The 56,262-nt window shown below is 64.2% G+C and carries 53 protein-coding genes and 1 tRNA gene (1 of these 54 only partly in view); 25 read left to right on the top strand and 29 right to left on the bottom strand.

What is annotated here, in order from left to right; all coding sequences use genetic code 11:
• Nucleotides 1-86 carry the start of an OmpA family protein gene (locus G3N58_RS18285; RefSeq protein WP_167036613.1) on the bottom strand. Its footprint begins 568 nt before the window's first position, so 86 of the gene's 654 nt are visible here — the first part of the coding sequence; the start codon lies at nt 84-86; the stop codon falls past the left edge of the window.
• A 399-nt stretch (nt 87-485) separates the two neighbouring features.
• Between G3N58_RS18285 and apbC the strand changes: the two genes are divergently transcribed.
• The 5 genes from apbC to G3N58_RS18260 all read left to right on the top strand — a co-directional run bounded on the left by apbC (nt 486) and on the right by G3N58_RS18260 (nt 6,104).
• Nucleotides 486-1,574: an iron-sulfur cluster carrier protein ApbC gene (gene apbC, locus G3N58_RS18280; protein WP_205999857.1), complete on the top strand. Its 1,089-nt coding sequence runs from the start codon at nt 486-488 to the stop codon at nt 1,572-1,574.
• A 146-nt stretch (nt 1,575-1,720) separates the two neighbouring features.
• Nucleotides 1,721-2,254 (top strand): superoxide dismutase family protein, encoded by a 534-nt coding sequence (locus G3N58_RS18275; RefSeq protein WP_167036619.1) that lies wholly within the window; start codon nt 1,721-1,723, stop codon nt 2,252-2,254.
• A gap of 142 nt (nt 2,255-2,396) precedes the next feature.
• Complete coding sequence (gene dcd, locus G3N58_RS18270) at nt 2,397-2,966, top strand: dCTP deaminase (RefSeq protein ID WP_008924193.1); 570 nt, start codon at nt 2,397-2,399, stop codon at nt 2,964-2,966.
• A gap of 88 nt (nt 2,967-3,054) precedes the next feature.
• Complete coding sequence (locus tag G3N58_RS18265) at nt 3,055-5,340, top strand: arginine/lysine/ornithine decarboxylase (protein WP_167036621.1); 2,286 nt, start codon at nt 3,055-3,057, stop codon at nt 5,338-5,340.
• Between the two features lie 2 nt (nt 5,341-5,342).
• On the top strand, nt 5,343-6,104 hold the full coding sequence (locus G3N58_RS18260) for a lysozyme inhibitor LprI family protein (RefSeq protein WP_205999856.1): 762 nt from the start codon (nt 5,343-5,345) through the stop codon (nt 6,102-6,104).
• A 21-nt stretch (nt 6,105-6,125) separates the two neighbouring features.
• Here the strand turns inward: G3N58_RS18260 and G3N58_RS18255 are convergent, their stop codons facing one another.
• The 4 genes from G3N58_RS18255 to zwf form a co-directional block, all read right to left on the bottom strand.
• Nucleotides 6,126-7,052 (bottom strand): bestrophin family ion channel, encoded by a 927-nt coding sequence (locus G3N58_RS18255; RefSeq protein WP_167036627.1) that lies wholly within the window; start codon nt 7,050-7,052, stop codon nt 6,126-6,128.
• A 175-nt stretch (nt 7,053-7,227) separates the two neighbouring features.
• On the bottom strand, nt 7,228-9,144 hold the full coding sequence (locus G3N58_RS18250) for a bifunctional transcriptional regulator/glucokinase (RefSeq protein WP_205999855.1): 1,917 nt from the start codon (nt 9,142-9,144) through the stop codon (nt 7,228-7,230).
• Nucleotides 9,122-9,847, bottom strand: coding sequence for a 6-phosphogluconolactonase (gene pgl, locus G3N58_RS18245; RefSeq protein WP_205999854.1), 726 nt, complete (start codon nt 9,845-9,847; stop codon nt 9,122-9,124). The genes G3N58_RS18250 and pgl overlap by 23 nt, the downstream gene beginning before the upstream one ends.
• Before the next feature lie 204 nt (nt 9,848-10,051).
• Nucleotides 10,052-11,515 (bottom strand): glucose-6-phosphate dehydrogenase, encoded by a 1,464-nt coding sequence (gene zwf / locus G3N58_RS18240; RefSeq protein ID WP_167036636.1) that lies wholly within the window; start codon nt 11,513-11,515, stop codon nt 10,052-10,054.
• A 534-nt stretch (nt 11,516-12,049) separates the two neighbouring features.
• Between zwf and G3N58_RS18235 the strand changes: the two genes are divergently transcribed.
• From G3N58_RS18235 to ugpC, 4 genes are all read left to right on the top strand, one after another.
• On the top strand, nt 12,050-13,297 hold the full coding sequence (locus G3N58_RS18235; RefSeq protein WP_167036639.1) for an ABC transporter substrate-binding protein: 1,248 nt from the start codon (nt 12,050-12,052) through the stop codon (nt 13,295-13,297).
• Nucleotides 13,298-13,459: 162 nt separating this feature from the next.
• Nucleotides 13,460-14,398, top strand: a complete 939-nt coding sequence (locus tag G3N58_RS18230; protein ID WP_167036642.1) for a sugar ABC transporter permease — start codon at nt 13,460-13,462, stop codon at nt 14,396-14,398.
• Nucleotides 14,388-15,245: a carbohydrate ABC transporter permease gene (locus G3N58_RS18225; RefSeq protein ID WP_167036645.1), complete on the top strand. Its 858-nt coding sequence runs from the start codon at nt 14,388-14,390 to the stop codon at nt 15,243-15,245. Before G3N58_RS18230 ends, G3N58_RS18225 begins: the two co-directional genes overlap by 11 nt.
• A gap of 112 nt (nt 15,246-15,357) precedes the next feature.
• A complete protein-coding gene (gene ugpC / locus G3N58_RS18220) occupies nt 15,358-16,473 on the top strand; it encodes a sn-glycerol-3-phosphate ABC transporter ATP-binding protein UgpC (protein WP_167036648.1) in 1,116 nt (371 codons plus the stop codon).
• Between the two features lie 190 nt (nt 16,474-16,663).
• Here the strand turns inward: ugpC and G3N58_RS18215 are convergent, their stop codons facing one another.
• From G3N58_RS18215 to trxB, 4 genes are all read right to left on the bottom strand, one after another.
• Nucleotides 16,664-17,584 carry a LysR family transcriptional regulator gene (locus G3N58_RS18215; protein WP_167036651.1) on the bottom strand — a complete coding sequence of 307 codons (921 nt, stop codon included), beginning with the start codon at nt 17,582-17,584 and terminating at the stop codon, nt 16,664-16,666.
• 271 nt (nt 17,585-17,855) lie between these two features.
• The gene (locus G3N58_RS18210) at nt 17,856-18,515 is read right to left on the bottom strand and encodes a glutathione S-transferase family protein (RefSeq protein ID WP_167036654.1); all 660 of its coding nucleotides are present in this window, start codon (nt 18,513-18,515) and stop codon (nt 17,856-17,858) included.
• Between the two features lie 327 nt (nt 18,516-18,842).
• Nucleotides 18,843-19,610 carry a Smr/MutS family protein gene (locus G3N58_RS18205; protein ID WP_167036657.1) on the bottom strand — a complete coding sequence of 256 codons (768 nt, stop codon included), beginning with the start codon at nt 19,608-19,610 and terminating at the stop codon, nt 18,843-18,845.
• Between the two features lie 423 nt (nt 19,611-20,033).
• Nucleotides 20,034-21,035 carry a thioredoxin-disulfide reductase gene (gene trxB / locus G3N58_RS18200; RefSeq protein ID WP_205999853.1) on the bottom strand — a complete coding sequence of 334 codons (1,002 nt, stop codon included), beginning with the start codon at nt 21,033-21,035 and terminating at the stop codon, nt 20,034-20,036.
• 438 nt (nt 21,036-21,473) lie between these two features.
• Between trxB and G3N58_RS18195 the strand changes: the two genes are divergently transcribed.
• The 4 genes from G3N58_RS18195 (at nt 21,474) to G3N58_RS18180 (ending at nt 25,646) form a co-directional block, all read left to right on the top strand.
• Nucleotides 21,474-23,783 (top strand): DNA translocase FtsK, encoded by a 2,310-nt coding sequence (locus tag G3N58_RS18195; RefSeq protein ID WP_167284379.1) that lies wholly within the window; start codon nt 21,474-21,476, stop codon nt 23,781-23,783.
• 152 nt (nt 23,784-23,935) lie between these two features.
• Complete coding sequence (lolA, locus tag G3N58_RS18190) at nt 23,936-24,679, top strand: outer membrane lipoprotein chaperone LolA (protein ID WP_205989284.1); 744 nt, start codon at nt 23,936-23,938, stop codon at nt 24,677-24,679.
• Between the two features lie 318 nt (nt 24,680-24,997).
• Complete coding sequence (locus G3N58_RS18185) at nt 24,998-25,228, top strand: hypothetical protein (RefSeq protein ID WP_205989291.1); 231 nt, start codon at nt 24,998-25,000, stop codon at nt 25,226-25,228.
• A 190-nt stretch (nt 25,229-25,418) separates the two neighbouring features.
• Nucleotides 25,419-25,646 carry a hypothetical protein gene (locus tag G3N58_RS18180; protein ID WP_167036673.1) on the top strand — a complete coding sequence of 76 codons (228 nt, stop codon included), beginning with the start codon at nt 25,419-25,421 and terminating at the stop codon, nt 25,644-25,646.
• Between the two features lie 264 nt (nt 25,647-25,910).
• Here G3N58_RS18180 and cytX read toward each other — a convergent pair whose 3' ends face one another.
• On the bottom strand, nt 25,911-27,227 hold the full coding sequence (gene cytX, locus G3N58_RS18175) for a putative hydroxymethylpyrimidine transporter CytX (protein ID WP_205999852.1): 1,317 nt from the start codon (nt 27,225-27,227) through the stop codon (nt 25,911-25,913).
• A 400-nt stretch (nt 27,228-27,627) separates the two neighbouring features.
• Between cytX and G3N58_RS18170 the strand changes: the two genes are divergently transcribed.
• The 3 genes from G3N58_RS18170 (at nt 27,628) to G3N58_RS18160 (ending at nt 30,664) form a co-directional block, all read left to right on the top strand.
• Nucleotides 27,628-28,941, top strand: coding sequence for a replication-associated recombination protein A (locus G3N58_RS18170; protein WP_167036679.1), 1,314 nt, complete (start codon nt 27,628-27,630; stop codon nt 28,939-28,941).
• Nucleotides 28,942-29,034: 93 nt separating this feature from the next.
• Nucleotides 29,035-30,330 carry a serine--tRNA ligase gene (gene serS, locus G3N58_RS18165; protein WP_167036682.1) on the top strand — a complete coding sequence of 432 codons (1,296 nt, stop codon included), beginning with the start codon at nt 29,035-29,037 and terminating at the stop codon, nt 30,328-30,330.
• 243 nt (nt 30,331-30,573) lie between these two features.
• Nucleotides 30,574-30,664: transfer RNA gene (locus G3N58_RS18160), tRNA-Ser, on the top strand.
• Nucleotides 30,665-30,822: 158 nt separating this feature from the next.
• On the opposite strand, the gene G3N58_RS18155 is transcribed toward G3N58_RS18160, so the two are convergent.
• The 12 genes from G3N58_RS18155 to G3N58_RS18105 all read right to left on the bottom strand — a co-directional run bounded on the left by G3N58_RS18155 (nt 30,823) and on the right by G3N58_RS18105 (nt 39,168).
• Nucleotides 30,823-31,548 (bottom strand): immunity 52 family protein, encoded by a 726-nt coding sequence (locus tag G3N58_RS18155; RefSeq protein ID WP_205999851.1) that lies wholly within the window; start codon nt 31,546-31,548, stop codon nt 30,823-30,825.
• A 6-nt stretch (nt 31,549-31,554) separates the two neighbouring features.
• Nucleotides 31,555-31,989 (bottom strand): restriction endonuclease fold toxin 5 domain-containing protein, encoded by a 435-nt coding sequence (locus tag G3N58_RS18150; RefSeq protein ID WP_346778276.1) that lies wholly within the window; start codon nt 31,987-31,989, stop codon nt 31,555-31,557.
• Nucleotides 31,990-32,035: 46 nt separating this feature from the next.
• Nucleotides 32,036-32,512 (bottom strand): hypothetical protein, encoded by a 477-nt coding sequence (locus G3N58_RS34205; RefSeq protein WP_241017162.1) that lies wholly within the window; start codon nt 32,510-32,512, stop codon nt 32,036-32,038.
• On the bottom strand, nt 32,505-33,008 hold the full coding sequence (locus G3N58_RS18145) for a DUF4123 domain-containing protein (protein WP_205999849.1): 504 nt from the start codon (nt 33,006-33,008) through the stop codon (nt 32,505-32,507). Before G3N58_RS18145 ends, G3N58_RS34205 begins: the two co-directional genes overlap by 8 nt.
• Before the next feature lie 4 nt (nt 33,009-33,012).
• The gene (locus G3N58_RS18140; RefSeq protein ID WP_205999848.1) at nt 33,013-33,429 is read right to left on the bottom strand and encodes a PAAR domain-containing protein; all 417 of its coding nucleotides are present in this window, start codon (nt 33,427-33,429) and stop codon (nt 33,013-33,015) included.
• A gap of 337 nt (nt 33,430-33,766) precedes the next feature.
• Nucleotides 33,767-34,129: a hypothetical protein gene (locus G3N58_RS18135; protein WP_205999847.1), complete on the bottom strand. Its 363-nt coding sequence runs from the start codon at nt 34,127-34,129 to the stop codon at nt 33,767-33,769.
• A gap of 212 nt (nt 34,130-34,341) precedes the next feature.
• The gene (locus tag G3N58_RS18130) at nt 34,342-35,571 is read right to left on the bottom strand and encodes a relaxase/mobilization nuclease domain-containing protein (RefSeq protein ID WP_205999846.1); all 1,230 of its coding nucleotides are present in this window, start codon (nt 35,569-35,571) and stop codon (nt 34,342-34,344) included.
• Complete coding sequence (mobC, locus tag G3N58_RS18125) at nt 35,568-36,158, bottom strand: plasmid mobilization relaxosome protein MobC (protein ID WP_205999845.1); 591 nt, start codon at nt 36,156-36,158, stop codon at nt 35,568-35,570. Before mobC ends, G3N58_RS18130 begins: the two co-directional genes overlap by 4 nt.
• Nucleotides 36,155-36,388, bottom strand: coding sequence for a helix-turn-helix domain-containing protein (locus G3N58_RS18120; RefSeq protein ID WP_205999844.1), 234 nt, complete (start codon nt 36,386-36,388; stop codon nt 36,155-36,157). The genes mobC and G3N58_RS18120 overlap by 4 nt, the downstream gene beginning before the upstream one ends.
• Nucleotides 36,389-36,600: 212 nt before the next feature.
• A complete protein-coding gene (locus G3N58_RS18115; protein ID WP_205999843.1) occupies nt 36,601-37,149 on the bottom strand; it encodes a hypothetical protein in 549 nt (182 codons plus the stop codon).
• Nucleotides 37,150-37,198: 49 nt separating this feature from the next.
• Entirely contained in the window at nt 37,199-38,401 is a 1,203-nt protein-coding gene (locus tag G3N58_RS18110; protein WP_205999842.1) for a site-specific integrase, read from the bottom strand.
• A 341-nt stretch (nt 38,402-38,742) separates the two neighbouring features.
• Nucleotides 38,743-39,168 (bottom strand): ester cyclase, encoded by a 426-nt coding sequence (locus G3N58_RS18105; protein ID WP_167036685.1) that lies wholly within the window; start codon nt 39,166-39,168, stop codon nt 38,743-38,745.
• Nucleotides 39,169-39,270: 102 nt separating this feature from the next.
• Between G3N58_RS18105 and G3N58_RS18100 the strand changes: the two genes are divergently transcribed.
• On the top strand, nt 39,271-40,182 hold the full coding sequence (locus G3N58_RS18100; protein WP_205999841.1) for a LysR family transcriptional regulator: 912 nt from the start codon (nt 39,271-39,273) through the stop codon (nt 40,180-40,182).
• Nucleotides 40,183-40,261: 79 nt separating this feature from the next.
• Here the strand turns inward: G3N58_RS18100 and G3N58_RS18095 are convergent, their stop codons facing one another.
• Nucleotides 40,262-41,803 (bottom strand): methyl-accepting chemotaxis protein, encoded by a 1,542-nt coding sequence (locus G3N58_RS18095; protein ID WP_167036691.1) that lies wholly within the window; start codon nt 41,801-41,803, stop codon nt 40,262-40,264.
• Between the two features lie 421 nt (nt 41,804-42,224).
• Between G3N58_RS18095 and map the strand changes: the two genes are divergently transcribed.
• From map to G3N58_RS18065, 6 genes are all read left to right on the top strand, one after another.
• A complete protein-coding gene (map, locus tag G3N58_RS18090) occupies nt 42,225-43,010 on the top strand; it encodes a type I methionyl aminopeptidase (protein WP_205989280.1) in 786 nt (261 codons plus the stop codon).
• Between the two features lie 171 nt (nt 43,011-43,181).
• A complete protein-coding gene (locus G3N58_RS18085; RefSeq protein WP_167036729.1) occupies nt 43,182-43,712 on the top strand; it encodes a GNAT family N-acetyltransferase in 531 nt (176 codons plus the stop codon).
• Nucleotides 43,713-44,002: 290 nt separating this feature from the next.
• Complete coding sequence (gene minC, locus G3N58_RS18080) at nt 44,003-44,857, top strand: septum site-determining protein MinC (protein ID WP_205999840.1); 855 nt, start codon at nt 44,003-44,005, stop codon at nt 44,855-44,857.
• 104 nt (nt 44,858-44,961) lie between these two features.
• The gene (gene minD, locus G3N58_RS18075) at nt 44,962-45,777 is read left to right on the top strand and encodes a septum site-determining protein MinD (protein WP_167036735.1); all 816 of its coding nucleotides are present in this window, start codon (nt 44,962-44,964) and stop codon (nt 45,775-45,777) included.
• Nucleotides 45,778-45,792: 15 nt separating this feature from the next.
• Nucleotides 45,793-46,047, top strand: a complete 255-nt coding sequence (gene minE, locus G3N58_RS18070) for a cell division topological specificity factor MinE (protein WP_094783024.1) — start codon at nt 45,793-45,795, stop codon at nt 46,045-46,047.
• A gap of 429 nt (nt 46,048-46,476) precedes the next feature.
• The gene (locus G3N58_RS18065; RefSeq protein WP_167036737.1) at nt 46,477-46,788 is read left to right on the top strand and encodes a YXWGXW repeat-containing protein; all 312 of its coding nucleotides are present in this window, start codon (nt 46,477-46,479) and stop codon (nt 46,786-46,788) included.
• Nucleotides 46,789-47,075: 287 nt separating this feature from the next.
• Here the strand turns inward: G3N58_RS18065 and G3N58_RS18060 are convergent, their stop codons facing one another.
• Nucleotides 47,076-48,668, bottom strand: coding sequence for a chloride channel protein (locus G3N58_RS18060; RefSeq protein ID WP_241017161.1), 1,593 nt, complete (start codon nt 48,666-48,668; stop codon nt 47,076-47,078).
• Between the two features lie 246 nt (nt 48,669-48,914).
• Here G3N58_RS18060 and waaC point away from each other — a divergent pair, with 246 nt between their 5' ends.
• Nucleotides 48,915-49,919 (top strand): lipopolysaccharide heptosyltransferase I, encoded by a 1,005-nt coding sequence (gene waaC / locus G3N58_RS18055; RefSeq protein WP_167036741.1) that lies wholly within the window; start codon nt 48,915-48,917, stop codon nt 49,917-49,919.
• Nucleotides 49,920-50,534: 615 nt separating this feature from the next.
• The gene (locus G3N58_RS34520) at nt 50,535-50,669 is read left to right on the top strand and encodes a hypothetical protein (protein WP_275691474.1); all 135 of its coding nucleotides are present in this window, start codon (nt 50,535-50,537) and stop codon (nt 50,667-50,669) included.
• Nucleotides 50,670-50,695: 26 nt separating this feature from the next.
• Here G3N58_RS34520 and G3N58_RS18050 read toward each other — a convergent pair whose 3' ends face one another.
• From G3N58_RS18050 to G3N58_RS18030, 5 genes are all read right to left on the bottom strand, one after another.
• A complete protein-coding gene (locus tag G3N58_RS18050) occupies nt 50,696-50,875 on the bottom strand; it encodes a hypothetical protein (RefSeq protein WP_167036744.1) in 180 nt (59 codons plus the stop codon).
• Between the two features lie 306 nt (nt 50,876-51,181).
• Nucleotides 51,182-52,489, bottom strand: a complete 1,308-nt coding sequence (locus tag G3N58_RS18045; protein WP_167036747.1) for an MFS transporter — start codon at nt 52,487-52,489, stop codon at nt 51,182-51,184.
• A 434-nt stretch (nt 52,490-52,923) separates the two neighbouring features.
• Complete coding sequence (locus G3N58_RS18040) at nt 52,924-53,463, bottom strand: energy transducer TonB (RefSeq protein WP_205999838.1); 540 nt, start codon at nt 53,461-53,463, stop codon at nt 52,924-52,926.
• 437 nt (nt 53,464-53,900) lie between these two features.
• Nucleotides 53,901-55,307: an argininosuccinate lyase gene (gene argH, locus G3N58_RS18035; RefSeq protein ID WP_167284384.1), complete on the bottom strand. Its 1,407-nt coding sequence runs from the start codon at nt 55,305-55,307 to the stop codon at nt 53,901-53,903.
• 240 nt (nt 55,308-55,547) lie between these two features.
• A partial coding sequence (locus tag G3N58_RS18030) for a helix-turn-helix transcriptional regulator (RefSeq protein WP_205999837.1) occupies nt 55,548-56,262 on the bottom strand: 715 nt, incomplete at its 5' end.

The following is a 56,262-nucleotide window of genomic DNA, read 5'->3' as shown; positions in this document are numbered from 1 at the left end:
TTCGTGCCCTGTTGGGTGGCACAGCCTGCCAGCAGGGAGCCAGCAACTGCGAAGACAGCCATGCGAGTCATGATTTTTGCATTCATTTTCAAATCCCCTTGAGTGAAGCGAGTGAACCAGCGGGTACGGTTGATCCAGCCAAACTATCGAGCCGACGTGACGGCGGTCGTACGGTACAGCGGACTACTCGAAAAACTGCGCGAAACAGCACGAAACGGTGAAATTCGGGTGAAATCCGGGATGAAATCCGGCGCCTGTCTTCGCCGCCGGTCCGACAGCGAAGAAGGGTCTTCGGGCAACGCCTGCCACCAGACACTACAATGATGCCTGAAACACGCGGTGATGCGACCCCATGGCGTCCCGCCTGCGCAAGCGTGCATGGCACGTCTGATTTTCGCAATGCCGTATAACAATTTTTTTCAAATTCTGGCGCGCGGCCGCGACTTCGTTGCCGCCGTGCCCCATGTGTTTCCCACGGAGTGCCAATGAGTATCGATCGGGCTTTGGTGGACGCCGCCCTCGCGGCCGTCACTGACCCTAACACCGGCTTGCCGTACGCGGCCGCAAAAAATGTTCGCAACGTGGTCGTGGCAGGCGACACGGTCAGCCTCGAGGTGGTGCTCGGCTATCCGGCGCAAAGCCAGTTCGAGACGATTCGCCGGCAGTTCGCCGACGCGCTGCGCGCGGTGCCGGGCGTGGCGAACGCGCGCGTCGAGGTGTCCCAGCAGATCGCCGCGCATACGGTGCAGCGCGGCGTGAAACTGTTGCCCAACGTCAAGAACATCGTGGCGGTCGCCTCGGGCAAGGGCGGCGTGGGCAAGAGCACGACCGCCGTGAACCTCGCGCTCGCGCTCGCGAGCGAGGGCGCCTCGGTCGGCATTCTCGACGCCGATATCTACGGCCCGTCGCTGCCGACCATGCTCGGTATCGAGGGCCGCCCCGAGTCGCCCGACGACAAATCGATGAACCCGATGACGGGCCACGGCGTGCAGGCCAACTCGATCGGCTTCCTGATCGAGGCCGACAATCCGATGGTGTGGCGCGGTCCGATGGCGACCTCGGCGCTCGAACAGCTGCTGCGCCAGACCAACTGGCACGATCTCGACTACCTGATCGTCGACATGCCGCCCGGCACCGGCGACATCCAGCTGACGCTCGCGCAGCGCGTGCCGGTGACGGGCGCGGTGATCGTCACGACGCCGCAGGATATCGCGCTGCTCGACGCGAAGAAGGGCCTCAAGATGTTCGAGAAGGTCGGCATTCCGATCCTCGGCATCGTCGAGAACATGGGCCTGCATATCTGCTCGAACTGCGGCCACGAGGAGCACATCTTCGGCGCGGGCGGCGGCGAGCGCATGGGCAAGGAGTACGGCGTCGACGTGCTCGGCAGCCTGCCGCTCGACATCACGATCCGCGAGCAGGCCGACTCGGGCACGCCGACGGTCGTGGCCGATCCGCACGGGCGCATCGCGGAGATCTATCGCGCGATCGCGCGCAAGGTCGCGATCCACATCGCCGAGCGCGCGCGCGATATGACCTCGAAGTTTCCGAACATCGTCGTGCAGAACACCTGAGGGCGCGACCCGCGAAAAACACGCGGGTCGCCGTTCGGGCAAGGGTCCGGGGCGTCTGTTTATGCGTGCTCTCGCGGTATCATGTCGGCTTCACAAGTTCGGCTCGGCGGCCGCAGGGGCGGCCGCCAGGCCGGCAAGAGGATCGCATGGGAAAACGAATCGACGGGCAGGCGGTGCGTGCATTTATCGTTCTGACTGCCTGCTGCGTATTGCTGAGCGGCTGCGGCGTGTTCCTGAGACCGCAGGAGAAGCGCGCCGACGCGCAGCTGCTGCCCACCGTGGGCAATCAGGCGCACGGCCTCGTGACGTTTATCGAGCGCTCGGACGGCGTCCAGGTCACCTACAATCTCGCGGGCTTGCCGCCCAATAGCGACCACGCGCTGCAGGTCCACGAGCGCGGCGACTGCAATGCCGCCGACGGCTCGAGCGCGGGCCAGGTGTTTTCGCCGGCGGCCGAGCGGCTCAAGATGGGCGCGCGCGTCGAGGGCGACCTCGGCAACATCCACGCGGATGCGAACGGCGTAGCCACCGGCTTCATCGTCGCGCCGGACGTCTCGCTCGACGGCATCCGCTCGGTGCTGCAACGCGCGGTCGTACTGCATCGCGATGCGACCGATCCTTATGCGTATCCGCAGCACGGCGCCGGCGTCGCGCTGGCCTGCGGCGTGATTCGCCCGTAGCCGGCCGTGGTGGCCGGCGGCGGCATCGCCGTGATCGCGTAAAATATGCGCCTTTCGCAGCGGGCTGGGCACCTGGCGCCGGCCCGCTGTTTTTCACCCACCTTTCGTTACACCTGACATTCACGTCGAGCAGCGTTCACCTATGACCATCAAATCCGACAAGTGGATCCGGCGCATGGCCGAGTCGCACAAGATGATCGAGCCGTTTGCGCCCGATCAGGTCCGCGTCTCCGAAGACGGCCGGAAGATTGTCAGCTACGGCACCTCGAGCTACGGCTACGACATCCGCTGCGCCGACGAATTCAAGATCTTCACCAACATCAATTCGACGATCGTCGATCCGAAGAACTTCGACGAGAAATCGTTTGTCGATTTCAAGGGCGATGTCTGCATCATTCCGCCGAATTCGTTCGCGCTCGCGCGCACGGTCGAGTATTTCCGCATCCCGCGCAGCGTGCTGACCGTGTGTCTCGGCAAATCCACCTACGCGCGCTGCGGGATCATCGTCAACGTGACGCCGTTCGAGCCGGAATGGGAAGGGCATGTCACGCTCGAATTCTCGAATACGACACCTTTGCCTGCGAAAATCTACGCGAACGAAGGCGTCGCCCAGGTGCTGTTTTTCGAAAGCGACGAAATTTGTGAAACGTCGTACGCGGATCGCGGCGGCAAATATCAAGGTCAGCACGGCGTCACGTTGCCGAAAACGTGACCCCGGCAGCGTCTTGACCCATCAGCTATGCGGGTGACCGCTGCACTTGCCAGGTAAGTCAGCGGTCGTTCTTTTTGGAGAATCGCCCATGAAGTTCCGTTTTCCCGTCGTCATCATCGACGAAGATTTCCGCTCCGAGAACATCTCGGGTTCCGGCATCCGGGCGCTGGCCGAAGCCATCGAGAAAGAAGGCGCGGAAGTGCTCGGGTTGACGAGCTATGGCGACCTGACCTCGTTCGCGCAGCAGTCGAGCCGCGCCTCGTGCTTCATCCTCTCGATCGACGACGACGAACTGCTGCCGTACGTCGACAACGTGGTGGTCGAAGGCGAGACGCCGGAACTGGCCGCCGCGATCGTCGCGCTGCGCGCGTTCGTGACCGAAGTGCGCCGCCGCAACGCCGACATTCCGATCTTCCTGTACGGCGAGACGCGCACCTCGCGCCATCTGCCCAACGACATCCTGCGCGAACTGCACGGCTTCATTCACATGTTCGAGGACACGCCGGAGTTCGTCGCGCGCCATATCATCCGCGAGACGAAGGTGTATCTCGACTCGCTCGCGCCGCCGTTCTTCAAGGAACTGGTGCAGTACGCGGAAGAGGGGTCGTACTCGTGGCACTGCCCCGGCCACTCGGGCGGCGTCGCGTTCCTGAAGAGCCCGCTCGGCCAGATGTTCCACCAGTTCTTCGGCGAGAACATGCTGCGCGCCGACGTCTGCAACGCGGTCGACGAACTCGGCCAGCTGCTCGACCATACCGGTCCGGTGGCGGCCTCGGAGCGCAACGCCGCGCGCATCTTCAGCGCCGACCACGTGTTCTTCGTGACCAACGGCACCTCGACCTCGAACAAGATCGTCTGGCACGGCACGGTCGCGCCCGGCGACATCGTGCTGGTCGACCGCAACTGCCACAAGTCGATCCTGCACGCGATCACGATGACGGGCGCGATTCCGGTGTTCCTCACGCCGACGCGCAATAACTTCGGCATCATCGGGCCGATTCCGCGCAGCGAGTTCGAGCCGGAGAACATCCGCAAGAAGATCGAGGCGAACCCGTTCGCGCGCGAAGCACTCGCGAAGAACCCGAACCTGAAGCCGCGCATCCTGACGATCACGCAAAGCACCTACGACGGCGTGATCTACAACGTCGAAATGATCAAGGAGATGCTGGGCGAATGGCTCGACACGCTGCACTTCGACGAGGCCTGGCTGCCGCACGCCGAATTCCACGAGTTCTACCAGGACATGCACGCGATCGGCGCGGGCCGTCCGCGCATCGGCGCGATGGTGTACGCGACGCACTCCACGCACAAGCTGCTCGCCGGCATCTCACAGGCCTCGCAGATCGTCGTGCAGGATTCGAAGAACAGCCGCTTCGACAAGCATCGCTTCAATGAAGCGTATCTGATGCACACGTCGACGAGCCCGCAGTACGCGATCATCGCCTCGTGCGACGTGGCCGCCGCGATGATGGAAGCGCCGGGCGGCACTGCGCTCGTCGAGGAGTCGATTGCCGAAGCGCTCGACTTCCGCCGCGCGATGACCAAGGTCGACGCCGAATACGGCGACGACTGGTTCTTCAAGGTCTGGGGCCCGGAACAGTTCGCCGAGGAAGGCATCGGCTCGCGCGACGACTGGATGCTGCGCCCGAACGACGCATGGCACGGCTTCGGCCCGCTCGCCGAAGGCTTCAACATGCTCGACCCGATCAAGGCGACCATCGTCACGCCGGGTCTCGACATGGACGGCGGCTTCGGCGAAACCGGCATTCCGGCCGCGATCGTCACGAAGTACCTGGCCGAGCACGGCATCATCGTCGAGAAGACGGGGCTGTACTCGTTCTTCATCATGTTCACGATCGGCATCACGAAGGGCCGCTGGAACTCGATGGTCACCGAACTCCAGCAGTTCAAGGACGACTACGACAACAACCAGCCGCTGTGGCGCGTGCTGCCCGAGTTCGTCCAGCATCACCCGATGTACGAGCGCGTCGGCCTGCGCGATCTGTGCCAGCAGATCCACAGCGTCTATCGCGCGAACGACATCGCGCGCCTGACGACCGAGATGTACCTGTCGAGCATGGAGCCGGCGATGAAGCCGTCCGACGCGTTCGCGAAGCTCGCGCACCGCGAGATCGACCGGGTGCCGATCGACGAACTCGAAGGCCGCGTCACCTCGATCCTGTTGACGCCGTATCCGCCGGGCATTCCGCTGCTGATCCCGGGCGAGCGCTTCAACCGGACCATCGTCAACTACCTGCGCTTCGCGCGCGAGTTCAACGAGCGCTTCCCGGGCTTCCATACGGACATCCACGGGCTCGTCGGCGAAATGATCAACGGACGCATCGAATACTTCGTCGATTGCGTGCGCGTTTGACGATGCAGTGGGTGAAGTTCCTCGCGAGTAGCGATGGCTGGCGGCGCGTCTCGGGCGCGCTGGCCGTCGCGGGTTCGGTGGCGGCGGCGGTAGCCGGGCCGGTTGCGGTGGCGGTGCTCGGCGGCGCGTGGAGTCCGGTCGCGCATGCCGAAGTCGCCGCCGCCGATCCGATCGACGCGTCGATGCGCGCGTGTCTCGCGCGCGCCGACATGTCGACGACGGTCGGCCAGGTGCAGTGCATGGACAATGCGCGCATCGGCTGGAAGGCCGCGGTCGATAGCGCCTACCAGCAGTTGCTCGACAAGCTGCCGGCCGCGCGGCGCAGGCTATGGCAAAAGAGTCAGTCGAGCTGGCTCGCCTCGCGCGACGCCGAGAAGCAGTTGCTCGCCGCGGTATTCGCGACGACGCAGGGCTCGATGTACGTGCTCGCCGAAGCCGACATGCAGTTGCAGCCGGTGCGCGACCGCGCGCTCGTGCTGCGGGGCGCGCTCGCCAACGTGAGCGGGGCGCAGCCGCGCCGTCCGCGCGCGTGCAATGCCGATGCCCGCTGCGAACACGCGATGTTCGATCTGAACCGCTACTACCGTTTGCTCAATTCGCGGATGCCGGCATCATCGCGGCCCACGCTCGTGCGCGCGCAACGCGCGTGGAGCGCGTATCTCACGGCGTCGACGCCGCTCGTCGACGAGCGCGGGCGCATCGACATCATTGGCGCGCGCGTGGCGACGATCAAGCGCCTCTCCGAAACGGTCGGCAACGACTGAGCGCCGCACGCGGCACCCGCCTCAATCGAGCTGATAAGTTTCGGCGCGCGGCCGTGGCGGCGCGAGCGGCGGCTCGCCGCGCAGATCGCGCATCGCGTCCTCGATGACCGCCGACATCGTATTGAGCGCGAGGTCGTTGTCGTCAGTGCCGAACGGCTCTTCGAGCTGCGCGGCAATCGCTTCGTGCGCCATGAACGTATAGGCGACGAACACCGCGAACACCGGCGTGAAGATGCCGATACTGTCGACGAGCCCGAACGGCAGCGACGCGCAGAAGAAATACACGGTACGGTGAATCATCACCGAATAGGCGAACGGCAGCGGCGTGGACGCGATGCGCTCGCAGCCGCCGATCACATCCGACAGCCCGTTCAGATTGCGGTCGAACGCGAGCACCGCCAGCGGATCGAGCGCGCCCGCGCGGGCCTCGCGCTGCACCCATTCGCCGAGGCACAGCATCAGCGTGGCCGGTTTGTAGCGCGATGCGATCACGCGCTCGAACAGCGCGGCGGGCAGCCGCGCGGCAAGGTCTTCACGCGGATCGCTGCCGCGCAACTGATGGCGCAGCGCATGCGGCAGCGCGCTCAGCAGCGCGAGAAATTCGTCGACGTCCTGTTGCGGCAACTCGCGGTTGGGCAGCGTCAGCGCTTCGCGCGTCAGCGAGCGCGACTCGTTCAGCAACTGGCCCCACAGCTTGCGCGCTTCCCACCAGCGGTCATAGCTCGCGTTGTTGCGAAAGCCGAGAAACACCGCGAGCGCGATGCCGACCAGCGAAAACGGCGCGGTCGTGTTGAGGTTCAGGCTGACGGGCAGCAGATGATCGTGCGCGGCGAGCGCGACGATCGAAATGCAGAAGATCAGGGCGAGCCGCGGCAGCAACTGCGGCAACACCGAGCCGCGCCACGCGAGCAGCATGCGGAACCAATGGAGATGCGGGCGGATGATCATCGGACTGGGCGGACGGCGCCGGGCGGGAAAGCCCCTATTATCGAACGCTTTGTGCCGCGCCCGAAGCGCCGCACGCAGAAGAAAACCCGCACGGCGCACATCGGATTCGATGCGTGCCGCGCGGGTTCATCGAGCGCAAGCGCAGAACGCCTGGCAGATTCAGCGCCGGGCGGATTCAGTCGCGCGCCGACGGAGCCGCGCCGTGGCTGAGCCAGTCGAGCACGGCCGTTGCGTCGTCGTCGGCGCCTTCGCGCGCCTTCTCGACCGTCTCGGTCACGTCGTCGCTCGGCACCGCGCGGCGGATCGCCACGCCGACCGCCAGAATGTCGATCATCACGAGATGCAGGATGCGCGAGATCATCGACAGCTGCGACTCGCGAATCTCGATGTGATCGGTTTCCAGCGCGACGGTCGCGCGCTTGGCGAGCGGCGTATTGCTCGAGGTGATCGCGATCACCTTCGCGCCGGCCTGCATCGCCACGTCGAGCACGCGCAGCAGTTCGGGCGCGCGCCCCGACTTCGACACGGCCACGATCACGTCGCCCTTGCCGAGCAGCGCGGCCGAGGCCGCCTGCATGTACAGGTCGCCGTAAGCGATCGTCGGGATGCCGAAGCGGAAGAACTTGTAGTGCGCGTCCTGCGCGACGATGTTCGAATTGCCGAGCCCGTAGAACTCGATGCGCCGCGCGCCGTTCAGCAGGTCGATCGCACGCTCCACATGCTCGAAGTTCAGATGTTCGCGCAACTGCAGGATCGCCGAGACGGTGTTGTCGAGCACCTTCGCGCCGAAGTCGGTGGCGGTGTCGCCGAGATGCACCTGGCTGTGGCTGACGGGGATCGTGCCGGTCAGGCCGGTCGCGAGCTTGAGTTTGAAATCCGACAGGCCCTGGCAGCCGAGCGAGCGGCAGAAGCGGATCACGGTCGGCTGGCTTACGTCGGCCTTGCGCGCGATGTCGACGATCGGATCGTTGATGATCGAGCGCGGATGGTTCAGCGCGAGGTCGGCGACGCGGCGCTCGGCCGGCGTCAGCGCGTCGCGCATCTGGCGAATCCGCTCGAACACGGCCGACGAACTGCCGCCCGCGCGGTTCGACAGCTGCTCCGCGAGAATCGCCGAGACGCCGAGAAACGCCGGATATTCGGCGGTAATCACATAGGTCGGCACGTTCTGCAAGTACGCCTCGAAGCGGCCCTTCGCCTCGAAGCGCTTGCGGAACGACGAGCGCGCGAAGAATTCGCCGAGGCGCGGCACGACGCCGCCGCCGATGTAGATGCCGCCCAGCGCGCCGAGCGTCACCGCGATATTGCCGGCGAAGGTGCCGAGAATGCCGCAGAACACGTCGACCGATTCGGCCGCGAGCGGCTCGCCTTCGAGCGCGCGCTTGACGATCTCGATCGTGTCGACGTTGGCCGCCACGCGTTTCTTGTCGCGGCCCGCGAGCGCACGGTAGATCACCTCGATGCCCGGACCCGCGGCCACGCGTTCGAACGACACGTGCGACCACTTCTTGCGCGCATAGTGCAGCACGATATCTTCACGCTCGTCGGCGGGCGCGAAGGTGGCGTGGCCGCCTTCGCTGCCGAGTGCGATCCAGCGGTCGTCGGCGGGAATCAGGCCCGACACGCCCATGCCGGTGCCGGGGCCGAGCAGGCCGATCACGCTGTTCGGCCGGCGCTGGCCGCCGCCCACCTGCACGCGCTGCGCGTCGGTGAGGCCCGGCAGCGCCATCGCGAGCGCGGTGAAGTCGTTGACGACGAGCAGCGTGTCGAAGCCGAGCGCGCGGCGTGTCGCTTCGATCGAAAAGGTCCAGTCGTGATTGGTCATGCTCACCTGGTCGCCGTCGACCGGGTTCGCAATGGCGATCGCCGCGTGATTGACGCGGCCGATCTTCGTGTCCTTCAGATACTTCTTGATGACCTCGGCGATGCCTGGATACTCCGCGCACGGATAGACCTGCACCGAGCCGATTTCGCCGGGGCCCGTCTCGAGCGCGAAACGCGCGTTGGTGCCGCCGATGTCGGCCAGCAGCCTCGGTCCGTCGGCGTGCTGGCCCGCGCCCGGCACAGCTTTAGTTTGCACACCAGTAGACATCGAGTCTCACTCCCTTGTCGTTTGCCAGTTGCGAGATGGCATTTTTTTGTAGCGCGGCGGTGGCGGCATTGAGCACGTCCATCTTGCGCGGTCCTGCGATCAGCAAAAACAGCTGCTTCACTTCCTTGAGCGCCGACATCGACCAGCTCACGCGCGCATGCGGCGCCGCGCCCGGATGCACGGCCACGAAGCGCTCGGCGGTGGTGATCGCGTGATCCCATTCGGGCGCGTCGGCGAAGATCGACGCGGTGTGGCCGTCCTCGCCCATGCCGAGCACCGCGACGTCGGGCACCGCGGCAAAGCGCGGGTCCGCGTTCAGCGCCGCGACGTGCGCGTGCAGATCCTGGGTGGTGTCGACGAGCGGCCAGAACGTCGCGTCTTTGGCGGCGTTCCGCAGCAGCGTGGCATGCGCGAATTGCGCGTTGCTCGCGCTGTCGGTTTCCGGCACCCAGCGGTCGTCGACCAGCGTGACCGCGATGCGCGCCCAGTCGAACGCTTGCGTGGACAGCGTTTGCAGGAACGGCCGCGGACTGCTGCCGCCCGACACGGCCAGCATGGCGGGACGCGCGGGGCGCACGAGCGGGGCCGGCGTGCCGGTGGCGGCCGCCTGTGCGGCAAGCGACGCATGCAACGCATCGCCGACCGCTTGCGCCAGCGCCTCGGATTGGGCGCGCTGGTCGTCGAAAGCGTGAAGCTCGATCACTTCTCCTCCGTGCAGCTTTTTGTTGGGTCTGCGGCAACGCGCCGTCTGCCCTCGTGCGATACCTGCAAGGCGAGGTGGCCTGCAGCGTGTTCGCGCGAGTCCGGTGCGTTGCCGTTCAGTTCGTCAGTGGGTTTTTTGCCTGCGCCGCGCGGTGTTGCCCTCGAACCGGTGCGGCGCCTTCCCTCAATCTCAATGCAGTACCACTTAATTCTCTTCCTCGAGCCAGCAGGTGCCGTGCTGCGCGAGCATCGCGCTCGCCGCGGCCGGTCCCCACGTGCCCGCCGCGTACGGCTTGGGCGGCCGCGTCGAGGCTTTCCATTCGTTCAGGATCGGCTCGACCCAGCGCCATGCGGCTTCCTGTTCGTCGCGCCGCACGAACAGCGCGAGGCGCCCGTGGATCACGTCGAGCAGCAGCCGTTGATACGCCTCCATCTGGCCTTCGCGGAAGAACTGGTCGAACGCGAGGTCGAGGTGCACGCTCGCGAGGTTCATGCCTTCGCCGGGCTGCTTCGCAAGACAATACAGACGGATCGTCTCGTTCGGCTGCAAACGGATCACGAGCCGGTTCGCGCCGGCGCGCAGCGCCGAGGCGCCGAGCGCCGAATGCGGCACCGGACGGAAATTCACGACGATTTCGGCGACGCGATCGGCAAGCCGCTTGCCCGTGCGCAGAAAAAACGGCACCCCGGCCCAGCGCCAGTTCTCGATCTCGACCTTCAGCGCGACGAAGGTTTCGGTCGAGCTATCGGGCTTCACGCCGTGCTCGGTCGCGTAGGCCGGCACCGCGCTGCCGCGGATCACGCCCGAATGATACTGGCCGCGCACCGCGACCTTGGCGATTTCCTGCGAATCGATCGGTTTCAGCGCGCGCAGCACGCGCAGCTTTTCGTCGCGCACCGAGTCGGAATCCATCGAATGGGGCGGCTCCATCGCGACGATCGAGAGCAATTGCAGCAGATGGTTCTGCACCATGTCGCGCAGCGCGCCGGTGTTATCGTAGAAGTCGCCGCGCGCTTCGACGCCGAGCTCCTCGGCGATCGTGATCTGGATGCTCTCGACCCATTCGCGGCGCCACAGCGGCTCGAACAGCGCATTGCCGAAGCGCAGCGCGAGCAGATTCTGTACCGGCTCCTTGCCGAGGTAGTGGTCGATCCGGTAGATCTGCTCTTCCGCGAAGATTTCACCGACTGCATCATTAATTGCATTCGACGACCTGAGATCGTAGCCGAGCGGCTTTTCGAGCACGATGCGCGCGTTGGCATTGAGCCCGACCGCGGCGAGCGCGTGGCAGATCGGCACGAACAGCGACGGACCGGTCGCCAGATAGAACACGCGGATGCCGGGCAGGTCCTGAAGCGCGTCGCGCAGATGCACGAAGTCTTCCGGCTTGCCGAGATCGATCTTTACGAACTCGATGCGCGCGAGGAAGCCGGCCCATGCCGCCGCGTCGACACCGTTCTTCGACACATGCGGCTTGACATGCTCCTCGACCCATTGCAGGTACTCGCCGCGATCCGCCACATGCCGCGCCACCGCGACGATCTTGCCGCTTTCGGCCAGCATGCCGCCGGCCCGATGCGCCTCGAACAACGCGGGCAGAATCTTGCGCATCGACAGATCGCCGGTTCCGCCGAAGAGAACGAAAGTGAAGCTTGAGTCGGTTTGCATGAGTCTCCGTCGATGTCCTGAAGGGCCGCCGCGCTGAGCGCGTATCTGCACCGGAAAGGCGACCGTAGTCCGATAAAATATTTTTTGACACTGAATTGTAGTTTAACTACAATCCAAATCAAGAGGTAGCGTAAATTCGATGAAAAAAGCGTGAGCTGTTCAGGCGGTACGCGCGCTTCTGCGAATCGATGGGCGTCCCCGGCATGTTAGCGGACAACGCCCGTCGATACGTGTCAGCCGCCGCTGGCGATAGCTGGCCGAGGTCGGGTTTGCGTCGAATTTGCGTATGAAGCACCTCGAGTCTGCCGCGCGACGCGGGCAGGCAAAAATCAAAAGAGGAGACAGTCTTTGCATCCCGAACCACTCACCTCTTGAGCGTCCGGCGGCCGGACATCGGTCCGCCGGCACATGCTTCGCGCATGCGCCCGACCGTGCTCGATCGCCCAGTGTTTTGCCTGTTTGAACCAACCACAGCACCCTGGCGATATCAGGGGTCATTCGTTTTTTTGTTCAGGTGTCTGGAGGAGATAAGCAATGAAATTTCGCGCGATCATGGGCGCTCTGTGCGCTGCGGGTCTGATGTGTGGCGTGTCGGCCGTGCAGGCTGCCGAGTCGGTCGAAGTGCTGCACTGGTGGACGTCGGGCGGCGAATCGAAGGCCGTCGGCGTCCTCAAGGACGACATGACGAAGCAGGGTTACACGTGGAAGGACTTCGCGGTCGCGGGCGGCGCCGGCGCGGCTGCCATGACGGCACTGAAGACGCAGGTGATCTCGGGCAACGCGCCGAGCGCCGCGCAGATCAAGGGCCCGCTGATCCAGGACTGGGCTTCGCAGGGCGTGCTGGTGCCGATCGACTCCGTCGCGGGCGACTGGAAGAAGAACCTGCCGCCGGAAATCGACAAGATCATGCATGCGGACGGCCATTACGTCGCCGCGCCGTTTTCGGTGCACCGCGTGAACTGGCTGTACATCAACAAGGCAGCGCTGGATAAAGCCGGCGGCAAGGTGCCGACCTCGTGGCCCGAGTTCTTCGCGGTCGCTGACAAGATGAAAGCCGCGGGCATCCAGCCGATCGCGATGGGCGGCCAGCCGTGGCAGGACCTGACGCTGTGGGAAGACGTCGTGCTGTCGCAAGGCGCGGACTTCTACAGGAAGGCGCTGGTGGACCTCGACGAGAAGACGCTGACCTCGGACAAGATGGTTCAGGTGTTCGACACGGTCCGCAAGATCCAGGGCTACTTCGACGCGGGCCGCACGGGCCGTGACTGGAACCTCGCCACCGCCATGGTCATCAACGGCAAGGCCGGCATGCAGTTCATGGGCGACTGGGCGAAGGGCGAATTCTCGAACGCCGGCAAGAAGTCGGGCACCGATTTCATCTGCGCGGCCGTGCCGGGCACGGAGAAGGCCTATACGTTCAACGTCGACTCGTTCGTGTTCTTCCAGCAGAAGGACCAGAAGGCGGCAACGCCGGGTCAGCTCGCGCTTGCGAAGACGATCATGTCGCCGGACTTCCAGGAGCAGTTCAGCCTGTACAAGGGCTCGATCCCGGTGCGTCTCGGCGTGTCGATGGCCAAGTTCGACGACTGCGCGAAGAAGTCGTACGCGGATGAGCAGGTCGCGATCAAGGCCGGCGGCTACGTGCCGTCGCTCGCTCACGGCATGGCGCAGCCCGATGCGGCAGCCGGCGCGATCTCCGACGTCGTCACGAAGTTCATGAACTCGCAGGAAGATTCGAAGAGCGCGGTGCAGGCGCTCGCGAAGGCAGCGAAAACCAGGTAAGCGAAGTCAGTCGGTGAAGTAAGCGAGGCATTGCGCCCGGCGCTCTTGCAGGCGCCGGGCGCGGGCTTCATCGTGGTTTCATGGAGTCACATCCAGGCCGTCGCGGTTTCGCGCGCAACGCGCGAGCCAGCCTGACGGTCCAGTTTCAGCAGGAGTCGAGTAGTGACTGCTTCTATCAGCGGAAACGGGAAAACGGCCGCCGCCACCCGCCGCGCGTCGCCCACGGCGGCCTTGGCCGATCGCTGGATTCCGAAGCTGGTGCTCGCACCCAGCGTCGTTATCAGCCTGGTCTTCGTCTATGGCTTCATCGCAATCACCGGCTATCTGTCGCTGTCCGATTCGCGGCTGATGCCCCGTTTCGACTTCGCGGGCCTCGACCGTTACCGCGAACTGTTCGACAACGACGTGTTCTGGACCTCGGCCGCCAATCTCGGCTGGTTCGGCATTCCGTTCATCGCCATCTGCATCGGCCTCGGGCTTTTTCTTGCGATCCTGCTCGATCAGCAGATTCGCAACGAGGGCGCGCTGCGCGCCGTGTTCCTGTACCCGATGGCGCTCTCGTTCATCGTGACCGGCACGGCCTGGCAGTGGATTCTCACGCCGAGCATCGGCATCGAGAAGGTGTTTCACGACTGGGGCTGGACGAGCTTCTCGTTCAACTGGCTCGGCGACCCCGACAAGGCAATTTTCTGTATCGTGATCGCGGCGGTGTGGCAGTCGACCGGCTTCGTGATGGCGCTGTTCCTCGCGGGCCTGCGCGGCGTGGACGGCGAAATCTTCAAGGCCGCGCAGATGGATGGCGCGAGCCTGCCGACCATCTACCGCAAGATCGTGATTCCGAGCATGCGCCCGGTGTTCTTCTCGGTGCTGCTGATTCTCTGCCACATCACGATCAAGACCTTCGACCTCGTCGTCGCGCTGACCGCGGGCGGTCCGGGCACCTCGTCGTCGCTGCCGGCCATCTTCATGTACACGTTTTCGTTCAATCGCGGGCAACTCGGCGTCGGCGCGGCATCGTCGATGATGATGCTCGCCACCGTCGTGGCCGTGCTCGTGCCGCTGATGTATATGGAATCGAGGAGCACGCGCAATGCAGCCTAAGATGACGCTCAGCCGTGCCGTCATTTACGCGGCCCTGATCCTGTTCGCCCTGTACTTCCTGTTCCCGCTCTACGTGATGCTGTCGACGTCGTTCAAGGACATCGACCAGCTGCGCACCGGCAACCTGCTCACGCCGCCGTCGCACTGGACCTTCGCGCCGTGGCTCAAGGCGTGGAGCGGCGCCTGTACCGGCGTGCGCTGCGACGGCATGCAGCCGTTCTTCATGAACTCGGTGCGCATGGTGATTCCGGCCGTGCTGATCTCGTCGATCATCGGCGCGTTCAACGGCTATGTGCTCACGCACTGGCGCTTTCGCGGCGCCGATCCGATCTTCACGATGCTGCTGGTCGGCTGCTTCATTCCGTTCCAGGCGATCCTGCTGCCGATGGCACGTCTCGAAGGCTTTCTCGGCCTGTCGAACACGACGAGCGGCCTCGTGCTCGTGCACGTGATCTACGGCATCGCGTTCACCACGATGTTCTTCCGCAACTTCTACGTGAGCGTGCCGGCCGAACTCGTGAAGGCGGCGCGCATCGACGGCGCGGGTTTCTTCACGATCTTCACGAAGATCCTGCTGCCGGTGTCGCTGCCGATTTTCATGGTGTGCCTGATCTGGCAATTCACGCAGATCTGGAACGACTTCCTGTTCGGGATCGTGTTCTCCGGCGTCGATTCGATGCCGATCACGGTGGCGCTGAACAACCTCGTGAACACCTCGACCGGCGTGAAGGAATACAACGTGGACATGGCCGGCGCGATCATCGCGGCATTGCCGACGCTGCTGGTCTACATCATCGCCGGACGCTATTTCGTGCGCGGCCTGACGGCCGGCGCGGTGAAGGGCTGAACGAGGACCGGGCGAGGAGCCACTCCCTTGAGGCGCGGCGGCGCATCGCGAAGAGAGCGCCGCCGTCACACAGACGTTTTCAGGCAGTACCAGAGAATAGAGGATTCACAGCATGGCAAGCCTTTCCATCCGTGACGTGTACAAGACTTACCCGAACGGGGTGCCGGTTCTGAAGGGTGTCAACATCGACATCGAAGACGGCCAGTTCCTGATCCTGGTCGGCGGCTCGGGCTGCGGCAAGTCGACGCTGCTCAACATGATCGCCGGCCTCGAAACCGTGACCAAGGGCGAGATCCAGATCGACGGCAAGACGGTCAACAATCTGTCGCCGAAAGACCGCGACATCGCGATGGTGTTCCAGTCGTACGCGCTCTATCCGTCGATGACGGTGCGCGAGAACATCTCGTTCGGCCTGAACATCCGCAAGGTGCCGAAGCAGGAGCAGACGCAGATCGTCGAGCGCGTGTCGAACACGCTGCAGATCAAGCATCTGCTCGATCGCAAGCCGGGCCAGCTGTCGGGCGGCCAGCGCCAGCGCGTCGCGATGGGCCGCGCCCTCGCGCGCGATCCCGTCATGTTCCTGTTCGACGAGCCGCTCTCGAACCTCGACGCGAAGCTGCGCATCGAGATGCGTTCGGAAATCAAGCTGCTGCATCAGCGCCTCGGCACGACGATCGTCTACGTGACGCACGACCAGATCGAAGCCATGACGCTCGGCGACCGCATCGCGGTGATGAAGGACGGCATCGTGCAGCAGTTCGGCGCGCCGCAGGACATCTACGACTCGCCGTCGAACCTGTTCGTGGCGGGCTTCATCGGCGCGCCGCCGATGAACTTCATCGAAGGCAAGCTGGTCGAGCAGGGCGCGGGCGTCGGCATCGAACTCGATACGGGCGTGGCGCGCAAGGTGCTGGTGTTGCCGTTCGATTCGTCGAAGGTGCGCTCGCACGTCGGCAATAACGTGATCCTTGGTCTGCGCCCGGAGCGCATCACCGATGCGCGCGGCGCGCACGGCGACGACGGCAAGCTTCAGCCGGTCGAAGTGAAGGTCGACGTGATCGAGCCGACCGGTCCGGACACGCTCGTGTTCGCGCAGGTCAACGGCAAGCGCGTGGTGAGCCGCGTGCACCCGGCGTCGAACCCGCAGCCGCAGACGAATACGACGCTGCTGTTCGATACGTCGAAGGCGGTGTTGTTCGATCCGAGCAATGAAGAGCGGATTGCCTGATTGGGCGGTTTGCCGCGATTTGCAGTGCTGTAGCGCGGCGGTTTGCTCATCGTAGTTCGCGCGGCAGGCCGTGCAATGCGTTGAGTGCGCTGCTGCTGCATTGAAAAAGCCCCCTGCGTCGTATGGACGCAGGGGGCTTTGTGTTTGGCGCAGGCTGCATGAGGCTGAGGCGTCCGATGCTCCCGACGCGTTAGGCCCCGTCCGGCAAACGCAAATCCGGATTATTGCGCGCCAGCTCGCTGACCCAATCGATGAACGCGCGCAGCCGCGAACTCAGGTTGCGGCGATGCGCGTACAGGATCGACAGCGGCGTGCCGGGGCTCGTGTAGTTGCCGAGAATCTCGGTGAGCGCGCCTTGCTCGATCAACTCGGCGACCATGAAGCGCGACGGCTGGATGATGCCGTGGCCGAGCACGCCGGCGGTGATGTACACCGAGCCGTCGTTGACGGCGAGCGTGCCCGTCATCGCAATCCGCTCGATCTCGCCCTCCACCTCGTATTCGAACGGGAACGTCTTGCCGCTGCGCGCGGACACGTAGTTGACCGCGCGATGCCGGTCGAGCTCCGCGAGCGTGGCCGGCGTGCCGTGCTTTTCCAGGTACGCGGGCGAGGCGCACGTAACGATGCGCGCGAGCCCGATGCGCCGCGCGACGAGGCTCGACTCTTCCGGCGTGCCCATGCGGATCACGCAATCGACGCCGTCCTGAATCAGGTCGATGTTGCGGTCCGCGAGACCGAGCCGCACGTCGATCGCGGGGTACTGGCGGTAGAAGTCGTCGAGCGCGGGCAGGAGCAGCGAGCGCGCGAGCGTGCCCGACGTATCGACGCGGATCGTGCCGGCCGGGTTTTCGCGCTTGTTCGACAGCGACGATTCGGCATCGGTGACGTCGGCGAGAATGCGCACGCAGCGCTCGTAGAACTCGGCGCCGTCTTCGGTCACGCTGACCTGGCGTGTCGAGCGGTTCAGCAGGCGCACGCCGACGTGTTCCTCGAGCGCCTGGATCGTGCGGCTCACCTTGGCGCGCGGCAGGTCGAGCGATTCGGATACCTTGGTAAAGCTGTTTGCTTCGACCACACGCGTGAAGATCTCCATCGCTTCGAAACGGTCCATGGTATGCCTTGTGGGTGGTGAGCCGGGGAAAGGTCGAGACGCGCTTGCGAAATGAAGTCTACAGCGAGGAAAGGGGGTTGTCTGCGCGTGGGGGCGAGCGGTGAGGGCGCGCGCAGCCCGGTCGCGGTGGGGGCGACTGGTGCGGCGGTTGTGCGGGTTGCGGCCGTTGTGTCCACCGCGTTTGCCGGGGGCGCGGGGCTTGCCGAAGGCCGCTGAAGTTGCCGTGTTTGCTGGGGTTGCCGAGGTCGCCGCGGCCAATGCTTTGCCTCGCTCAATCGCGGTCCGGCGCGCCGAGCGGAAAGAAATGACGATACGGCCGTGCTTCGTCGACCGCGCGCGCGAACGATGGCCGCGCCAGCAGCCGCTGCCGGTACGCGCGTACGTGCGCGAAGGCCGGGTCGATCGGATGCGTCCAGTCGGCGTAGAACAGGAACGGGCCCGCGCCGCAGTCGGCGAGGCTGAAGCGGTCGCCGGCGGCCCATTCGCGGCCGGCCATGTGTTTGTCGAGCCACGCGTACGCGGTATCGAGCATCGCGCGCGCCTCGGCGACGCCGCGCGGATCGCGCTCGGCCTCGGCGCGCAGGCTGTCGTAGACGATCCGCTGCTGCGGCGTCGAAATGTAGTTGTCGAAGAAGCGGTCCATGCCGCGCACGTCGAGCGCGGCGCGCGCGTCGGCGGGCAGCAGTGCGACCGGGCCCGGATGATAGAGGCCGAGATATTCGATGATGATGCTCGCCTCAGCCACGGTCCGGCCGCCGTCGACGAGCACCGGAAAGCGCTTGATCGGCCAGAGCGCGGCGAATTCGGCCATGATCTGCGGGTCGTCGTGCGCGAGCAGGCGCATCTCGAACGGCGTGCCGTTTTCGTAGAGCGCGGTCAGGACCTTCTGGCAGTAAGACGAGAACGGGTGGGCATAGAGCTGTAGAGGCATCGCGATCACCTTTTGACGGTTGCACGGCACGGTGCGGTGGCAATGGCGGCCACCGCGCGACGGCCACGATGGCCGTTTACCCGACGACGAACGGCGGCAGCGAAAATCGACAGCTTGCGATGAGAGTGTGGAAGTGCGGCCGCGTGACCACAAGCTCACGCGAGACCTTGCGGGTTATAAGCGGGGATGCGTGGGCGGGGCCGCCCAGCGGCTCGGGCTCAGGTCCGGAGCCAGAGCCAGAGCCAGAGCCAGAGCCAGAGCCAGAGCGGCCCAGGTCTTAGCCCAGGCCGAGGCTTAGCCTCGCAGCCTCGCCCCCGGAGAGGCCCGTCAACCCTTCGCCTGCACCCCATGCGCCGGCAACGCGCCCGGTTGCAGCAGCACGACCACCGCGCCGGCACCGCCGTCGTGCGGCCGCGCCTGACAGAACGCGATGACCTCGGACTTCTGCACGAGCCATGCGCGCACCTTGCCCTTCAGCACCGGCTCCTTGCCGATCGACCCCAGGCCCTTGCCGTGGATCACGCGCAAACACCGCAAGCCGCGCCTCACCGATTCGCGGATGAACTCCGCCAGCGCCTCGCGCGCTTCCTCGCGCCGCATGCCGTGCAGGTCGATTTGCGCCTGCACGATCCAGTCGCCGCGCCGCAGTTTGCGCACGACGTCGCGGCTCACGCCGGGGCGGCAATACGAGAGCGTCTCGTCGGTTTCGAGCAGCACCTCGGGATCGAATTCATCGGAGATCGCTTCGTGCAGCACAGCCTCTTCGTCGAGCAGCGTTTGCACCGGCAGCGGCGGCGGGGGATTGCGTGTCAAGGTCGCGCGCGGCGCCGCCACGAGCGGCGCGACTTCGCCGATCTCGTGGCGGAACAGGTTGGCGTCCGCCGCGGCTTCGCGCTGCGCCGCCCGGGCCGCCGCCTGTTCGCGCTCGCGCTGCTCGGCATCGCCCTTCAACGCCTCGCGTAGCGCGCCGAGACCGGCGAGCCCCGTCGTGCGATCGGGTTTCGGCACGGCTGCGGGTGCCGCTGGGGCCGGCGCGGGCCGTGCGGCGGCTTGCGGGCGTTTCGGTTCGTTGGGGTGGGGCAGATTCTTCGGCATATCGGCAATACACGGAAAGAGTAGGTCGGTCGCGCGGGGCTTGGGCGGCGGATGCGTTGGCTTGCAAGGTTGGCTCAAGCGAAGCGCGAAGATCGTGCGCCGGTGCCAGCGAGCGCAAGTCGGACACGCAAGCTCGGCGGGACGCTTGGCGCAAAGCCTGGCACAAAGCGCTCGATGAAGCGCGGCACACAGCACGAGCGCGTCACACGAAGCCTGGCGAGAAGGCGCAACGCGCAAAGTGCATCAAGCAAGTGCATCACGCGGACGCATCGCAAACCCTCAATCCGAGCGCGCCGGACACAAAAAAGGCCGCCGGCTTTTCAGCCGCGGCCTTCTTTCGGTCGGACGGCCGGGCTGCGCCCTGCCGTCATTTTACCGTTGCGCTTTCCCTCACAGTCCCGCATCGCGACGAAGCGCTGTGAATCAACGCTCCGCTTCCTGGCTCATCGCGTGCTCGCCGGCCATCTCGTCGATGGTTTCGAGGTAGCGCTGTGCGTCGAGCGCGGCCATGCAGCCCGTGCCCGCGCTCGTGATCGCCTGACGGTACACGTGGTCCTGCACGTCGCCGGCGGCGAACACGCCCGGCACGCTCGTCGCGGTCGCGAAACCGTTCAGGCCGCCCTTCGTGATGATGTAGCCGTTCTTCATCTCGAGCTGGCCTGTGAAGATGTCCGTGTTCGGCTTGTGGCCGATCGCGACGAACAGGCCCTGCAATTCGAGGTCGGTGGTTGCGCCGGTTTGCGTATGCTTGATACGCAGTCCGGTGACGCCGGACGCGTCGCCGGTCACTTCGTCGAGTACGTGATTCCACTTGATCTCGACGACGCCTTCCTTTTCCTTCGCGAGCAGGCGGTCGATCAGGATCGGCTCGGCGCGGAACTTGTCGCGGCGATGGATCACGGTCACCTTCTTGGCGATGCCGGAGAGGTACAGCGCTTCTTCGACCGCGGTGTTGCCGCCGCCGATCACGGCCACGTGCTGCTGCTTGTAGAAGAAGCCGTCGCAGGTCGCGCAGGCCGACACGCCCTTGCCCATGAACGCTTCTTCCGACGGCAGGCCGAGGTATTGTGCCGAGGCGCCGGTCGAGATGATCAGCGAGTCGCAGGTGTATTCGCCCGCGTCGCCGATCAGGCGGATCGGCTTCTCGTCGAGCTTCGCCGTGTGGATGTGGTCGAAGATGATTTCGGTGTTGAAGCGCTCGGCGTGCTCGAGAAAGCGTGCCATCAGTTCCGGGCCTTGCACGCCGTTGGCGTCGGCGGGCCAGTTCTCGACGTCGGTCGTGGTCATCAGCTGGCCGCCTTGCGCGAGGCCCGTGACGAGCACCGGCGAGAGGTTGGCGCGCGCCGCGTAGACCGCCGCCGTGTAGCCGGCGGGACCGGAGCCGAGAATCAGAACCTTGGCGTGTTTCGTTGCAGTTGCGGGCATGATCGAATCCTTGTGCAGCGCGCGGCCCGCTCATGCGAGGCCGTGCGGTTTTGAGCTGAAACGGTAGATGGGTGTCAGTCCGGCATTATAAAGGGCGAGGCGCGCGGCTGCGCCATGAAGCTTTCCGATCGCCGCGATAGGGTGGCGGCATAGGCCGGCGCCATGGCTGCGCGCGGGCGGACAGCCGGACGTCGGGCACGCGGCTCGCGCGCCGAACCGGTCGGGCCGCCTTCCGCGCCTCCGCGTTTCAAGCAGCCGAACGGCCAAAGCGGTCAAGTTACCGTCATTTACAGCCCTGTGCGGGGCACAGCGTTTACAATAGGCCGGATCGAAGTTTCCGGTAGCCGGGATCGGGCCCGAAGCCACGCGCGGCGAGGCCCGGGCCGTGTTCCCGGCGGCAGTCTCGGCCTGAACCGGCTACCCCAGGCAACAGGATCAATGGCAAAAGCTCCTTATTCCGCGAGCGCGCAGGCATTGCCTCACCGCATGTCGCGCCTCTTCACCGAAATTCGCTGGATTCTGCAGGTAGCGCTCGGCGTGTTCCTGCTGATGGCCCTCGTCAGCTATAGCAGGCACGACCCGAGCTGGACCCACGCCGCGCAGGTCGACCACATCTCGAACTGGGCGGGCCGCGTCGGCGCATGGACGTCCGACATTCTGCTGCTGCTGTTCGGCCTGTCCGCCTACTGGTGGATCGTGCTGCTCGGCCGCCATATCTCCGCGAACTACCGGCGTATCACCCGCCACGAAGAGCCGCAGGACGACGCCGCGCCGCACGGCGTGAGCTGGCTCGCGGACGCATTCGCGTTCATGCTCGTGCTGCTGTCGTGCAACGGCCTCGAGGCGCTGCGCATGTGGTCGCTCAAGGTGCAGTTGCCGCGCGCGCCGGGCGGCGTGATCGGCGAGGCCGTCGCGCGCGGCATCTCGCATGCGCTCGGCTTCACCGGCGGCACGCTCGCGCTGCTGCTCGGGCTCGCGATCGGGCTGTCGCTGTACTTCCGTTTCTCGTGGCTATCGGTTGCGGAGAAGGTCGGCGAGTCGATCATTTCCGCGGTCACGTTCGCGAAGCTGCGCCGCGAAGCCGGGCGCGACCGCAAGCTCGGCGAAGCCGCCGCCGTCAAGCGTGAGGGCAAGGTCGAGAAGGGCCGCGTGCGCATCGAGGAACATGAGCCCGTGATGATCGTGCCGCCCGTCGTCACGCCAGTGAAGTCGGAGCGCGTCGAAAAGGAACGGCAGGTGCCGCTCTTTACCGATCTGCCGGGCGACTCCACGCTGCCGCCCATTTCGCTGCTCGACCCCGCGCCCGCCGCCCAGGAAACCATCTCCGCCGATACGCTCGAATTCACTTCGCGCCTGATCGAGAAAAAGCTCAAGGACTTCGGCGTCGAAGTGAGCGTGGTCGCCGCCTATCCGGGGCCGGTCGTCACGCGCTACGAAATCGAGCCGGCCACCGGCGTGAAGGGCAGCCAGATCGTCAATCTCGCGAAGGACCTCGCGCGTTCGCTGTCGCTCGTGTCGATCCGCGTCGTCGAAACGATTCCGGGCAAGAACTACATGGCGCTGGAGCTGCCGAACCAGCGCCGTCAGACCGTGGGCCTCTCCGAGATTCTCGGCTCGGCCGTCTATGCCGATGCGGCTTCGCCGCTCACGATGGGCCTCGGCAAGGACATCGGCGGCAAGCCCGTGTGCGCCGACCTCGCGAAGATGCCGCACCTGCTCGTCGCCGGCACGACCGGTTCGGGCAAGTCGGTCGGCATCAACGCGATGATCCTCTCGCTGCTCTACAAGGCGAGCGCCGAGCAGGTGCGCATGATCCTGATCGATCCGAAGATGCTCGAAATGAGCGTCTACGAAGGCATTCCGCATCTGCTCTGCCCGGTCGTCACCGACATGCGCCAGGCGGGCCACGCGCTGAACTGGGCGGTCGCCGAAATGGAGCGCCGCTACAAGCTCATGAGCAAGCTCGGCGTGCGCAATCTCGCCGGCTACAACAACAAGATCGACGACGCGGCCAAGCGCGAGGAGAAGCTGCCGAATCCGTTCAGCCTCACGCCGGACGATCCGGAACCGCTCACGCGCTTGCCGAACATCGTGATCGTGATCGACGAACTGGCCGACCTGATGATGGTGGTCGGCAAGAAGGTCGAAGAGCTGATCGCGCGCATCGCGCAGAAGGCGCGTGCGGCCGGCATCCACCTGATTCTCGCCACGCAGCGGCCGTCGGTCGACGTCATCACCGGGCTCATCAAGGCCAACGTGCCGACGCGCATGGCCTTCCAGGTGTCGTCGAAAATCGACTCGCGCACGATTCTCGACCAGCAGGGCGCCGAGTCGCTGCTCGGCATGGGCGACATGCTCTATCTGCCGCCGGGCTCCGGTTTGCCGGTGCGCGTGCACGGCGCGTTCGTGTCGGACGACGAAGTGCATCGCGTCGTCGACAAGCTCAAGGAACAGGGCGAGCCGAACTACATCGAGGGCATTCTCGAAGGCGGCGTGACGGGCGAGGGCGACGAAGGCTCGGCGGGAACCGTGTCCACCGAAGGCGAGTCGGACCCGTTATACGATCAGGCGGTCGACGTCGTGCTGAAAAACCGCCGCGCGTCGATCTCGCTCGTGCAGCGGCACTTGCGCATCGGCTACAACCGCGCGGCGCGCTTGCTCGAACAGATGGAGAATTCGGGCGTGGTGTCGGCGATGTCGTCGAACGGCAATCGCGAAATTCTGGCGCCGGCGCGGGAAGCGGAATAAGCCGTTGCCGCTGCGGGTAGGCAGCGCGGCATGCCGTTTCGGTATGCGCGGCACCGCAGCCTCGCTGCCGGATGCGCGCAAAGGCGGCCCGAGTGTTTATCCACATGCGCCTCGCGCGGCCCGTCGACGAATTCAATCAAGGGAGAAACCATATGCACACCATCGCGCAGCATGACGTTCGAGAGCGTCGATCCGGCCGTCTCGGCGAGCGCCTCCGCCAGAGCGCGCGCAAGTTCGCGCGCGGCGCGGGCAGCGTGGCGATCGGCGCGTCGCTGCTGGTCGCTTCGCACGCCTTCGCGAGCGGCACCGAGCAACTGAAGGCGTTCGTCGCACAGGTTCATGCGGCGCGCGGCACCTTCGTGCAGCAGGAAGTGCGCGCGCCGAGCAAGGCGCAGGGCTCGTCCGGCGCGCTGCCCACGGTGGGCGCGGGCCAGCCCACCACGTCGAGCGGTACGTTCACGTTCGCGCGGCCCGGCAAGTTCATCTGGCAATACGAGAAGCCTTACGCGCAACTGTTGCAGGCGGACGGCGACAAGCTCTACGTCTACGACAAGGACCTGAACCAGGTCACGGTGCGGGCGCTCGGCAATGCGCTCGGCGCGAGTCCGGCGGCGATCCTGTTCGGCAGCAACGATCTGGACAAGAACTTCACGTTGCATGACGCCGGCGTGAAGGCCGGCATCGACTGGCTCGAATTGACGCCGAAGGCGAAGGACACGCAGTTCCAGCGTGTTGGTATCGGCTTCAAGGACGGCAATCTCGAAGCGATGGAATTGCATGACGTGTTCGGCAACGTGACGCTGCTGACCTTCTCGAATATCCAGAAAAATCCCGCGTTGCCGGCCGATGCGTTCAAGTTCACCGTGCCGAAGGGCGCGGACGTGATCAACGGATAAGCTGCGTGGCCGGCGTCGGTGGTCGACGCCGTGTGAATCGCTTCGCAAAGCCGCGTTCGCCGGGCGCGGCTTTGCTTATTGACGCGGAGCGCACGGGCCCTTGCTGCGGCGGGTGCAAATGTGGTTTTTTCGGCGCAAACCGTCGTTGTCGTGCGGAGCCGGATAAGCGGCATCCTCAGAAGATTGACACAGGCGTGTCAGACTCTTTTCAGTTTTCCTCTACATTCTCTGACATTTTTTTGCTGCAACGCAGCAAGATAACGCCTAAACTGGTCGAAGTGGGTAGTGGCTTCGAATGTTCGGAAAGTGAGGCATGTTATGAGAGGATCTTTATCACAAGATTCGCATTTATCCCCGACGCTCCATGTCTTCGAGCAGGAGGGCGGTTGGCATTGGGGCATCACGATTCCGCGGCCGGTCGGCAGCGGCGTCAAGGTCATCGATTACAGCGAAACGACCTTCGGCGATGAAGCCGAGGCTCAACGCGACGGGAAGCGGGCGCTCGAGCGCTTCGCCGACACGCCCGTGCTAGCGCTCGAGCACCATTAACGCGCGGCCGGAACTGGGGTGGGACCCGAGGCCAATGCACGCCAATCGCGGCCATAGCGAGGTTTGCGGGCGCGCCGCGGACGGGGCGGCGACACGTAATGACTTAATATGCAACAATTTGCATATATTTTTTGATTTGTAGGAGATCGAAGCGATAATGTCTCGTCTTTTTTGAGATATCGCTTTTATCTTGACCTTTGCAGAATACGAAACCACGCACGCGCTGAGCGTGGAACTGGACGGCGTCAATTACGCCGGTACCTATCGCGTGATGACGGGAACCGTCATCGTTCACTTCGAAAACGAAACCAAATTCGCGTCCTATGCGCCGAATCGCCCTGAAACCGTGGCGCGTTGGCTGCTCACGGACTTGTGCCGAAAAATCGAATCGCGCAGGCGTAAAGCCGCGAAGAAATAGAAATCGGCCGTATCGCAGCAGGGGCATTGCTTCGGCCGCGTGATTTTCACAGCGATCAAACTGATGGGTGGGGAGACGGCGCGCGGCACGCCGTTTCTCCACGCGGCCGAGGCTGGGTGATTCGACTGCGGGCATATCGCGCAGATCGGTTTGCGCGATATGCCGCGATACGCCGCGCTATGCAGCCCACGACTTCGGCCAATGCCGTCGTGCTGAGAGCTTCGAGCTCGCACGGGCCGCATGCAGCGCCGAAGCATTCACCACTCAGGCATACGCGGTCTTGCGCGTCGACACGAACACGAAATAACACACCGCTCCGATCGCCAGCGAAGGCAGTGTTGCGCCGAGATTCGGCAGCCATTGATTGATCACCTGGTACGAGGCGATGCCGATCGCCCACGCGACGAACGCGCTCAGATGCCAGCCGCCCGAGAAGCCGTAGCGGCCGCGCAGGTCGGCGAGCACCGTGGCGTCGATGCGGCGTTTGCGCACGATAAAGTGATCCATCAGCACGACGCCGAACAGCGGCGCGAATACCGAGCCGATCAGCAGCAGGAAGTTCTGATACTTCGCCATCGGCACGAGCAGCGCGATCATCGTGCAGAGCGCGCCGAACGCGGCCGACAGCAGCGGCACGCTCGCTCGCGTCCAGAACGTGCCGGTCGACACCGCGGCCGAGTGGATATCGGCGAATGCGTTGTCGATTTCGTCGATCAGGATCAGCAGCAGCGCAAAGCCGCCACCTGCTTGCGCGAGCGCGCTCGTCAGCAGCGCGTCGCCGCCGCCCGCCGCGAGACCGTAGATCGCGCCGAGCGCATAGAACCAGATGTTCGCGATGCCGTAGCCGTACAGCGTGCCGCGAAACGTCTCGCCGGCACGGCGGCCGAAGCGCGTGTAGTCGGAAATCAGCGGTAGCCACGAGAGCGGCATCGCGACCACGAGGTCGATTGCGCCGCCGAACGACATCTCGCCCGTGCCGGGGCGCTGCATCAGGTCCGCGAGATGGTGGCGCGCGAGCAGGTTCCACGTGAGCCATGCGGCGCCCGCGAGCAGCAGCCAGATGCCCCATTTGCGCAGAAAGCGCCGCACGAACGACAGCGGCCCGCTGACCGCGAGCAGCGTCGCGAGCGCGCCGAAGAGCACGGTCCAGACGAGCGGCATCGACAGGCCGAATGCCTGCTTGGCGAGCGCGTCGGCGGAATCGCGCATCACGATCACCTCGAACGAGCCCCAGCCGACCAGCTGCACCATGTTCAGCACGGCCGGCACCGACGCGCCGCGCACGCCGAGCGTCGGACGCAGCGACGACATCGCCGCGAGCCCGGTGTCGGTGCCGATCACGCCCACGAGCGCGAGCAGCACGACGCCGATCACGCTGCCGAGCGCGATCGCAATGAGCGCGTGCGGCAGCGATAGCCCCGGCACCAGCAGTGCGCCCGCCTGCGCGACGAGCAGGCCGATGCCGAGGGAGAACCAGAGCGCGAATGCGTCGCCGGTACGGAAGGCGCGGCGCGCGTCGGGCACCGGCGTGAGCGGCGCGTAGGTGGAGCCGGTGTCGCCGGCGAGGGGTTCTTGTGCCATCTGATGTCTGTTCCTGTTGGTGTCGCTGCCTGTCGTTCTGCCGAGCTTGGCCGATGCCGCTTGCCGCGCTTCGGGCCCGGCATTCTGCCGTATCGCTGTGCCGTATCGCCTTGCCGGTTATCCACGCCGCGATTTACTCCGGCGCTCCCCTCCGGCATGCCTCGCCCGCGCCCACGCGATACGCCGCTTGCGCGAACCGATGCGCCGGCTCCGCGACACCCGGCCTTCGCTCGGACGCCGTCGCTGTCATAATGCAGGACGTTGCCCGTGGCCTGGCCGGCGGGCGTTGCGCTTGTCCGGCCGGCCGCCGCGTTCTCGCGGACCGCGCCCGGGAAGAACCCGCAAGGGCCGGGGCACAGCCTCGAAAAGCCCGGAAAGCCGAGATTATCCCCAAAACGTCATGTTTGAAGAAACCCGTGCCAATGTTCCGCTCGCCGAACGCCTGCGGCCCCGCAATATCGACGAAGTGATCGGCCAGGCGCATCTGCTCGGGCCGAACAAGCCGCTCAGGGTCGCGTTCGAATCCGGCGAAGCCCATTCGATGATCCTCTGGGGGCCGCCCGGCGTCGGCAAGACTACGCTCGCGCGGCTCATGGCCGATGCGTTTCATGCTCAGTTCATCGCGCTCTCGGCGGTGCTCTCGGGCGTGAAGGATATCCGCGAGGCGGTCGAGACCGCGCAGATTCATCGCGCGAACGGGCATCAGACGCTGGTGTTCGTCGACGAGGTGCATCGCTTCAACAAGAGCCAGCAGGACGCGTTCTTGCCGCACGTCGAATCGGGGCTGTTCGTATTCGTCGGCGCGACGACCGAGAACCCGTCGTTCGAGGTCAACAGCGCGCTACTGTCGCGCGCGGCGGTCTACGTGCTGAAGAGCCTCACCGACGACGAGCAGCGCGAACTGCTCGAACGCGCGCAGAAGGAACTCGGCGGCCTCACGTTCACCGACGAAGCGCGCGCCGCGCTGATCGGTTCCGCCGACGGCGACGGCCGCAAGCTGCTGAACAACCTCGAAATCGTCGCGCGCGCGGCCGCACAGCAGAAGACCCGCGAGATCGACGGCACCTTGCTCGGCAGTGCGCTCGCCGAAAACCTGCGGCGCTTCGACAAGGGCGGCGACGCATTCTACGACCAGATCAGCGCGCTGCATAAATCGGTGCGTGGCAGCAGTCCGGACGGCGCGCTCTACTGGTTCTGCCGCATGCTCGACGGCGGCGCGGACCCGCGCTATCTCGCGCGGCGCATCGTGCGCATGGCGTGGGAAGACATCGGTCTCGCCGATCCGCGTGCCGCGCGCATCGCGCTCGACGCCGCCGAAACCTACGAGCGGCTCGGCACGCCCGAAGGCGAGCTCGCGCTTGCGCAGGCGATCATCTATCTCGCGGTCGCGCCGAAATCGAACGCCGGATACAACGCGTACAACGAGGCCCGGCGCTTCGTCGGCAAGGACCAGTCGCGCGCGGTGCCGGTGCATCTGCGCAACGCGCCGACGAAGCTGATGAAGGAACTCGGCTACGGCCACGACTACCGTTACGCGCACGACGAGCCCGATGCGTACGCGGCCGGCGAGACCTATCTGCCGGACGGCATGCGCGATCCGCGCTGGTATCAGCCGACGCCGCGCGGGCTCGAAGGCAAGATCGGCGAGAAGCTCGCGCGGCTTGCCGATCTCGATGCGCAGTGGCGCGCGGAGAACAAGGCGAAGAAGGGGTGAGCCGCGCGCCACGCCTCGCTTTCCGGACGTTCCGGCCGCCCGTGCCGGTGCGTTAAAATCGCGCTTTCATACAACGAACACCCGTCCCATCCCATGCTCGACATCCAGCTGCTGCGCAAAGACCTCGACGGCGTCGCCAAGCGCCTCGCCGACCGCGGCTATACCCTCGACGTGGCGGCTTTCGCCGCGCTCGAAGCGGAACGCCGCGACACCCAGACCCGCACCGAAGAAATGCAGGCGCGCCGCAACAGCCTGTCGAAGCAGATCGGCGCGATGAAAGGACGCGGCGAGGACACCTCGGCGGTGATGGCCGAAGTCGGCGGCATCGGCGACGAGATGAAGGCGTCGGCCGTGAAGCTCGACGAGATCCAGAAGCGTCTGTCGGACCTGTTGCTCGGCGTGCCGAACCTGCCGCACGAGAGCGTGCCGGTGGGCCGCGACGAAGCGGACAACGTCGAAGTGCGCCGCTGGGGCACGCCGCGTCAGTTCGACTTCGAGGTCAAGGATCACGTCGATGTCGGCACGCCGCTCGGCCTCGACTTCGAGACCGGCGCGAAGCTGTCGGGCGCGCGCTTCACGATGCTGCGCGGGCAGATTGCGCGGCTGCATCGCGCGCTCGCGCAGTTCATGATCGACACGCACACGCAGCAGCACGGCTATACCGAGATCTACACGCCGTACATCGTGAATCCGGACATCCTGTACGGCACCGGCCAGTTGCCCAAATTCGCGGACGACATGTTCCGCGTCGAGAAGGGCGGCGGCGAAAACACGGTGACGCAGTATCTGATCTCGACCTCGGAAATTTCGCTGACGAACACGGTGCGCGAGAGCATCGTCGAAGCGGACGCACTGCCGATCAGGTTGACCGCGCATTCGCCGTGCTTCCGCTCGGAAGCGGGCTCGTATGGCCGCGACACACGCGGCATGATCCGCCAGCATCAGTTCGACAAGGTCGAGATGGTGCAGATCGTCGCCCAGGAAGCGTCGTACGATGCGCTAGAACAGATGGTCGGCCATGCCGAGACGATTCTGCAGAAGCTCGAACTGCCATATCGCGTGATCACGCTGTGTACCGGCGACATGGGCTTCTCGGCCACGAAGACCTACGACCTCGAAGTGTGGCTGCCCGCGCAGAACACGTACCGCGAGATTTCGAGCTGCTCGAACACGGAGTCGTTCCAGGCACGGCGCATGCAGGCACGCTATCGCAATGCGCAAGGCAAGCCCGAACTTGTGCATACGCTGAACGGCTCGGGGCTCGCGGTGGGTCGCACGCTCGTGGCCGTGCTCGAGAACTTCCAGAACGCCGATGGTTCGGTGACGGTGCCGGCGGCGCTGCGTCCGTACCTCGGCGGCGTCGAGCGGCTGGAAGTGCCGGCGGCCTGAGTGCGTGATCGGCTGGTGCAGCTGTTGTGAGTGGCGTGTCGTTCGGCGTCGTCGTGTGGTTCGATTGCGCCGCAACGGCTTGCTGCCTGCCCGCCTGTCGGGCTTTTCTAAAAAAATTTTCGGCGAAGGGCTTGGAAAACAGGCTCGAGCTGTTCTATAATCTTGTTCTCCCAAGCAACGACCCGCTTGGATCTGGCGAAGCAGTAGCAGGAAGTTGAAGTCGCACTGCGAGTTGGAATACCCGGAAAGGTGGCAGAGTGGTCGAATGCGCTGGACTCGAAATCCAGTGTACGGTTATACCGTACCGTGAGTTCGAATCTCACCCTTTCCGCCAAATTCAATCAAAAACCCCCGCATAGTCAATGACTTGCGGGGTTTTTTGTTTTTCAGCCCATCAGCTAGCCCATCAATTGGTTTGTCGATCTAAATTATCCATGCGCTCGCATTGTCGGCGCGCAATCAATATCGGCGTGGATGTTTTGCAACAGATGCTTAGATACTCGCGTACGTCGGTAGTAGATCTTGATCAACCAACCGGATCTCAATCCGGTTCGCAATTTCGACGTGCTCAGGGTTTTCGACCGAAAATACCTCATCAATCACGCTGACAACAATCGTCCCTGTTTGATTCTTGCCCGGGCCCGGTACAGGGATCAGCGCTCGCGCTTCTGGCACCTGCTGCACAGTGAGGACTGTAGGGAGATACAGCATCCAACCGACGCCAGGCTTGTCGTCAAATACCTGCTTCTCGAAATACCCTTGCGGCGCTACGGTGACAACTTGCGGGTGAAGGACCGCTATCACGGCACGAACCAAGTCGACCATGTCATCCATCGACTTGCAAACTCGCGGAGCATCCACGTCAACAGTGAGCCGGTCGGCCAAAACCTTACTGTCTGAAACATGGCAGGAGATTGCCGCTCCGGCACCATCCTCAGCCGCGCTATTCCAAATGGAAGCATAGGATCTGCGCGCCTTTTTCTCGCGGGTGCTTTCCGTGAGGACTGCAATGGCGGCAGTTGTCGCCTCGCCATCGGCTTTAAAAGCAGGGTACAGATTGGCCTCCTCGAGCGAGTCGCCTTTCAGGCGCCAGTTCTCGTAGGCCATAGCTGGATCTCTTGCAGCCATGGCAGCGACCACCGCAGATTCCACGGTCAGCATTTTCTGGTAATCACGAGACGTCATCGAACCGTCTCGGAAGAGTGCCCTAATTTCCATGATCGCTCAGGGTTGAAGAACTGATTGAATTCCCACGCTTGCAAGCATCGGGGCCATTTTCTTCTGGGTTAGTGGGGTTTGGAAGTACCATCGCAACTTGGATGGCGGGTTCGCGTGCACTACCTCCGCCTGGTCGCCGGCCTGAACCTCCAACCTGTCAAAGCCCGTGAACCATTTGTCCGAGTTCTTCTTTGACCCGTCGATGAACTGATCGTAGTTGGCCTTCGCCTCCTGCAAGAGACATTCGCCAGGTACGAACCCATCAAAATCGATCCCCTCCCATTGCCACTCCTCACTCCATCGGCATTCTGCTTCGTCGAATGCAAACCCCGTGATGTGGGCTTGGTATCGATAGGAGTCCCAGTTCGGGCCATGATTCCGTCGAATCTTGGTGCCAGCCTCAGGCGGACACTTCTTGCACTTCTCACCAGTGCGCGGCACAGCGCGAACAGCCGGCGTCGCCTTGCTATCGGTCTTGCTCGAATCGCTAGACAGGCTGGCCGCTCCCGCCGCCGCGCCTCCACCCAATAAAGCGGCGCCAACGCGAGTCAGAACCGGACCCAGCTCCGTCGCTGCTCCCTCCACTAGTGGTACCGCCAGTCCCGCCATGGATCATCCCTCCCTTGAATCCCGGATTGTCGATGCGCCACCGAATCACGCGCAGATAGTCATGGAAACGTTCATCTGGAGACCGGCCTGGTCGAGTGATCCATGAACGCGTTGCGGGCTTTTCGCAGAAGCCAGGCACGTAGGCTTCGAGCCTGAGAAAAGCAGCCACGTTGTCGTTTGAAGCGATGCCGAAATGGCGAGCGGCACCATAGGCCTGCCACAGCCGCGACGCCAGCGATTGATCCTTGGCCAGTTGGGGATTCTCGGCCACCAGATCTTGGCGCACCTGTTCGACATACCGCTTTGCTTCGAGCTGAGCAAGCGCCGTCACCTGTTCGGTCGATAGTTCAAGCATGTTTGCCGATCTCCGACAGTTTTCCGTCGATCTCCACCAGCCAGTGGAACGCAAACACCATAAATTGGATCCGCTGATGAAACGACATCGTTTCGGCCAGGGAGGGCATCAGGCGAGCGTCATAGAAGCGCAGCAGCGCCGGCCGGCCGTCGGGAAGGCGTACGTCGAGGTTGTCGCGAAGGTTGTCGGCAAGGGCCGCGATTTGATAGGCGCTGATCAGCCAGGAGACGCCGGTCGACCCGGCAGCCTGCGCCGCGAGCGCACCCCGCACCGTCCCTGGTGCGGCCGCATAGTCGATCAGCCAGGGGCCAGCGTCGGCCAGTGACGCATCCGGCGTACCGTCGAAAAGCGCAATACATTGTTCGGAGCGCTCGGGTACCTGCCCACCGTTCGCCTCGCCATACAGCAGTCCATCGACCAGCGCATACACCCGGGTAGGGTTGCTGATCTCCCGGCTGCGCTCGGCATAGAATACCTCGATGTTTGAAGTACTCATCCGGCTATTCCCTAGGCACCATGGTCGAGCCGTTCGCGGCCGCTGCCTTCAGGCATTCCAGGCAGAGGGTCTGCGACGGCGCCAAGGAGGCTCCGCTTGCAGTCGCCGAAGCAATCGCAGCAGCGCTGCCGTAGGACTCCACGCCTTCGTCACTAATAGTGGCGCTATGTTGTGATGCAATCAGCACCGCGCCACAGGCCGTACGCATGCCTTCGACAGCCGTCTCACGTCCGTGAATCCTGTGCGGGTAGCGACGGGTAATCGGCAGGATAGGGAACACGCCGCCGCATTTGGGGCAGCTCACCATATGCCCGACGCCGGCAATGGCCTTGCCATCGACCGTGTCGGTCGGCTCGCCTTCCAGGACCGTTCCACCATGTGACGTGGTGTCGCCCTGGCAAATGATCGCTTTCTCGGTCACGCTGCCTCCGCGGATTTTCGTACGACGAAAATCTATCACAATCCCGAGTCAAACTCAGACGCACTACTGTATGCAGCCCTGAAAAATGATCCGCGCAGAATACGCCTGTGATTTGCCATCAGTAGACGAAGACAATTAGCTTGGGCGGCGACAATTACCCCAGCCGACCGGTAAATATAGTTGACGATCTACACATCAGATTCACGCGCGTGCATGTCTCTATTAATGTAAATCGCGTCGGCTTTCGAGTGAAGTTTGCTGATAACTATACCGCCGGGATCGAATTCGCGAGATGCTGCAACGATAGACGAAATCGAGAAGGTTGGGCGATCACTCTTTAGCATCGCGGCGAATTGGATCGAGCCAGCGTGTGTGGCGCGGTTCGCGAATCTTTTCTTTTGGCATGCTGTTGCTCGATACGTCGTAAAGTCGCTTCGCTGACCGAAATCCCGCACACGCCAAGCACTTTGACAATTTCACCGAAGGACCGGCCTTTTGCACGCAGCGCACGGATCTTTGGCAGCAATGTGACGATTTCTGTCGCGAGTGGCGATCGATTGATGGGAGCGGGCTGTTCGAGCAGATGATCGAGCGCGTGACTGGCCTGATCCCATTGCTCGCGCGTATAGGCATGCTTCCGTTGGCGGGATGGCTTCGTGAGGGTATCGCTACGGGTATCGGTATGCGTGACGTTGGACATGATGTTCTCCTTCCCTTAGATGGCGTTGATATTCGGCGTTTGATGTCGTTCGGTATGCTGATGTGCCGGAGCGATCGATGATCGCCAGTGTATTCACGGCATGCGAACCGACAAAACGGCAAAGCACGACAAAGGCTTGAGTTACCCTAAGGCAGGAATGCGGCTTCGCCGGGGTTTTGCCGGACATGGCCGGCAATCGCGTTGAGCAGGGTCTATCGCGTCATGTCGAAGTCCCCTCTGTCAGGTGTTTTTGTGCGCCGCGCCTGATTTAGCCCGGCCTCGTGTTCGCGCACGAAGGCGTAGTTCCGCAAAGCGTCGATCTGTTGCGCGGCCGTGTGGTTGATCTGCTTCAGTTTCGCTTCGAGTTCCGCGCGACTGGCATATGGGTCACGAGCTGCCATCTGGTCGATGGCCCGGTGCCAGCGCTCTACGAATTGCAAGATGGCGGTCTGCTGCTCCGGCGTGAGCGTCCGTTTCTTTGGCCGGTCATCGGGTAATTCGTCAGGTTCCCGCACCGATCCCGTGCCGACCTGCTGTGCCTTGATAATGGGCATGGCGGTCACAAACCGGGTGATCTCTATCGATAACCGCCGGTCGTTTGGTTCATCGGATTCGGCCAATGCGATGGCCACCGCACGCCAGGCTTGCAGCGGTTCCGCATGGGCTTTCCTGGCCATCGCCAGATCGACCCTGGACGGCCGTTGAGGCAGACCGGTTCGCCTGCGCCGGTGATAATCCGCCTGCCGTGCATAACGCTTGTGCTGTCCACGAACCTGCCGGGATGTGGCATTGGCGTCGATACCGTGCTCGCGTAATTCCTGCGCAAACTCTTCACGCCAGCGCTGGAAATGCGGTCTTGGATACAGCCGTTTCCCGTCACGACCGCGCGTAAGTATGTCCAGGTGTACGTGCGGATGCGGACTGTCGGTGTGCAGCGCGAACGCATACTCGTAGTTATCACCGAACTCATTGGCGGCAAACTGCCGAACCGCATCCTTGAGCGCAATCGGATCGGTGCCCGCTGGCATCGTGAAGACCAAATTAATCGCCTCCTGGTGGCGTTCGACTTCCGCAATCGATGAACCACCGGCACCGGATTGCTGCCACCAGCCCGCAAACTCGCGAACATCCTGCTTACCACGCCAGATACTACCTTCGCGATCTTCAAGGTCGATCTCACCGTTTCGAGTGATGTAATCCAGATGCGCCCGGATATAGGCCATGCCCCGCCCCGAATTCTTGCGCGACGTGATCGTGATGACGACCTCGGGCGCGCGCCGTACCGTCCGGGCAATCGCGCTCCGCACGTCATTGGCCGAACGTCGCGCACGCATGGCACTACCACGCCAGAGATGTGGCGCAGCACGGGGGCGGACTTTTCCGTAAAACAGACGGTCGCCCCATTCGAGCAGAAGTCCGTCCACGGTCTGACGGGAGGTCATGACCGTTCCCGCATCCACCAGCGTCGCCGGGGCGACGCCAGCAGATCGCCTATCGTGCGATTGAGCGTTTTAACGGCCGTTGCTACGTCGCCGACCGCCGCTTGAATCGCTGTCATGTGAACCGAGCGATGGGCATTCAACGAGCGTGCAATCTGGTTCAGGTTGCGACCGACCGCCGCTAGCTCTACGTTTGCCGAGCGCAGCGCATCCAGATCATCGGCCAGCAACTGCGGTGTGCCTGAGAGTGCGGAGCGGATGGTCGAGACAATAAACCGGCTACGGGACGTGTAACCGGCTGCCGCCGCGTGGGCATCGAGTGCAGCCAGTTCGGCATCAGTTAGGCTCAACTCGACCCGGCTGCGCCGATATTCCGGGGTTTCGGTATCGTCGTCGCGAGGATCGAGCGTGGAGCGTGCGGGATCGACCGGTTCGATACCGATTTCGCGTTCGACCAGGCGGCGCAGCAGTTCGCTTTGTCGCATGCCGATCCGGTCACAGTGTCGGGCGAGCAGCAGCGCGTGCTGGGCACTCAGGCGGAACTCGATACGCTGGTCGAGCCGACCAGCCGAAAAGGGGATGTGATTCATGCCGCGTGATCCCCCAAGGCGTTGCGCAGTTCGCCGACTAACCACCGGGTCGATCCACCGATCTTGCGTGGCAAGGGCAATTTGCCGGTGCGAACATGCCGCCAGACGGTCGGCACGGAAATACCGAGCAGGCCGGCAACAGTCCGGACATCGACACGAGCCGAATCTGGCAGCCGGTCGAACTGTTCGAGGGCAAACGACAGCGAGGAAGGATGTGAAGGCTGGTTCATGGCTGCTCCTGAGTGATCAGCACGACCGGAACGGCACAATGCCGTGCTGTCGTGATGTGACTCAGGGTGGGCGGTTTCAGCTGGAAGCTGGTGCAGTTGCACCGTGAAATAGCGAAATCCACGCTATTTCATCGCGGGTCATGGAGTTGCGGGTCGCAACGGCCGTCGTCACGATGCAACGAGACGGCTATTCCCGGACTATTTCCGGTTAATCAATCGCGCTCGCCGCCACGGCGTTCCAGCACATCCCGAACAGCGGCCAGATATTTGTGGATGGTGCGGCGAGAGAGGCGCGTGCCCAGTTCCTGGGTGGCTTGTTCGAGTGCGGCCGCATCGAGGCTCTTTGCACGGGCCGCAGCGGCGATGAGAATCAGCAGACTGGTCCGTTCTCGGGGTTCGGCTTGATCGATGCCGGCAGATGAAAGTTCGATCTCCGCCGACGCAGCCGACTGTTTCGGCGGATCGGGTTCATCTTCGCCCGCGTGGTGAGGGATCTTCCAGGGTGTGCCGCTTGCCTCGCACCAGCGCCGCAGATCCGCCTGGCGGACATACCGAGTATTGTCGTGCTCAGTCGCCGCGATGACGCCGCGCGCAATCGCATCGACCACGAGCGACAGCCAGTGCGCCTTGTCTATCTCGAATTCCGCGCCGCGTCGGGCACCGGTCCGAGGCGAACCACCCGCCAGCACGATTCCAGCGTCATCCAGCCGAATCCAGGGCTTGCCGACCAGTGCCTGACTCCATGATCCGAAAATTCCCATACGCACCTCGGATAAAGTCGTTGCATGCTCAAGAACCGGGCGGAAAGCGTCAACCCTGCTTGGTCGCCGACATGACTTGCTTCGCCCAAGCGTCCATCATAGGCCGACGTTGATCGAGCAAATCGGTACGGTGATAAGCCGCTTCGACCTGATTGGCAACCGTGTGCGCCAGTGCCCGCTCAGCCAGATCGCGCGCATAACCGTTCTCGCTGGCCCAATCCCGAAAGCTTGACCGGAAACCGTGGGCAGTCGCCACACGTCCCGGCGTCTCGCTTCCAGCCTTAACTCGGCGCAAAAAGGCCGTAAGTGCCATATCGCTCAAGACTTTTTTACGTGGCGATGGAAACACGAGCGTCTTGTCCAGCTTTTGTTCCTTGATGGCTTTGATGAGTGTCAAGGCCGGCGGTGACAGTGGCACGCGATGCAAGATGGAAGCCTTCATACGCTCAGCCGGAATTGTCCAGATGCCGGCATCCAGATCGAATTCATCCCAGACCGCACCGCGAACCTCACCGCTGCGTACGGCTGTCAGGATCAGGAGCATCAAGGCTGACAGCGATGTATCTTCGACATCGATCTTGCCAAGCCGTGCTTTGACGAAGGCCGGAATGTCCCGCCAAGGCATGGCTGGTTGATGGCTCTTACGCGGTGCCTGCTTCGGGAGAATGTGATCCACAACGCCGACGGGATTCGCGCTGATGTGGCCGTGTGCCCAGGCCCATTGCATCACGGCATGCATGCGCTGCCGTGTCCGGCTAGCCGTCTCGCTTTTTTCCAGCCAGATCGGTCGCAGTACATCGGCGCAGTCAGTTGGCGTAATCGAATCGAGTTTCTTCGCGCCGATCTTGGGGAACACGTAGGTTTCTAACGTGCTGATCCATTGCGCGGCATGCTTCTCGTTGCGCCAGCCCGGTGACAGTTCCTCGTGAACGTCCCGCGCGGCTTTCTCGAACGTGAGCGCCGCGGCGGCGACACGGGCGACGGCTCGCTCATGCTTGCGGGTATCGATGGGGTCAGCTCCGCTCGCGATCACGCGGCGCATAGCGAGCGCCTTCTCTCGGGCATTGGCAATCGAAGTTTCGGGATAGGAACCCAGCCCAGCGTCACGCCGTTTGCCAGTCACTGGGCTGGTGAAGCGCAATGTCCATTTGCTACCGCGCTGCGTCGGGAACAGCATCAGTCCCGTTACCTTGCCGTCGGAGACGGGTTTGTCGCCGGGTTGGAGGGATCTTGCTTGTCGGTCGGTGAGCATCACTTGCTCCTTTTAGCCCATCACTTAGCCCATCATAGAACATGAGATTGGATGAGGTTGGCTGAACCGAGTCGATACACAAAATCCGCTCAATGCCTTGATACATAAGGGTTTGAAGATACGGGACGAAATCAATCGATGCGTAGTGAAACTACAAAATGGCCGTCACCCTTTCCGCCAAATTAGAAAACCCCGTAAGCCTCAGGCTTACGGGGTTTTTGCTTTTTAGTCTCCAGTTCCTGGCGCATCACCTTGCTCGATTCGAGGTGGTGTTGCGTTTAAAAACTGCTGGAAACCAGAGACCGCCTCATCAAAACGAAGCACAAACACGAACCACGCGTCTAGCTCGCCTCTGCGCGCTTGAGCAGGCTCCGATGCACCTCCAGCGCATTACGCTCGACCCAGTTGTGCTGAAGCAACCCATCTTCGCGGACATGAATCACCGCGGTCCCGGTCATGTAAATCGGCGACCCGCACGGCTCGGCGCCCATCACGCCGTTGTTCTTGCCCGTGACCGCCCAGCGGGTCGCGACACGGTCTCCCGCTTCGTTCTGAAACATCTCGACGATTTCGAAGTTGAAGTCGTCGATCGAGGTGAGGAACGCGCCGACCCACTGCTTGAACGTTTCGCGAGGGCCGATTACCGTGCCGCCCGACGTGATCGCAAAGTCTTCCGCGACGAGCCGATCGGCGGCCTCGGGATTCTTGCCTTGCCATACTTCTCGCCAGAAAGCCTCGACGATCGAAACAGAATTTCGCTTGCTCATTTTTTCTCCAGTAAAACGAGGTGATGAGGTAATATCCGCCTCTATAATGAAGAAATCAAACGAATAAGACTTATAGGATCAAGTAGTGATACTTATAGATAGATGAAACTTCCCGACCTCGAAATGGACCTGCTGAGAGCTTTTGTCGCCGTTGCCGAGGCGGGTAGTTTCACGGCCGCCGCGGAACGGGTCGGCCGCACGCAATCGGCTGTCAGCCAGAAAATTCTTCGTCTCGAAGAGGCGCTGCAGATGCGCGTGTTCGAGCGGACCAGCCGCTCGCTCACGCTGACGCGCGACGGCGAGCGCGTTCTGGTTGCCGTGAGGCGGCTGCTCGATCAATACGAGAGCTTTCTGCGCGAAGTATTCGAGCCGCCCAACGTGTCTGTTCTGCGGCTTGGCGTGGCGGAAAATCTGCTACAGGCGCAGTTGCCGAATTTTCTCGCGCGCCTGAAGAGTCTCTACCGTGACGTGCAGCTCGAACTGACGACCGATTCGAGCCAGCACCTTCTGAAAGCCCTCGAACAGAAAAAGCTCGATGTCGCCATCGTTGGGGTCGTCGGCAAAACGTCGGCGCGGCGTAGCCGGGTCGTCTGGAGCGAGCCGCTAGTGTGGGTCGCCGGAGCCGGTTTTCGCGACGAACCCCGCTATCCCGCGAAGCTCGTCATGATGCAGCCGCCCTGCATCTATCGCGAGATCATTGCCGACTCGCTCGCGTCGGCGCGGCGCGAATGGACCCCTACCTGCACGGTCAGCAATCTGGGCGGCATGCAGGCGGCGATCCTTGGCGGCCTGGGGGTGACGGTGCTGAGCCGCTCGCAGGTGCGGGACGGCATGCGGGTCATGCCGGCGTCGAGAAACTGGCCTGCGTTGCCGCCGATCAAAGTCGAAGTAATGGGCGACCGGACCGAAATTCAGCACATGATCCCGCCGCTCGTTTCGCTGCTCCAGGAAAGCCTGGAAATGGGCCTCGCAACGAACCTGGAAACGTCGTCGAACCCGGCGCAGGCCCGCTGATTCCGCCAGCCTCGGTCGAGGCTGGCTGGCCCACACCACGAGGCTCGAATCCGCGTTTCGAGTCCCGCGGCGGCGGCCCTCACGCCACCTTGAACCCTTCCATCAACTCGCTCAAGGCGCGCGCCTGATCCGCCAGCGATGCCGCCGCCGCCGCGCTTTCCTCGACGAGCGCCGCGTTCTGCTGCGTCACTTCGTCCATCTGCGTGATCGCGAGTCCCACCTGCTGAATCCCGTCGCTCTGCTCGCGCGAAGCCTGCGCGATCTCGCCGACGATGCCCGTCACGCGTGCAATCGCCGCCTCGATCTGCTGCATCGTGCCGCCCGCGTCTTCGACGAGGCCCGCGCCGCGTTCGACGCGCGAGGTCGAATCGGCAATCAGCGCGCCGATCTCGCGCGCCGCGGCCGCCGAGCGTTGCGCGAGGCTGCGCACCTCGCCGGCCACCACCGCGAAGCCGCGGCCTTCGTCGCCGGCGCGCGCGGCTTCGACGGCCGCGTTGAGCGCGAGGATATTCGTCTGGAACGCGATGCTCTCGATCGTGCCGATGATGCCCGTCATCTGTGCGGAACCCGTGTGGATCGCGCGCATCGTTTCGATCATGCTGCCGACCGCGTCGCGGCCGTGCGCGGCGAGGTCCGACGCGCCGCGCGCGAGTGTGCTGGCCTGCTCGGCATGGCTCGCGTTGAGCTGCACGGTCGCGGTGATCTGTTCCATCGCGGATGCCGTTTCGCCGAGCGAGGCCGCCTGTTCCTCGGTGCGTTGCGAGAGGTCCTGATTGCCCGCCGCGATCTGCTGCGTGGCCGAGGCGATCGCCGTCGAACCCGAGCGCACCGACGTGACCGTGCCGAGCAGACGCGCCTGCATCGCGGCGAGCGCGCGCAGCAGCGTACCCATTTCGTCGTTCGCGTGCGCCGCCGCGCGCGTGCGCAGATCGCCCGCCGCGATCGCGTCGAACTGATGCAGCGCGCTCGCGAGCGGCGTCATGATCGCGCGGCGCAGCGAGCGCCAGCTCAGGAACGCGACCGCAAGCGCCAGCACGATGCTTGCCGCGCAGGTCGCGAGCATCGCGCGAAAGAGCGCGTTGGAGCGCGCGCCGGCCTCGGTCGCCTGCGCGTCGAGATAGCTTTCGAGCTTGCCCTGGCTCTCGTTCATCGCGCTGTAGAGCGCGATCAGGTGCTGCGCGCGGCTTTCGTCCATCCAGCCCGTGTCGCCGCCGCGGATCGCCTCGATCAGCTTGTCGATGCCGTCGTGGCGCACGGCACTGCGTTTCGTGTCGAGGTCGGCGGTGAGGGCCGCGAGTTCGGCGCTCTTCGGCAAGGCGCGGAACTCGGCCCAGTGACGGTCGGATTCCACGAGCAGGCTGTTCGCGCGATCGAGCTGCATCGCAAGCTGCGGCGAGTGCGGATTGGCCATCGCCCAGTCGAGCCCGTAGCGAGCGCGCGACATCGCCGTGCCGGACTTGCCGAGCACGACGACCGACGCGTAATGCACCGCATAGGCGTCGCGCTGCGCGCGATTGCTTTGGGCCATGCCGACGATGCCGATCGCGCCGGTCGCGATCAGCAGCAGGGCGAGGAACGCGATCGTGGCGGCGATGCGTGCGTTGAGCGTGAGATTTTTCATCGGAAGGGAGCGTTCGGGTTGCCGTAATCGTCGTCTCGTTCCTTTAATGAAACAAAACGACACTAATGGAATGAATAACGGCATATAACGGCATTTCGACGCGATCTATTTAGGCCTGGTGGCGAAGTTAAGGCACCTCGCCGTGGGTCCGCCTGCGGGTCGCCGAGATGCTCGGCCCGCCCCGGCAAGCCGAACGGATTGCTAAGCGATACTGATTTATTCCGGGCTCCGGCGCGACGACGCGTCTCGAATGGTTCACCGCCGCGCAGGTCGTTTTGCCCGGTTTTGCCAGGGGGGCCGCGCGATCCTCTGTACAATTGACACGATCGACCGCTGGCGCGAGCAGGATCGGCCGCTTCGCTCGCGGCGGCACGACGTCGTCGAACATTCGAAATCCATCCGACCCACATCGACTGAATTCATGGCCATTACCTACAAGACTCCCGACGATATCGCGAGGCTGCGCATTGCCGGCCGCCTCGCGGCCGACGTGCTGGCAATGATCGGCGAGCACGTCAAGGCCGGCGTGTCCACCGACGAACTCGACGCGCTGTGCAACGACTACATCGTCAACACGCAGAAGTCGATTCCGGCCAACGTCGGTTATCTGGGCTTTCCGAAGACCGTCTGCACCTCGGTCAACAGCGTGGTATGCCATGGCATACCGAACCGCAACGAGGTTCTCAAGGACGGCGACATCATCAACATCGACGTCGCGATCATCAAGGACGGCTATTTCGGCGACACGAGCCGCATGTACTGCGTCGGCCAGCCGAGCCCGGTCGCGCGTCAGCTGATCGACACGACTTACGAGGCGATGGTCGCCGGCATGCGCGAGGTGAAGCCGGGTGCGACGCTCGGCGACGTCGGCCACGCGATCCAGAAGGTCGCGCAGCGCGATGGTTTTTCGATCGTGCGCGACTACTGCGGACACGGCATCGGCCGCGTCTATCACGAGGACCCGCAGGTGCTGCACTACGGCCAGCCGGGGCAGGGCGTGCGCCTGAAACCGGGCATGGTCTTCACGATCGAGCCGATGGTCAACGCGGGCCGCGCCGGCACGAGCGTGCAGCGCGACGGCTGGACCGTGGTCACGAAGGACCGCTCGCTCTCGGCGCAATGGGAGCACATGGTTGCCGTGACCGAGGACGGCTACGAACTGCTCACACCGTGGCCGGACGGCACCGGCCGCTACGAGGCGCCGTGAGCGCGCCGCATGCCAGATTGCAGCGCATGCGGGCCGTATCGAGAGTGGCCTGCATGGTTCGCATGCGAGGCGAACACGTCGCGCGCGCGGCTGTTCTGGTCAATAATAATTTGACTCGCGTGCCGGTTCGGTTAAAGCTACGCGTTAGGGTTTCAAGGGGTTTTTGTCTGCATGAGTCCGTCACTGACCGTTCGCCGCATCACCGCTGAGCAGGGCGCCGTTTTTCGCGAACTCCGTACTGCGTCGCTGCGGGAGGCGCCCTATGCCTTCGGCGCGACACTCGAGGACGCGTTGTCGGCCGACGCCGCCAGCTTCGATGCCACCGCGGCCGAGCACGCGGTTTCGCCGGCCGTCGGCACCTTCATTCTCTACACCGAGGGTCATCCAGCCGGGCTGATCGAAGCGCATTTCGAGGACACCGCGGCGCGCCGCGCGTTCGTCTGCGAACTATGGGTGGCGCCGGCGGTGCGTCATCTGCGCGGTGGCGAACTGCTCGTCGATACCGCGAGCAACTGGCTTGCGAGCGCGAGCGCCACCGAAATCTACGCATGGGTTGCCGACGCGAACCGCAACGCGATGCGCTTTTACGAAGCGCTCGGCTTCGGTCCCGCCGGCGAGCACCGGCGCGTCGTGCGCGCGCCCGAGCAGGCCGAAAGCCTGCTGGTGCGACACGTGAGCGCCACCTCGCACACGCACGGGTAGCGGCGAGCGGCGTGCCAGCAGGCCGCCTGCCTCTGCGTCGCGCTGCTTCGAGATGTCTCCGGCGCGCATGTCCGGTGCGCCAATTTCTTTTGTCTCGTCCACGATTGCGGCCGCGCCACGGTGTTGCCGTCGTTCGCGCATGTCTTGCGCGATATGTCTTGCGCGAGACGTGTGGCGGCGCGTATCGGGCGCTGCGCCGCGCCACGCGCGCGACAGCAGATTCTCCCGGCAAAAAAACTGGCCGGGCGCGTGTACGCCTGTAAAATACGCAAAATTTTTTGCCGAACGCTATGTCGCCCAAGAAATCGCCTTTTTTCGAACTTCGCAGCGGCTCTGTCGACACGCTCATGTTCGTGGTCAAAACGACCGACCTCGACGCGATGCGCGCCGAACTGACGCGACGCTTCGAGGCGACCCCCGAATTCTTCGCTAACGACGTTGTCGCGATCGACGTGCGGCGTCTCGCCGAAAACGAACGCGTGCCGCTCGCCGACATCGCGCAACTGCTCGACAGCGTGCGCATGCGGCCGGTCGGCGTGGTCGCCCATGCGGCGCAAGCGTGGGCGACCGAAACCGCCTTGCCGCTGCTCGAAGCGCGCGACCGGCGCGGCGCCGCGGCGAAGCAGGGCGACGAAGAGGGCACGGCGGCAAACGTGAGTGCCGGCGTAGTGGCAAGCGCGACAGCAGGCACTGCGGCAGATACCGCGACGAACACCGCAACCGCCACGGCCACCGCGTCCATTGCCGCTGGCGTAGGCACCACGCTCGACCCGGCGGCCGCCGCTGAATCCGCGCGGCTCGCCGCCTCGCCGCAAACCATGGTGATCGACAAGCCGCTGCGCTCGGGCCAGCGCATCTACGCCAAGGGCGACCTCGTCGTGCTCGGTCTCGTGAGCTACGGCGCCGAGGTAATCGCGGAAGGCAACATCCACATTTACGCGCCGCTGCGCGGCCGGGCATTGGCCGGCGTGCAGGGCAATCACGACGCGCGCATTTTCTGCACGTGTCTCGAACCGGAACTGATCTCGATCGCGGGCATCTATCGAACGACCGAGAACCCGCTGCCGGCCGACGTGCTCGGCAAGCCGGTGCAGATCTGGCTCGAACAAGAAAAACTGATGATCGAACCGTTGCGGCTCACCTGAGAGAGGCGACGCGCGTGCTGCCCCGGGGGTAGTCCGGCACACCGCGTTTCACGGGAAAAAAGCCGCACATAATTGACGCATTTGACGAACACAAGGTAAGGGTAATGGCAAAAATCATTGTGGTGACTTCGGGCAAGGGTGGCGTGGGCAAGACGACCACGAGCGCGAGTTTTGCATCGGCCCTCGCATTGCGTGGCAGCAAGACTGCCGTGATCGACTTCGACGTCGGCCTGCGCAACCTCGACCTCATCATGGGCTGCGAGCGCCGGGTCGTGTACGACCTGATCAACGTGATCCAGGGCGAAGCGAATCTGAACCAGGCGCTGATCAAGGACAAGAAGTGCGAGAACCTGTTCATCCTGCCGGCGTCGCAGACGCGCGACAAGGATGCGCTGACGATGGAAGGCGTCGAGAAGGTCATCAACGACCTGATCGCGATGGACTTCGAATACATCGTCTGCGATTCGCCGGCCGGTATCGAATCGGGCGCGCTGCTCGCGATGCACTTCGCCGACGAAGCGCTGATCGTGACGAATCCGGAAGTGTCGTCGGTGCGCGACTCGGACCGCATTCTCGGCATTCTGTCGTCGAAGACCAAGCGCGCGATCGAGGGCAAGGAGCCGATCAAGGAGCATCTGCTGATTACGCGCTACAACCCGAAGCGCGTGAACGAAGGCGAAATGCTTTCGCTGACCGATATCCAGGAAATCTTGCGCATCGACCTGATCGGCGTGATTCCCGAGTCGGAAGCCGTGCTGCACGCGTCGAACCAGGGTCTGCCGGCCGTGCACCTCGACGGCACCGATGTGGCCGAAGCCTATAAGGACGTCGTGTCGCGTTTCCTCGGCGAGCAGAAGTCGCTCCGCTTTGTCGATTACCAGAAGCCCGGGCTGCTGCAGCGCCTCTTCGGCACCAAGTAAGGGGGGACGCACGTAATGTCGATTCTTTCGTTTTTGCTGGGCGAGAAAAAGAAGTCCGCGTCGGTAGCGAAGGAACGCCTGCAGTTGATCATCGCGCACGAGCGCGCCGGCGGCCATGCGCCCGCCGATTATCTGCCTGCGTTGCAACGCGAACTGGTGGCCGTGATCTCGAAGTACGTGAAGATTTCCGACGACGATATTCGTGTGAGTCTCGAGCGTCAGGACGATCTCGAGGTGCTCGAAGTCAAGATCGAAATACCGCAGGTCTGATCGTTCCGCGGGTGGGTTTGCCTGGCCGCCGGTGAGCGGCCGGTTTGTATCGCCGCAAATGCGCTGCATGGTGTCGTGTTGATTCAATGCGATGCTGTGCGGCGCTTTTCGTTTGTTGCTTCCCGTTTGTTGTTTGCGCTCGCATAGGCATGCACATGCGGCGGTCATGTAGACGCATCGTGCTGATGCTCATGTGCAGACCTTCTCTCTGAGTCTTCCCTCACCGTTGTCTCGCTGAAACTCCTTCGGTCATCGGCTTTCCGCTTCTCTCCCGCCTGACCCTGGCGGCGCTCGCCGCGCCCGATTCTCCGATCGAAATAATCCGTTGCATTTCAGCGTGCACCGTTACACGCGGCTCGTCAGCCGCCCGGAGCCCTCGCGCATTAAACCGGTAACGCCGCATCCGGTGTTCAACCCAAGAGGGAGATCATGAACAGAACCTTTCGCCTGCTGCTTGCCAACACCGTTCTGATCGCCGCCGGCGCTGCCGCGATGGCGTCGGCTTCGGCCGAGGAAGTCGTCATCGTCGCGCCGTCCGCGCCGCCGCCGGTCCGCTTCGAGGCCGTGCCCGCGCCGCGGGTCGGCTACGTGTGGGATCACGGTCACTGGCGCTGGGATCATGGCCGCTACGTGTGGGTCGTCGGCCACTGGCAGGCCGAACGCGTCGGCTATCACTGGGTGCCGGGTCACTGGGTCGAGCATGGTCCGAACTACCGCTGGATTGCGGGGCATTGGGCGTAACGACCGCAGTCGCGTGCGTGGCAGCGAACGCATGGGCGAACGCGAAGCCGCACGCAAAAACGCATGCATTGGCGACGCGGCGGCGTTCGATACCGCTCGCGTCGCGTCTTCAGCGCATTTTCCCGTTTGATCGATAACACAGGCGCCGGCGATCGCGCGCCTGGGAGTGTGGAGAACTATCCGATGAAAAAGAATTTGCTCGTGCTCGCAGCGCTCGCGGTGATGCTGGCCGGTTGCGTCGTCGTCCCCGCGCGGCCGGTGTATGTGCATGCGCCGCGCGTCGTGGTTTATTGACGCGGGGTGTCGGAGGCGTCGTTCGCGAGGTCTGTCGAGGTTGGCGCGACGGCGTTCGCGGCGGTGTCCGCCACGGTGCTCGCAGCGCCGTTTGCCGGGACATTCGCAGCGCCATTCGTCGCGGTGTTTCGAGTTGCGCTCTCCGGGGCTTGCACCTGTGCGTCCGTTGCCGGTTGCTCGCCGTGAGTGCCGTCGGCTTTGGCCATGGCAGCATCGACCTCGGGGCTTTCTTCCGCCGTCGGCTCGGGTACTTCAACCTCGGGCACCTCAGGCGCGGGCGCAGGCTGCGGCAACGGCGCCATATAACGCCGCGCCAACGACTCGTACAACGGCGGCGCAAACAGACGCGATACGCGGCTCGCGATCAACGCGGTGGCCATCAGCGAAATCACAAGCGCATGGCCGTCGATCATCTCCATCACGATCACGAACGACGTAATCGGCGATTGCGTGACGGCGGCCAGATAGCCGACCATCGCGAGCGCAATCAGCATCGGCAATTGCATCGAGTCGAACACCATGTGCAGCAGATTGCCGAAACCCGCGCCGATCGACAGCGACGGCGCGAAGATGCCGCCTGGAATGCCGGGCAGGTATGAGCCGATCAGCGCGATCATCTTCAGGAACGGATAGAACATCGATTGCGCGTGTCCGTCGAGCAATCCGCGCGCTTCCGCATAACCGCTGCCGAACGTCGCGCCGCCCGACAGCAGCCCGACGACCGCGATCGTGAAGCCGCATAGCGCGGCGAACGCGACCGGCCGCTCGCCGTGCAACTGGCGCAGCGGCGCCGGAATCCAGCGCGCGGTATTGAGCAGCAGCCAGCCGAACCCGCCGCCCGCGATACCGGTGACGAGCGCCGTGAGCAGCACCGCGAGCGCGAGCAGATCGGGGAAGTGCGCGCCGATCTGGATCGTGCCGAAATACGTGTAGTTGCCGTTCAAGCCCAGCGCGACCACCCCCGCGATGATGATCGCGGTAATCAGCACACCGCTCGCGCGTGCTTCGAAGCTGCGCGTCAGTTCCTCGATGGCGAACACGATGCCGGCCAGCGGCGTATTGAATGCCGCCGACAAACCCGCGGCCGCGCCCGCCAGCGCGAGTTGCCGTTCGATCTGCGCGTTCGAGCGCGGATAGAGCCGGCGCAGATTGAACATCAGCGCGGCGCCGACCTGCACGGTCGGTCCTTCGCGGCCGATCGTGAAGCCGCCGAGAATCCCGAGAAACGACACGCCGATCTTGCCGAGCAGAAGCCGCACCGAGAGCAGCCGCGCGCCGTAGGCGCCAGGCTTCGTGTGCAGCGTTGCGATGACCTGCGGAATGCCGCTGCCCTCGGCGCCGCGGAAAAACGTGCGCGTGAGCCACACGGCGAGCGCCGCGACCGCCGGCGTGATGATGAGCGGCGCCCACGTATGCTGTTGCTGCACGCCGCGAAACACGTCGTAGCCCCAGTCGATCAGCCGCGCGTACAGCACCGCGACGAGGCCGACCGCGATCGCGCCGAGCCAGAAAATGCCGTATTGCCGCCACAGGCGTTTCGCGCGGCGCAGGAGGACGGATGGACTGGGAGGGAAGGACCGGGGCATGGAATCGGCTGGCGGTGGGCGGGATCGGACAGGCGTAAAGGAAAGAGTATAAGGCGTACCGCATGGCCCAGGATTTGGGAAAGCCTTTTGAAATGCCATGGGCGGACAGTCTGGGGCGACACTTTTCGCGCCCCCGGTGTAATAGACGGTATTAAGAGACAGACTGTGTCCGTTGCGCGTTTGGCAGGGGTGTGACGGAATCGTCAGCTAAAATGGTTTGAATCTCGAACAACGAACAGTTCCTCAATGAAGCGAGTCCTTATCGTCAAGGTCACTTCACTAGGCGACATCGTGCAGGCACTGCCGGTCGTTGCCGATATCAAGCGCGCGTTTCCCGGCGTTCAGGTCGACTGGGCCGCCGACGAGGCGTTCGCGGATCTGGTGCACTGGAGCCAGGGCGTCGACCGCGTGCTGTGCGCGCCGCTGCGCCGGTTCAAGAAAGCGCGCCGCTGGAGCGATTTCAAGGCAATCTGGGCATCGATTTCCGATCTGCGCGCGCATCGCTACGACTACATCATCGACATTCACGGCGTCTACAAGAGCGCGATCATTGCGTTTCTCGCGCGCTCGTCGAAGCGCATCGGTTACCAATCCCAGGATCTGGGCGAGCGCGGTGCCGCATTCGCGTATACGGGCCGTTTCGGTCCGCGTCCCCAGGGTAATGCATGGCATGGCATGCGCATCAGCGCGAGCGAGGCGCTCGGCTACAAGGTAGACGGCCCGGCGATCTACAACCTGCGTCTGCCCGAACCGGTCACGCGGCCGTTCGCGCGCACCAAGGCGCCCGTCGCGGCATTTTTTCATGCCACCTCCAAGGACGACAAGAAGTGGCCGCTCGGTCATTGGGTGGCGGTGGGGCGTAAGCTGGGCGAGCGCGGCTTTCAGGTCGTGCTGCCTTGGGGGTCGCCTGGCGAACGTGCCGAGGCCGAGCAGATCGCGGCGCAAGTGCCGGGCGCGACCGTGCTGCCGCAAATGAGCGTGACCGAAGTCGCGCAGATGATCGACGCGTGCGCGCTCGTCGTCGGCACGGATACGGGTTTCGTCCATCTCGCGCACGCGCTGCAGAAGCGCACGGTCATGATCTTCGTGGCGACCTCGCCGTCGCATTGCGGCGTCGAAGCGCCGTTCCGTTCGACCTCGATCGGCGACGGCCGCTCGGTGCCGCCGATCAGTGCGGCGCTCGACGCGATCGACTATGTGCACTCAGGCGCGGACGCGTTTGCGGTGCAGGACGATTCGGCTGCCGCCTGAATTCCGCCGGTTTTTCCCGGGTCGTTTGGCAAACGTTTGCGCCAAAGAAGTGAGGCGCGACGCACAATCCGCTCCTGCGAGCCGGATGGCCTCGTCGCGCCTCTAAAAAACGCCCGCGTCGGGGAACGACGGGCGTAGAGGAATCGCGGGCGTAGCGGAATCGATTACACGCCTGTTAAATCTGTCGCTTTTCGTTGGGCGCCAGGGCGGCGGTCATGCCGTTCTTACACCACGCTCATGCGGTTCCGTCTGCATGCGCGATGCGATCGGGCCTCATCGCAAACTCGCGAGATACCGCGCGCCAAGGTCCCGCTGTCGTGTCTGAAATCGCTGCCGAGGCGCGTGCAGGCGCGCTCGGCGGGGCAGCCGCTATGCCGGCGCGACATCGACGCGCTCAACGCAGTATAGGCGTTGTTTTTCGCCATATCGACGTGCTCGCGCTTCAGTGACAAGTGCTTGTCGAATACGTTTCAGCGGCGTGAATCGGCCCCGCCGGTTCTGTAACACCGCGGTGATTTTCCCTTACAAATGGCAACGTTCACGCGGGGGCGGATCGTGTTCAATCGGGTCATTCGGGGCTTCGACTCGAATCAAACTGACTCGATGGAGAACAACATGAAACGCTTGATTCTGACTCTGGTTGCCGGCACGGTCCTCGCAACGGCACTCGGCGGCTGCGTCATCGCACCGGCGCCGGGCTATTACTACGGCGGCGGAGGCTACTACCATCACGGCTACTACTACCGTTGAGCGCGATGCGCGGCTCGGGTCTGGACTCAGGCCATGAGCATTTCGAATGCGATGACCGCGGCGATGGCCGCGGCGTTCGCCGCGAGCGCCTCGACGACGATGCCTTTCCAGCTCGCCGGGCGAAAGCGCAGCGCGAGCAGCAACGCGCCGAGCAAGGCCAGCGCGATGATCGTCACGATCTCGGCATTGTGAAGATGGAGGTTCATGCGAGTCTCCCTGTTTTTCGTAGGGTTATGACAGGGAGTATAGGCACGTCGAAAAGACGTACAAGGCGGGGGATTTACCGAGCCGCCTGCCGCCAAGGGCGGAGGGGAGAGGGCGCCGCAAAGGCCGGGTGCGTGAGCGCGTCGGCGGTGATGTCGGCGCGCAGAAGCAGCATGAAGCGGCAGCGCCAAAACAGCCGCGCATGAGTCACGATGCGCGAGGCAGTACGAAAGGGCAGTATGAGAAAAACGGCATACGCGCATCGGCGGAAGAACATTTCCGCCGATGCACGCCGCGACCTCATTGCCTCATTTCATGAGGCTTTCATCGCGCGTTTCGCGCATGCACAGCACGCCGAACAGGCTCACGGCCGCGGCGACCGACACGTACGCGCCGACCCACGGCAGGCCGCCGTGCGCGGCGAGCACCTGGGCGATATACGGCGCGACCGATGCGCCGAGAATCCCGCCGAGGTTATAAGCGACGCCGGCGCCGGTATAGCGCACGTTGGTCGGGAACAGTTCCGGCAGCAGCGCGCCCATCGGCGCGAACGTCACGCCCATCAGGAACAGCTGGATCACGAGGAACAGCAGCACGAGCAGCGTTTCGCCGCTGCCGAGCAGCGGTGCCATCGTGAAGCCCGACAGGATCGCCGCGATGATGCCGACGATCAGCACCGGCTTGCGCCCGAAGCGGTCGCTCGCGCGCGCCGACAGCGGCGTGGCGAGCGCCATGAACACGACCGCGATGCACAGCAGGCCGAGGAACGTCTGCCGCGGAATATGCAGCGACCCGACGCCGTACGACAGCGAGAACGTCGTCGCGTTGTAGAACAGCGTGTAGCAGACCACCATCGCGAGCGCGCCGAGCAGCGTGGGCGCCCAGTGCTGCGAGAGCAGCGTCGCGATCGGCACGCGCACGCGTTCCTTGCGCTCGATGGCGGCCTTGAACGCGGGTGTTTCGGCGATCTTCAGGCGCACATAGAGGCCGAGCGCGACCAGCACCGAGCTGACGATGAACGGCACGCGCCAGCCCCAGCTGCGGAACTGCTCGTCGGAGAGCGACAGCGCGAGCGCGAAGAACAGGCCGTTCGACGCGAGAAAGCCGATCGACGGCCCCAATTGCGGGAACATGCCGAACCAGCCGCGTTTGCCGGCCGGCGCGTTTTCGGTGGCGAGCAGCGCGGCGCCGCCCCATTCGCCGCCGAGGCCGATGCCTTGGCCGAAGCGCAGGATGCACAGCAGAATCGGCGCGAGGCTGCCGATCGCGTCGTAACCCGGCACGAAGCCGATCAGCGTGGTCGAGAGGCCCATGACGAGCAGCGAGGCCACCAGCGTCGACTTGCGGCCGATGCGGTCGCCGAAGTGGCCGAACAGGAACGAGCCGATCGGCCGCGCGACGAATGCGATGCCGAACGTGACGAACGCCGATAGCGCCTGCGCGGTGGCCGAGCCATGCGGGAAGAATACCGGTCCGATGACGAGCGCCGCGGCGGTTGCGTAGACGTAGAAGTCGTAGAACTCGATCGCGGTGCCGATAAAGCTCGCGAAGATGATTCGCGCGCTGCTGTTTTGCCCGCTTGCAGGCTGAGCCGCGGAAATCGGCGAAATGGACATGCAGGTCTCCCTATGTCGTAAAGCCGTGGGGCGCAATGCGGCTGCTGGAGCAGGCGGCATGCGCTCGCGCGGTGTCCGTGTTGAAATTCTGAGGGCTTGCCCGCCGCGCCGGCGGGTGTGCGGGCGGCGTGAGCCATGCCGGATGCTGCCGGCGCAGGGGATCGGAAATTATAGCGAGCGCGGCCGGCGCGCAGCAATGGCGGCGTAAGGTTGTGGCGGCGCGCGATGCGACGCACTACCAGGCGCACTACCCGGCGGGGGCGGCAGATTGTCGTAGTCGTACGCGATGCTGCGCGGCGTCGGGCGAAGTGAAGCGCAATGAGGCAACGCGCGATGACGCAATGCATCGCGGAGCAAGGCACGGTAGCGCAGAGTACGGAGAAGCAAGACGCGGAAAAGCAAAACGCAGTGACGCAAAACCGCGGCGCAAACGCCTACTCAAGCGATTCCGCTTGCGGCGCGGCCAGCTCGCGCAACTGGAATTTGCCGTTGTCGTTGAAGAGCCAGTCCTCGAACAGTTCGAGCTGACCGCGGCTGTTCAGCAGCTTGCCCGGCGGTAAGGGCAGCGGGGCCGAGCGGCGCAGCGTGGCGAGGGCCGTGCTTTCGGCTTCGTCGTCGCCGTTGGAGCGATAGACCGACGACTCGACGATGCGTCCGTTACGATCGACTGTAAACGACACCACCACGAGCGAGCGCAGCATCGCCTGCGGCTTGCCTTGCAGCACATACGAGGAATTGCGCTCGACGATGCGCCGCGCGACCGCGTCGCGGTATTGATCGAGCGTCGCGCTGTTGATCGCGGCGAGCGGCGTGTTGACGGTTTCGCGCGGCATCAGCGAGGTGATCGTGCAGCCGGCGAGCACGGCGGCGCTCAGCGCGGCAAGCAGCACGCGCGGCGTGCGCGACAAGCGTCGGATGCGTGGCAGGCATTGCCTCGCGCGGCGACGCGGAAGGGCGGGGGTGAGGGAAAGCATCGTCGGGGAACAGCGCGAAGAGGGCCTGATTCGATGGTAGTCAAAAACTACCGGTATTCAATCGGCGTTCACCCGCTGCGTGGTCGTTGCGTGGTCGCTGTGTGATGTATGGCACGTCGATGTAATGGCCGGAAATATCCGCGAATTGGTCGATGGATCAAACGCGCCTACACTTTGATGGCCTCTTCAACGAGGCATCGGTGGAAGTCTTTTCAGCCCGCTTTACGCGGGCTTTCTTTTGTCTTCGCTGGCCGCCTCACTTGCCGCTTCGGTGGCTGGCGTGGAGTCCGCCAGACGCAGGCGAAAAAAAAAGCGAACCCGCCTGCGGGGTTCGCCTTCTGCATGTCCGTGCTGCATGTTCGTGTAATACAGGTCCATGCCGCACGCGGATTCCCGCGAGACCGCAAGCTCACGCCCGCGGCCTCGCCGGACATCGCTTACTTCAGCGCTTCGCGCGCGGCCTTCACTGCGGCCAGCACCTGCTCGGGTGCCGTGCCGCCCGGATGATTGCGGCTCGCCACCGAGCCTTCGAGCGTCAGATACGAGAACACATCCTCGCCGATCAGATGCGCGACGTTCGGCAATTCGCCGCGCATTTCGTCGAGCGTCAGGTCCGCGAGATCGCAGCCGCGATCGGCGCACACGCGCACCGCGAGCGCGACCGCTTCGTGCGCATCGCGGAACGGCAGGCCGCGCTTGACCAGATAGTCGGCGAGATCGGTCGCGGTCGAGAAGCCTTGCAGTGCGGCGGCGCGCATCGCGTCGGGCTTGACCGTGATACCGGCAACCATCTCGGCGAAGATGCGCAGCGTGTCGGCAACGGTGTCGACCGTGTCGAACAGCGGCTCCTTGTCTTCCTGGTTGTCCTTGTTGTACGCGAGCGGCTGGCCCTTCATCAGCGTGAGCAGCGCCATCAGATGGCCGTTCACGCGGCCGGTCTTGCCGCGCGCGAGTTCGGGCACGTCCGGGTTCTTCTTCTGCGGCATGATCGACGAGCCGGTGCAGAAACGGTCGGCCAGATCGATGAAGCCGACGCGCGGGCTCATCCACAGCACGAGTTCTTCGGAGAAGCGCGACACGTGCGTCATCACGAGCGCGGAAGCCGCCGTGAATTCGATCGCGAAGTCGCGGTCGGAGACGGCGTCGAGCGAGTTCGCGCAGATGCCGTCGAAGCCGAGCGTCTTCGCCACCGCGTGACGGTCGATCGGATAGCTGGTGCCGGCGAGCGCCGCCGCGCCGAGCGGCAGACGGTTCACGCGCTTGCGGCAGTCGATCATGCGCTCGGCGTCGCGCGAGAACATCTCGACGTAGGCGAGCAGGTGATGGCCGAACGTGACCGGCTGTGCAACTTGCAGGTGCGTGAAGCCCGGCATGATGGTCGAGGCATTTTTCTCGGCGATGTCGAGCAGCGCCGTGCGCAGTTCGGTCAGCAGTCCGCCGATGCGGTCGATCTCGCCGCGCAGCCACAGGCGGATGTCGGTCGCGACCTGGTCGTTGCGCGAGCGGCCCGTGTGCAGGCGCTTGCCGGCGTCGCCGATCAGCGCGGTCAGGCGCGCTTCGATGTTCAGGTGCACGTCTTCGAGATCGAGTTGCCATTCGAACTCGCCGCGCTCGATTTCACCCTTGATCTGCGCCATGCCGCGCTGGATCGCGGCGAGGTCGTCGGCGGAGATGATCTTCTGCGCGGCGAGCATCGAGGCGTGCGCGAGCGACCCTTCGATGTCGACGAACGCGAGACGCTTGTCGAAGAAAACCGACGACGTATAGCGTTTGACGAGCTCCGACATCGGCTCCGAGAAGCGAGCCGACCAGGCTTCGCCTTTTTTGTGCAATTGGGACGTCATGGTGTTGGGCGGTTAAGCGGCAGTTAAATGGAAACCAGGCCGCAATGAAGCGGCCGTTGATCGGGCGGTAAAGCGGCTGACGGCAAGCCTGGCTGAGTGGCCCGAAGGCCGCGCCGCAGCGAGGAGAAACGACGATTTTAACACCGGGCGTGGGCGCTCAAGACGGGGCAGGAGCACGGCGAACGGCGCAGCGGCGATGGGCGCGCGCTTGAGGCTGCGCCGCGACGGGCAGCCGCCAGCCTACTCCCGCACCAGCACCACCAGCTTCAGATCCTCGCGATGCGCGGGCTTGAACGTGATCTGGTCGTAAACGAGGCGCCCGTCGCGCGGATGATTGAACTCGCGCCGTCCGCCCTCGCGGCCGCCGACGTCCTGCGAGGCCCAGTAACGCGCGAACTCGTCGCTCGCGGCGGACAGCGCATCGATCAGCGCGTGCGTCGGCGCATCGCTCAGATGGCGGATCGAGTCGGCGCGGAATTCGGCCGCCAGCCGCCGCGCGCGCGTTTCCCAATCGACGATCAACGCGCGCGCGGCCGGCTCGGTGAACGTGTAGCGCAGCAGATTGCGGTCGTGCGCGCCGTCGAGCCAGCCGACGAACAGCTCGGCCGCGCGCTCGTTCCAGGCGAGCGCATTCCACTGCCGGTCGAGCACGTAGGCCGGCGAGCTGACGAGCTGCACGGTTTGCAGCAGCGTGGCGGGGGCATCGGCGGCGGCCGGGTCGGGCTCGGCCGGATCGCGCTGCGCGGCCAGTTCGAACAGATAGGCGCGTTCGGCGCGCGAGAGCTGCAACGCGACCGCGATGCGCGCGAGCGCGTCGGCGGAAGCGGACACGGGCCGGCCCTGCTCGATCCACGTGTACCAGGTCGGGCTCACGCCGCACAGTTGCGCGACTTCCTCGCGCCGCAGACCGGGCGTGCGGCGGCGCGGCCCCGGCGGCAGGCCGACCGCCTGCGGC

Source organism: Paraburkholderia sp. Ac-20342 (assembly GCF_017104985.1).
Classification (GTDB): Bacteria; Pseudomonadota; Gammaproteobacteria; order Burkholderiales; family Burkholderiaceae; genus Paraburkholderia.
This window is presented reverse-complemented; position numbering and strand designations above follow the sequence as displayed.

Coding starts and splice junctions, on each gene's coding strand:
- apbC (WP_205999857.1), top strand. CDS start 486: ATGAGTATCGATCGGGCTTTGGTGGACGCCGCCCTCGCGGCCGTCACT.
- G3N58_RS18275 (WP_167036619.1), top strand. CDS start 1,721: ATGGGAAAACGAATCGACGGGCAGGCGGTGCGTGCATTTATCGTTCTG.
- dcd (WP_008924193.1), top strand. CDS start 2,397: ATGACCATCAAATCCGACAAGTGGATCCGGCGCATGGCCGAGTCGCAC.
- G3N58_RS18265 (WP_167036621.1), top strand. CDS start 3,055: ATGAAGTTCCGTTTTCCCGTCGTCATCATCGACGAAGATTTCCGCTCC.
- G3N58_RS18260 (WP_205999856.1), top strand. CDS start 5,343: ATGCAGTGGGTGAAGTTCCTCGCGAGTAGCGATGGCTGGCGGCGCGTC.
- G3N58_RS18255 (WP_167036627.1), bottom strand. CDS start 7,052: ATGATCATCCGCCCGCATCTCCATTGGTTCCGCATGCTGCTCGCGTGG.
- G3N58_RS18250 (WP_205999855.1), bottom strand. CDS start 9,144: ATGTCTACTGGTGTGCAAACTAAAGCTGTGCCGGGCGCGGGCCAGCAC.
- zwf (WP_167036636.1), bottom strand. CDS start 11,515: ATGCAAACCGACTCAAGCTTCACTTTCGTTCTCTTCGGCGGAACCGGC.
- G3N58_RS18235 (WP_167036639.1), top strand. CDS start 12,050: ATGAAATTTCGCGCGATCATGGGCGCTCTGTGCGCTGCGGGTCTGATG.
- G3N58_RS18225 (WP_167036645.1), top strand. CDS start 14,388: ATGCAGCCTAAGATGACGCTCAGCCGTGCCGTCATTTACGCGGCCCTG.
- ugpC (WP_167036648.1), top strand. CDS start 15,358: ATGGCAAGCCTTTCCATCCGTGACGTGTACAAGACTTACCCGAACGGG.
- G3N58_RS18215 (WP_167036651.1), bottom strand. CDS start 17,584: ATGGACCGTTTCGAAGCGATGGAGATCTTCACGCGTGTGGTCGAAGCA.
- G3N58_RS18210 (WP_167036654.1), bottom strand. CDS start 18,515: ATGCCTCTACAGCTCTATGCCCACCCGTTCTCGTCTTACTGCCAGAAG.
- G3N58_RS18205 (WP_167036657.1), bottom strand. CDS start 19,610: ATGCCGAAGAATCTGCCCCACCCCAACGAACCGAAACGCCCGCAAGCC.
- trxB (WP_205999853.1), bottom strand. CDS start 21,035: ATGCCCGCAACTGCAACGAAACACGCCAAGGTTCTGATTCTCGGCTCC.
- G3N58_RS18195 (WP_167284379.1), top strand. CDS start 21,474: ATGGCAAAAGCTCCTTATTCCGCGAGCGCGCAGGCATTGCCTCACCGC.
- lolA (WP_205989284.1), top strand. CDS start 23,936: ATGCACACCATCGCGCAGCATGACGTTCGAGAGCGTCGATCCGGCCGT.
- G3N58_RS18185 (WP_205989291.1), top strand. CDS start 24,998: ATGAGAGGATCTTTATCACAAGATTCGCATTTATCCCCGACGCTCCAT.
- cytX (WP_205999852.1), bottom strand. CDS start 27,227: ATGGCACAAGAACCCCTCGCCGGCGACACCGGCTCCACCTACGCGCCG.
- G3N58_RS18170 (WP_167036679.1), top strand. CDS start 27,628: ATGTTTGAAGAAACCCGTGCCAATGTTCCGCTCGCCGAACGCCTGCGG.
- serS (WP_167036682.1), top strand. CDS start 29,035: ATGCTCGACATCCAGCTGCTGCGCAAAGACCTCGACGGCGTCGCCAAG.
- G3N58_RS18155 (WP_205999851.1), bottom strand. CDS start 31,548: ATGGAAATTAGGGCACTCTTCCGAGACGGTTCGATGACGTCTCGTGAT.
- G3N58_RS34205 (WP_241017162.1), bottom strand. CDS start 32,512: ATGCTTGAACTATCGACCGAACAGGTGACGGCGCTTGCTCAGCTCGAA.
- G3N58_RS18145 (WP_205999849.1), bottom strand. CDS start 33,008: ATGAGTACTTCAAACATCGAGGTATTCTATGCCGAGCGCAGCCGGGAG.
- G3N58_RS18135 (WP_205999847.1), bottom strand. CDS start 34,129: ATGTCCAACGTCACGCATACCGATACCCGTAGCGATACCCTCACGAAG.
- G3N58_RS18130 (WP_205999846.1), bottom strand. CDS start 35,571: ATGACCTCCCGTCAGACCGTGGACGGACTTCTGCTCGAATGGGGCGAC.
- mobC (WP_205999845.1), bottom strand. CDS start 36,158: ATGAATCACATCCCCTTTTCGGCTGGTCGGCTCGACCAGCGTATCGAG.
- G3N58_RS18120 (WP_205999844.1), bottom strand. CDS start 36,388: ATGAACCAGCCTTCACATCCTTCCTCGCTGTCGTTTGCCCTCGAACAG.
- G3N58_RS18115 (WP_205999843.1), bottom strand. CDS start 37,149: ATGGGAATTTTCGGATCATGGAGTCAGGCACTGGTCGGCAAGCCCTGG.
- G3N58_RS18110 (WP_205999842.1), bottom strand. CDS start 38,401: ATGCTCACCGACCGACAAGCAAGATCCCTCCAACCCGGCGACAAACCC.
- G3N58_RS18105 (WP_167036685.1), bottom strand. CDS start 39,168: ATGAGCAAGCGAAATTCTGTTTCGATCGTCGAGGCTTTCTGGCGAGAA.
- G3N58_RS18100 (WP_205999841.1), top strand. CDS start 39,271: ATGAAACTTCCCGACCTCGAAATGGACCTGCTGAGAGCTTTTGTCGCC.
- G3N58_RS18095 (WP_167036691.1), bottom strand. CDS start 41,803: ATGAAAAATCTCACGCTCAACGCACGCATCGCCGCCACGATCGCGTTC.
- map (WP_205989280.1), top strand. CDS start 42,225: ATGGCCATTACCTACAAGACTCCCGACGATATCGCGAGGCTGCGCATT.
- G3N58_RS18085 (WP_167036729.1), top strand. CDS start 43,182: ATGAGTCCGTCACTGACCGTTCGCCGCATCACCGCTGAGCAGGGCGCC.
- minC (WP_205999840.1), top strand. CDS start 44,003: ATGTCGCCCAAGAAATCGCCTTTTTTCGAACTTCGCAGCGGCTCTGTC.
- minD (WP_167036735.1), top strand. CDS start 44,962: ATGGCAAAAATCATTGTGGTGACTTCGGGCAAGGGTGGCGTGGGCAAG.
- minE (WP_094783024.1), top strand. CDS start 45,793: ATGTCGATTCTTTCGTTTTTGCTGGGCGAGAAAAAGAAGTCCGCGTCG.
- G3N58_RS18065 (WP_167036737.1), top strand. CDS start 46,477: ATGAACAGAACCTTTCGCCTGCTGCTTGCCAACACCGTTCTGATCGCC.
- G3N58_RS18060 (WP_241017161.1), bottom strand. CDS start 48,668: ATGCCCCGGTCCTTCCCTCCCAGTCCATCCGTCCTCCTGCGCCGCGCG.
- waaC (WP_167036741.1), top strand. CDS start 48,915: ATGAAGCGAGTCCTTATCGTCAAGGTCACTTCACTAGGCGACATCGTG.
- G3N58_RS34520 (WP_275691474.1), top strand. CDS start 50,535: ATGAAACGCTTGATTCTGACTCTGGTTGCCGGCACGGTCCTCGCAACG.
- G3N58_RS18050 (WP_167036744.1), bottom strand. CDS start 50,875: ATGAACCTCCATCTTCACAATGCCGAGATCGTGACGATCATCGCGCTG.
- G3N58_RS18045 (WP_167036747.1), bottom strand. CDS start 52,489: ATGTCCATTTCGCCGATTTCCGCGGCTCAGCCTGCAAGCGGGCAAAAC.
- G3N58_RS18040 (WP_205999838.1), bottom strand. CDS start 53,463: ATGCTTTCCCTCACCCCCGCCCTTCCGCGTCGCCGCGCGAGGCAATGC.
- argH (WP_167284384.1), bottom strand. CDS start 55,307: ATGACGTCCCAATTGCACAAAAAAGGCGAAGCCTGGTCGGCTCGCTTC.